Genomic DNA, 57,671 nt, shown 5'->3' on the forward strand with positions numbered 1-57,671 from the left:
AGTAATTCATTTCCACGACCAAGCGAATGGCCTCGGCTTTTTCTTCGGCAGTTACGACCCGAAATCCCATGATGAATCCTTAAGTTGATACTCCTACATGATGGTCCATAAATATTGAGCCACAACAACACCGCACCGCTGCCATCGCGAGCAAGCTCGCTCCTACAGGTCCACCTGCCCACCCGCCCGGCCAGTGCACCATCATTTCTGTGGGAGCTGGCTTGCCAGCGATGCATACACCGGGATTTTCCTGATACACCCCACCGCTGCCATCGCGAGCAAGCTCGCTCCTACAGGTGCACCTGCCCACCTGCCCACCCGCCCGGCCAGCGAACCATCACTATTGTGGGCTCAGGGTTGCCAGCCTACTTTGGCCAGGGCGCTAAGCAGGCGCTCTGGCTTGAGGGAAAACACCTGGCTGGCGCAACCCTTGAGGTCACTGGCAGCCAGCATGGCATTGAGAATGGCCTCTTCTACCGCGTCTGCGGCAGCCACGAACAACGGTGAGATGTAATCGTTATTGACCATCTGCAACTCGGTGGTCGGCGCCCCCGGATGACCAAAATCAGCCGCCGGCAAACTGCTGTTGCCCACCGAAAAGGCAATGAAGATATCGCCACTGGAATCCTCAGTGCCCCCTCCAACACGTGCAAGACCAACACTCGCCCGCTGCGCAAGCCGGGTGCATTGATGCGGCAACAAAGGTGCATCGGTAGCAATGGTAATCACGATGGAACCCATGCCCGGCTCGCCGACATTGATCTCGCTCCTGAACGGCGACGGCACATCATTCAGTACCTTGCCGACCGGATACCCCGCCACCCGCAGCGCTTCTCGTACGCCGTAGTTGGCCTGCACCAGAGCGCCAACGGTCCAGCCGCCCTGCTCAGTGCTCAGCACCCGCGAAGCGGTGCCGATGCCACCCTTGAATTCATGGCAAATCATGCCCGTGCCACCACCCACATTGCCCTCCTGGACAGGGCCGGACCTTGCATCCTGCAGCGCCAGTTGCACATGCTCGGGGCGCACGTGCTGGCCCCAGATGTCATTCAAGGTGCCATCGTAGGTTTCCAGTACCACAGGCATGCACCAATAGGTGTGCTTCTTGCCCATTTCACGTTCTGCGGCCACCAGCGCATCGCGCACTACACCGACGCTGTGGGTGTTGGTATAGGCGATGGGCGTGGTCAGTAAACCAGCTTCGCGAATCCACTCCAGACCGGTTGCGTCACCGTTGCCGTTCAACACATGGACCCCGGCAAAACACGGCTGCAAATGCGCCGCACCGGCCCGCGGCTCAATGACCGTGACACCGGTATGGATGGAAGCTTCGGCGGTTTCTACATTCAGCGTGTGATGCCCGACCCGCACACCCGCAACATCGGTGATTGCGTTATAGAGGCCCGGGGTGCCCGAACCAATGGTTATGCCAAGCTCACGGATACGCATCGTTCTGCTCTCGTTGTGGTCAGTAAAGTGCGCCCAGTGTAGAAATCCGGGCAACACTTGACGATACCCCCCATTCACTACCCCAAAGAGGGTATGGATCAATCCTTTACTTGTCCGACTTGATGCTGGTCCAGGCCCGGGTGCGTACACGCTCGAGCTTCTGTGGCAGCGGCTGCACCACATACAGGTTGTTCAGGGCTTCGCTGGTCGGGGTCAGGTTGGGGTTGCCGGTAATGTCCTTGCTGATCAAGGGCAGCGAGTCTTTGTTGGCATTGGGATAACCGAGAAAATCGCTGATCGGGGCAATGACCTTGGGCTCCAGCAAGTTGTTGAGGAATTCATGGGCCTCGGCGACATTTTTCGCGCTTTTCGGAATGGCAAAGGTATCGAACCAGATGGGCGCGCCTTCCTTGGGCAGACGCCAGTCAACCACCACACCGTTGCCCGACTCTTTGGCCCGGTTGCCGAACTGGTAGAAGCTGCCGGAATAACCGATGGCCACGCAGATGTCACCGTTGGCAATGTCGGTCATGTATTTGGCCGAGTTGAAATAGGTGATGTAAGGACGAACCTTCAACATCAGTTCCTTGGCTTTTTCATAGTCGGCCGGGTTCTGGCTGTTCGGGTCCAGACCCAGATAGTGCAGGGCCAGCGGCAGGATCTCGGAAGGCGAGTCGAGCATGGCCACGCCGCAGGATTTCAGTTTTTCCATGTTCTCGGGTTTGAACACCAGGTCCCAGCTGTCCACCGGTGCATTGTCGCCCAGCGCGGCCTTGACCTTGGCCGGGTTGAAACCGATCAGCACCGTGCCGTACATGTAGGGCACCGCGTACTGGTTGCCGGGGTCGTTGGTCTGCAACAGCTTGAGCAAGGCCGGATCTTGATGCTGCCAGTTGGGCAGTTTGGATTTGTCCAGTTTCTGGAATACCCCGGCCTTGATCTGGGTATCAAGAAACTGGTTCGACGGCACCACCAGGTCATACCCGGAGTTGCCGGTCAGCAGCTTGGCCTCCAGGGATTCGTTGGTATCAAAGGTGTCCCAGATCACCTTGATCCCGGTTTGTTTGGCGAAGTCCTTGGGCACCGAAGGCAGGATGTAGTCTGCCCAGTTGTACACCCGCAATTCGCGCTGTTCGGCCTGTACGGCACTGGCCAGCAGGGTCAGTCCGCAGACGGTAAGGCCCAGTAAGCGTTTGATTGTGTGCATGCGTGTGTTCCCCGAAGTCGGCGTGAGATCGATATTTTTTATGTTCTGTACACGGCAGCGGCCTGCAAATGGCCAAGGGCAAGCTCGGCAAACTTTCTTGTTAGAGGGCGGGTGCTTTTGATTCTTGCCGACAACCCTGGCGCATCACAGTGGGAGGCAGGCCAAAAGGGGATAGTTATGGCCAATGTTTATGTCCGGATCCAGCCGTCGAGCCTGTAGAAACTGTTGCCCAGCCAACAGTGGATCAGCAAACACCTGCCCCAAAAACAGCAGCCGATGCGCCAACCCCCGCATTCAGGGGCTTTGTCTGTTGGTACGGAGTTTGCTCAAGGGTATTACCTGTCCACAGTCCGCTGCCCAACAGCCAAGGATCAACCATGTCTCAAGCGCTGCAAGTCGTCGTCGTTTCCGGGGGAGCATTCAGCCCTTCACGCACCCTGGTGCTGGCCGAGGCGATTCTCGACGAACTGAAAACCCGGCTTACTCTCGAAAGTCACTTGATTGAGCTGGGCGATATAGCCCGGCAATTGGGCGGCGCCCTGTCACGCCAGGAGCTTGGCCCCGAGGTCGAAGCACAGATCCGGGCCATCGAGAACGCCGACCTGCTGATTGTTGCGACACCGGTCTATCGCGGCTCCTACCCGGGGCTGCTCAAGCACCTGTTCGATCTGGTGGATATCAACGGCCTGATCGATACCCCGGTGTTGCTGGCCGCCACCGGCGGCAGTGAGCGCCATGCCCTGGTGCTCGAACACCAGTTGCGGCCGCTGTTCGGTTTCTTTCAGGCACTGACCCTGCCGATCGGGGTGTATGCCGTCGAATCCGATTTTGCCAATTACCAGATAACCAGTGAGCCCTTGAAGACTCGCATCCGCCTTGCTGCAGAACGTGCCGCGCCGTTGTTCGGCGTGTCTGCCAGGAACCTGCTGAAAATCGCTTAAGGACTCTGTCATGGATGTGTTCTGGTTTCTTCCCACCCACGGCGACGGCCATTACCTGGGTACCACCCAGGGCGCCCGCCCGGTCACCCTCAACTACCTGAAACAGGTGGCCCAGGCGGCCGACGATCTGGGCTACCACGGGGTGCTGATCCCCACCGGCCGCTCGTGCGAAGACTCGTGGGTGATCGCCTCGGCACTGGTGCCGCTGACCGAGCGTTTACGTTATCTGGTGGCCATCCGCCCGGGGATCATTTCGCCGACGGTCTCGGCACGCATGGCCGCAACCCTGGACCGACTGTCCGGCGGGCGTCTGCTGATCAATGTGGTGACTGGCGGCGACCCGGATGAAAACCGTGGCGACGGCAGCTTCCTCGATCACAGCGAGCGCTATGAAGTCACCGACGAATTCCTGAAAATCTGGCGCCGGGTCCTGCAAGGCGAAGCTGTGGATTTCGAAGGCAAGCACCTGCGCGTACAGAACGCCAAGGCGCTCTACCCGCCCGTGCAGAAACCCTATCCGCCGCTGTATTTCGGCGGCTCTTCCGAAGCCGCCCACGAACTGGCTGCCGAACAGGTCGACGTGTACCTGACCTGGGGCGAACCACCGGCGGCCGTGGCCGAAAAACTGGCCGATGTACGCCAGCGTGCTGCCCGCCAGGGCCGTACCCTGCGCTTCGGTATCCGCCTGCATGTCATCGTGCGCGAGACCGAACAGCAAGCCTGGGCAGCGGCTGACAAACTGATCGAACACATCAGCGACGAGACCATTGCCGCCGCCCAGAAGTCCTTCTCGCGCTTTGATTCTGAAGGCCAGCGGCGTATGGCCGCGCTGCATGACGGCCGTCGCGACAACCTGCAAATCGCCCCCAACCTGTGGGCCGGTGTCGGCCTGGTGCGCGGTGGCGCCGGTACTGCACTGGTGGGCAACCCGCAACAGGTGGCAGCGCGGATCAAGGAGTACGCCGACCTGGGGATCGAGAGCTTCATCTTCTCCGGCTATCCGCATCTGGAAGAGGCCTACCGCTTTGCCGAGCTGGTATTCCCCTTGTTGCCCGAGCCGTATGCCAGCCTGGCTGGACGCGGCATCACCAACCTGACCGGCCCCTTTGGCGAAATGATCGCCAACGACGTTCTGCCGGCCAAAGCCTGAGGCCTGCCCTGTCCCCTGTGTAGGAGCGAGCTTGCCTCGCGAGCTCTTCACAACAGCGCCGCAGATATCAAACCGCCCCAAACAGCTCGCGAGCAAGCTCGCTCCTACAGAAACACAGGGGCACAGCGGCACAGCGGCAGGATTTTTTGAATGGAGGCCATAACCCGTGACAGCCCATCTACAAGACGCAGCACTTACCCCGCTGCACACCGCCCGGGCGCTGGCCAGCGAGTTCGCCCACAGCGCGGTCGAACGCGACGAGCGTGGCGGTACGCCCATTGCGCAACGGGATGCCCTGCGCGCCAGCGGCCTGCTGGCCATGAGTATTCCCCGCCAGTTCGGCGGCCTCGGCGCCAGCTGGAGCGATACCTTTGAGGTGGTGCGCGAGTTCGCCCGGGTCGACAGTTCCATTGCCCACGTATTGGGCTTTCATCACTTGATGCTCGCCACTGTCCGGCTGTTCGCACGCCCCGAGCAATGGCAGCCCTGGTTCGAACTGACCGCCCGCCAGAACTGGTTTTGGGGCAACGCCCTCAACCCGCTGGACACCCGCACCACCGTGCGCAATTTCGGCAGCTGGCGCGAATTCTCCGGTAAAAAAAGTTTCTGCTCCGGCGCCAGCGACTCGCAGATGCTGATTGCCTCGGCGGTGGATGAGGCCGCCGGTGGCAAGCTGTTGATCGCCGCCATTCCCAGCGCACGTACCGGCATTACCTTGCATGGCGACTGGGACAACATGGGCCAGCGCCAGACCGACAGTGGCAGTGCCACCTTCGAGCGGGTACGGGTCGAAGAGTCGGACTTGCTGCTCGATCCGGGGCCTTTGAGCACCCCGTTCGCCTGCCTGCGGCCTCTGATTGCACAGTTGCATTTCGCCAACATTTTTCTCGGCATCGCTCAGGGCGCGTTCGAAGAGGCACGCCAGTACACCCTCGGTGAAACCCGCCCCTGGTTTAAATCCGGCGCCACGCAAAACCATCAGGACCCCTATGTACTGGGGCACTACGGCGATTTCTGGGTGGGCCTGGAAAGTGCCCGGCTGCTGGTCGAGCACGCCGCCGCGCAACTGGACAAGGCCTGGGCCAAGGGTCCCAGGCTCAGCGAACAGGAGCGCGGACAGGTGGCCGTCGCCATCGCCACCGCCAAAGTCGCCGCCCACCGCCACGGGCTGGAGCTGTGCAGCAAGGTTTTTGAAGTCACCGGCGCCCGCGCCACCCACGCCGCTGTAGGTCTGGACCGGCACTGGCGCAACCTGCGTACCCAAAGCCTGCACGATCCGCTGGATTACAAGCTTCAAGAATTGGGCGACTGGGCACTGAACCAGAACCTGCCTACTCCCACTTTCTATTCCTAGAGAAGCCTATGCAGCTTTTGACGCTACCGCCCTCACCCGCCCTGGCAACGTCGATCCGCGCCACCGCGCAAGTATTCGAAGACCCGAAATCCAGAGCGTTGCTGGCCCATTTGCAGCAGGTCGCCCCCAGCGAAGCCAGCGTACTGATCATTGGTGAAACCGGAACCGGCAAAGAACTGGTCGCCCGCCATCTTCACAACCTGAGCGCTCGCCGTAACCGGCCGTTCATTGCGGTCAACTGCGGCGCGTTTTCGGAGTCACTGGTGGAAGCGGAGCTGTTTGGGCACGAGAAAGGCGCCTTCACCGGCGCGCTCAGTGCCAAGGCCGGCTGGTTCGAAGAAGCTGACGGCGGCACCCTGTTCCTCGATGAAATCGGTGATTTGCCGATGGCCATCCAGGTCAAGCTGCTGCGGGTGCTGCAGGAGCGCGAGGTGGTGCGCCTGGGGTCGCGTAAAAGCATACCCATCGACGTGCGGGTGCTGGCGGCCACCAACGTGCAGCTGGAAAAGGCGATTAATGCCGGGCATTTTCGTGAGGACCTGTTTTATCGCCTGGACGTGGTAAGCCTTGAGCTGAGCCCGTTGCGCGAGCGGCCCGGCGACATCCTGCCGTTGATCCGGCACTTTATCGAGGCCTACAGCAAACGCCTGGGCTACGGCGAGGTACGGCTAAGTCCTGCAGCGCAAAGCAAGCTGCAGGGCTATGGCTGGCCGGGCAACATTCGCGAGCTGGAAAACGTGATCCATCACACGCTGTTGATCTGCCGCGACGGCCTGATCCAGAGCGGCGATTTGCGCCTGTCCAATATGCGCATCGAACGCCAGGAGGAGCCCGCCGGCACCGACAAATCTGCCGAAGCCCTGCTGGAGCGGGCCTTCCAGCAACTCTTTGAAGAACACCCCGCAGCCCTGCACGAGAAAGTCGAGGAGGTTCTGTTCCGCACCGCCTACCGCTTCTGTCACTACAATCAGGTCCACACCGCCAACCTGCTGGGCCTGAGCCGCAACATCACCCGCTCCCGACTGATCAACATCGGCGAACTGGCGGTCAACAAACGCCGGCCCAATGACACACCGCAAAGCGAAAGAATGCTAAACCTGTGCATCTGAACTGTCCAAATACCTGCCCCATGAGGATTCGATGACTTATATCGCTGCCGAAAACCGCTATCAATCCATCCCTTATCGCCGTACCGGTCGCAGCGGGCTGCTGCTGCCAGCACTGTCTTTGGGCCTGTGGCACAACTTTGGCGACAGCACGCCGATCGACACCCAGCGCGCGCTGTTGCGTACTGCCTTCGACCTGGGCATCAACCACTTTGACCTGGCCAACAACTACGGCCCGCCCTACGGCAGTGCCGAGATCAACTTTGGCCGTTTGCTGCGCGAAGACTTCAAGCACTACCGTGACGAGCTGATTATCTCCAGTAAAGCCGGCTGGGACATGTGGCCCGGCCCGTACGGCCAGGGCGGCGGTTCGCGCAAGTACGTACTGGCCAGCCTGGATCAGAGCCTGCAGCGCCTGGGGCTGGACTATGTCGACATCTTCTACTCGCACCGCTTCGATCCCGACACGCCACTGGAAGAAACCGCCAGCGCCCTGGCCACCGCAGTGCAACAGGGCAAGGCGCTGTACATCGGGATCTCCTCGTATTCCGGGGTAAAAACCCGCGAAATGGCGGCCTTGCTCAAAGAGTGGAAAGTGCCGTTGCTGATCCACCAGCCGGCGTACAACCTGCTTAATCGCTGGGTTGAAAAGGACCTGCTGGACACCACCGAGGAGCTGGGCACCGGCGTGATTGCCTTTACTCCGCTGGCTCAGGGGCTGCTGACCGACAAGTACCTCAACGGGGTTCCGGCCGATGCACGGGTCAATCGTCCGGGGGGTGGCTCGCTGCAAGCCTCGCATCTGTCCGACGCCAATATCGCCCATGTGCGTGCACTGAACGAGATCGCCAAACGCCGCGGCCAAAGCCTGGCCCAGATGGCGCTGGCCTGGACATTGCGCGATCCGCGGGTGACCTCGGCGCTGATAGGTGCCAGCCGGCCGGAGCAAATCATCGAGAACGTCGCGGCGTTGCAGAACCTGAGCTTCAGCGAGCTGGAACTGGCCGAGATCGACCGCTTCGCCCAGGAAGGCGGGATCAACCTCTGGCAGAAGCCCTCGCTGGCCGAATAACCAGGCGCCCACAGGTTCTGTAACCTTCAACATAAAACCCTGTAGGCGCTTGCTCGCGAGCTTTCTATCGAGCCTATATTGATGACCGCATGAACGCGGCCTTCTTGAGAAGCTCGCGAGCAAGCTCGCTCCTACAGGCGAGCTTGCCTGGCCAACCGCTCTGCCAGAGCCTTGGCCTGCAAGGCAACGTCGGTCACCGCAGTGCTTTCCCACCACATTCCGCGCAATGGAGGGCCCATGGCAAACAGCCGTGGCGCAGGCTGTGATGCCGCATCCAGCACGGCACCTGAAGCATCGGCAGCAATCCCCAACCCCAGATTTCCGGGCTGCACCAGCCCACGTCGCAACAGCTGTACCGGCAGCGGTTTATCCACCCGGCGCCAGTCGTACTCGATGCCGGTGGAGTTGATCAGCCCGTCACCTTCGACCCATACCGATTCAGCCTGCCCCCGGTAGCGCAGACGAATCCGTGGCCGACCGCCCACCGCGTCCACCCCTTGCAGGGAGGCTGCGGTAATCGTCAGGCGGCCTTCACTGAGCAGGCGTTGCAGTAACGCATTGCCCTGGGGTGGCGAACGGTGGTGATGACTTTCCCACCAGGGCCGCACATGGCGTACAAACTGACGCCGTTGCGCATCGCTGGCCTGGTTCCAGAGCCTGCCTATATGCACCCGTACCGTATCCAGCGGTGCTTGCCAGTCGATACCCCGGGCCTGTGCCAAACGACATTGGCGGCGCAGTTCACGGAACAATTGCAGGGGGCTGCGCAGCTGTGGTGCCAGGGTCAGAAAGTCTTCCCAAACCGGCGGCTGGCGTCGAACCTGGGGCAATAGCCCGTGGCGCGAGTAGACCTGGATCGGACCGCGATGCCCGGCCTGATGCAAGGTCTCCAGGGCATCGACCATGGTCAGCCCGGAGCCGATGATCAGTACCCGCGCATCCACCGGCAAACCACGCAAGGCTGCAACATCCCAGGGGTCCAGGGCAGCGGCATTGAGCCCGCTGGACTGGCGCTGGGCGGTACGCGCGGCCGGGAACATGCCGGTGGCCAGCACAGCTGCAGCGGCTTGCCATTGGCCACCGTCGCCAAGGGTCACTGTGACCCCCTGTTCATGGGTTTGCAGGTCCACCACGGCATCACGGACGTGGGTCAGGGTTGAACCTGCCGCGGCTCCGATTTGCTGTGCCTGCGCCAGTTTCTGCTGGGCATACAGCCCGAACAGCCCCCGTGGCGGGAACAGCTCGGCCACCGCTACATGCTGTTGATCGGACTCCGGCCAGCCACCAGCGGCGATGTGCGCTTCAAGCCAGCGGGTCAGGTCATCGGGATCGTCCGGCTCGACGCTCATGCGCGCCGCATTGCCGTTCAGGGTGTGCCCCGGTTGCGTCGCACTGTAGGCTTCGCCACGTCCCAGCTCGGGCCGGGGCTCCACCAGCACGATGCGCCGGGCACCTGGCAAGCGCAGCAGTTGCATGGCCAACAGGGTGCCGCTCAGGCCACCGCCAACAATCAAGACATCGGCCTCACGGATGGCAGGGGTTGCCTGTCCGGCTTGTGGCTCGCTCATGGTATTCACTCGCTTTGGGGTTTTTACAGTTCGACCGGCAGGATCTTCTGCAGATCCTGCGGTGTCCAGCGTTGCGACTCAGGCGCGCTCTTTTGGTCGGCCGCGGTTCAATTCACCGAGGTTGCGCCAGGCCGCCCCCGGATGCCCGTCCGCCAGGCGCGGGCCTTCGCCGAACAGCTTCTCGCGCAAAGTGCCCTTGGTGTATTCCTTTTTGTAGACGCCACGTTTTTGCAACTCCGGAACCAGCAACTCCACGGCGTCAATAAAGGTCTCGTGGGTCACCGCATAGGCCAGATTGAAGCCGTCGACCCCGGTCTCTTCGACCCATTCTTCAAGCAGGTCGGCTACGGTTTCAGGGCCGCCGACGAACAGCGGGCCAAAGCCGCCGATACCCACCCAGTCGGCCAGTGCATTGGGGGTCCAGAGGGTATCTGGATCAGCGCTGGAGAAGGTTTCCACCGCCGATTTGATCGCATTGGTGGGCACGTTTTCAAGCGCCTGATCGGGCTTGAACTGGCTGAAGTCGATACCGGTCCAGCCCGAGATCAAGGCCATCGCGCCTTCGTAGCTGACATAGCTTTTGTATTCTTCAAACTTGGCTTTGGCCAGGGCATCGGTTTCGCCGAGGATCACCGTTTGCAAGTTGAAGATCAGGATTTTTGCCGGATCGCGGCCCGCCTCGGCAGCACGCCGACGGATATCGCTGACAGTTTTTTTCAGCAAGACCTTGGACGGCGCGGCGACAAACACGCATTCGGCCTGCTCGGCAGCAAACTGGCGGCCACGACTGGAAGCTCCGGCCTGATACAGCAGAGGCGTGCGCTGGGGCGAGGGTTCGCACAGGTGAATACCCGGCACCTGGAAGTGTTTGCCGACATGGCGGATCTCATGAATCTTGCTCGGGTCGCTGAATACCCGCCGCTCGCGATCGCGCAAGATTGCCCCCTCCTCCCAGCTGCCTTCCCACAGCTTGTAGCAAACCTGCAGGTACTCCTCGGCATAGTCGTAGCGCGCATCGTGCTCGGTCAGTGCTTGCTGGCCGATGTTCCTGGCGCCGCTTTCCAGATAGGAGGTGACTATGTTCCAGCCGGCACGGCCCTTGGTCAGGTGGTCGAGGGTCGACAGGCGGCGGGCGAAGGGATACGGGTGCTCGAATGAGAGCGAAGCGGTAAGGCCGAACCCCAGGTGCTCGGTCACCAGCGCCATCGGTGGAATCAGCTGCAACGGATCATTGACCGGCACCTGGGCGCCCTGGCGGATGGCAGCATCACCGTTACCGCGGTAGACGTCATAGATACCCAGCACATCGGCGATAAACAGCCCGTCGAACTTGCCTCGCTCGAGGATTTTCGCCAGATCGGTCCAGTATTCGAGGTCCTTGTACTGCCATGAACGGTCACGGGGATGCGCCCACAGGCCGGGCGACTGGTGGCCGACACAGTTCATGTCAAAAGCGTTGAGACGGATTTCGCGGGACATCGAATTACTCCTGAAACTGCGGCGCTGCAACGCCGTTGCGACAATGGAAATCATTGCAGTCGCTATTGCACAGGGCGTGCCGTCAACACCTGTCTTGCAGTCGCTGATGAGGCACATGGCGGCGCAGCAGTCGCAAAACCTGGGCACTCAATAGAACTGATAAACCTGGGGCCAGGATCAACGACAGCTTCGCTGCCGATCGCAGCCTCGTGACTCGTCAGCAACTACGGGTTGCGGCTGTGCGATTTGGGTACAGGTTGTGGCAGCGATGTTGGCTGGCAGGCAGTTCGCTGTGCACATGGGACGTTTTTAAAGGCCCGGGCAAACGGCACAGACTATGCAATCCCCCAGGCAGGAATCTTTTTCTTCAGGAGTACTGCCATGACCGTCTCACCTCTGTCCCAGGGCACCGACTACGAAACCCTGGCCAATCGCTTCCGCCCGCTGTTTCGGCAAATCGCCACCGGCAACGTCGTGCGTGAACAGGGCCGTGACCTGCCCCGTGAATCCATCCTGTTACTCAAGCAGGCCGGTTTTGGCGCGGTGCGGGTGCCGGTCGAACACGGCGGGGCCGGTGCTTCGGTGCCCCAGCTGTTTGAGCTGCTGATCGAGCTGGCCGAAGCTGACTCCAATATCCCTCAAGCACTGCGTGCCCACTTTGCATTTGTCGAAGATCGCCTCAATGCACCGCCAGGTCCGGCCCGGGATGCCTGGTTCGCACGTTTCGTGGCAGGCGAGCTGGTGGGTAATGGCTGGACCGAAGTGGGCTCGGTCAAGCTAGGCGAAGTCATCACCAAAGTCAGCCCGCAGGCAGCCGGCTTTGTGCTTAACGGCGCCAAGTACTACAGCACCGGCAGTATCTTCGCCGACTGGATTGATGTGTATGCCCGGCGCTCGGACAACGGCGCTGATGTCATCGCGGTGGTAGATGCCCGCCACCCCGGCGTCACCCACAGCGACGACTGGGACGGTTTCGGCCAGCGCACCACCGGCAGCGGCACCTCGGTGTATGTGGACGTGCCGCTGCCTGCCGAGCACCTGATCCCCTTCGAAACCCGCTTCAAATACCAGACCGCCTTTTACCAGCTGGTACTCCTGGCCGTGCTCGCCGGCATCGGCCGTGCGATAGAACGCGATGTAACGCAAGAAATACGCGAGCGCAAACGGGTGTTCAGCCATGGCACTGCCGACACCACCCGCGGCGATGCGCAAATCCAGCAGGTTGTGGGACAGATATCCGCCCAGGTATACGCAGCCGAAGCCGCGACCCTGCGCTGCGCCGGGCCGCTGCAGCGGGCTTATGTCGCGCGGTTTGGCCACGATCAGGCACTCGAGCGCCAGGCCAATATCGACGCCGAGATTGAAACTGCAAAAGCCCAAGTGGTGGTCTCGGAGCTGATTCTGCGAGCGGCCACTGACCTGTTCAACGCCCTGGGCGCTTCGGGTGTCAGCGTCAGCAAGTCACTGGACCGTCACTGGCGCAACGCCCGCACCGCGGCCTCGCACAACCCCTGGATTTACAAGGCGCGGATTGTCGGCGACTGGACAATCAACGGTACCGAGCCGCTGTATGTGTGGCAGATCGGTAATAGCCTGAAGGCAGGATAAGCCCCCTCCTCCGACTGCAGGAGCCAGCTCGCTCCTGCAGGGCTGTTCCTCAGTCTGCGCCAGGTTTCATCTCGTACCTTGTGTCCGATGCCAACCAAGGCGCCATACCCCACAGGCGATCACGATCCTGTCCACTACCGCGCAGGGAAGCCTCTCGGCTGGCCGCGGCAAACATGTCAGCCGCTGCCCGTGAACCTCTGCTGGCGTTGTCCCGGGGCACTGAAAGCTGGCGTATGCTCACCCCACCTCAATTCATCACACAGGCTGACCCTATGGGCTCGTCTTTCTTTTCATCCTGGACCTTCTGGGCATTGCTCTCGGCGGTGTTCGCCGCCATGACCGCCATTTTTGGAAAAATCGGCATCACCGGGATCAATTCCGACTTCGCCACGTTTATCCGCACCATCGTGGTCCTGGTGAGCCTGGGCTTGATCGTCTATGCCACCGGCCAGTATCAGTCACTGGGCTCAATCTCGACCCGCAGCTATGTGTTTTTGGTGTTGTCCGGCCTGGCCACAGGCGCCTCCTGGCTTTGCTATTACCGCGCCCTGCAACTGGGCCAGGCGTCCCTGGTCGCGCCCGTGGACAAACTCAGTGTGGTGATTGTGGCGGTACTGGGCGTGACCCTGCTGGGCGAAAAGCTCGACCTGCGGCAATGGGCGGGTATCAGCCTGATCACCACCGGCGTGGTATTGCTGGCGTGGCGCCGGTAGCACCCCGAACCGGGCTTGACGGTCTAAACTGATACAAATTATGTAAGAGGCATCTGCGGAACTTGTAGTCCCTGGCCCAGACTGCGATAAGGTTCCGCGCAAATCAGGGCTTGCCCGGCATTCCTGCAGGATCGATCACTGCCTTTGGCGGCATCAGCAAGGTTTATGGCGCTCTACGGTCAATCAACAGCAATCAGGAATCAACACTATGTACAGGGTTATCGCATGAAGTGGCTCAAGAGCATCATTCTGGGCCTGGCCCTGCTCGCCGTGGGCGCAGTGGGCGCAGTGGCGCTGGGACTGTTCTACTTTCTACCGCAACACGACGTGGTGATGGTCACCGGGGTTGAAGTCAAGCGGGTCGATCACAATGGCGTCATCAACGCTGAGAACCCGGCTGACGGTCCGACCCGGGATGTGTATTTCATCAATACCGAAAACCCTGATACCAAGAATGTCATGGTCTATCGCAACGAGGACACCGGCTGGTCGTTCCCCTGGTATTTCAAGTTCGACTCTGCGGACATCCAGGCCAAGGCCCAGGGTTACTCCCGTGATGCCGAGCAGCTGGCGCTTATTCGCTATTACGGATGGAGGATCAAGATCCTCTCGGTGTTCCCGAATATCACGGCCATTGAGTCCACCACCAGCCGCACTGAACCCTTCCCCTGGTTCAATACGATATTTCTGGGCGGTTTGACCCTGGTGGTGATTTTTATCGCGGTCTCGCTACGACGTCGCTTCAAGCGCCGCAATCAGGTGCCGGCGCACTGATCCTGCCCGTTCGCCCGCTGCAACTGACAAGTTTCAGGCCTCCTGTGGCGGGGGGCCTGAAAACAGCCAACGGGCCAGCTGATAACAGGCCGTAAACCAACGCCATAGTTAGTTCGGTAACAGCCGCAGGATTATTGATCCGGCATAGCGATCCGCGACTCGCAACATAGAAACATTTTGTTTGACTTAAGTTGCCTCAGAACTACGCTGACTCCTCTACTATCCCGCGCTTCAATTTAACTGGCAGGCCAGTGACGGCTGCCGGTACTTCGAATCAATCAGGGCTGAGGCCACTCAGTCCGCTCTGCAAGCTGGCAAGGGACAGTCTGCTTCTGAACTAATAATAGGAATGCCTCGATGTTTCAGCTTGATTTTTATGGAACGCTGGTGGCTGCCTCTTTGGTGCTGTTGCTGGGACGCGGGCTTGTTTCCCGCGTCGGATTTTTGCGTACCTACAATATTCCTGAACCCGTTGCCGGGGGCCTGGTCGTTGCCTTGCTGCTCCTGACTTTGCGCCTGTTCGACGTTGAAGTGCGGTTTGATACTTCACTGCAGATGCCTTTGATGTTGGCGTTCTTCGCCACGATCGGCCTGAATGCGGACTTCGCCAGTCTTAAAAAAGGCGGACGCGTGGTAAGCGTGTTCCTGCTGGTGGTGACCGGACTTTTAGTGGTCCAGAACGCCATGGGCATCGGTCTGGCCACGGCTTTGGGGCTCGACCCCCTGATGGGCCTGCTGACCGGCTCCGTAACCTTGTCCGGCGGCCACGGTACAGGGGCGGCATGGGGCGCGACATTCACCGAGCAATACGGCCTGGCCTCCGCTTCGGAACTGGCAATGGCCTCTGCAACCTTTGGCCTGGTGCTGGGTGGCCTGATCGGCGGACCCGTCGCCCGTCTGCTGATCAAACGGGTCAAGACCCCCGGCCTTACCCACGAAGAAGTGCAACTGCCAAAAGGCTTCGAGCAACCCAACGAAGAGCGTTCGATCACGCCGTTTTCCTTTATCGAAACCCTGGCGCTGATCTCCGTCAGCCTGCTGGGCGGCAACCTCCTCAACGGCCTGCTGCAGGGCACGGCTTTCGAGCTGCCGACCTTCGTCTGCGTCCTGTTTGTGGGCGTGATCTTGCGCAACGGCCTTTCTGCACTGGGCCTGTATCAAGTGTTCGAGCGTGAAGTCTCGGTCCTGGGCAACGTCAGCCTGTCGCTGTTCCTGGCCATCGCCTTGATGTCGCTCAAACTTTGGGATCTGGCAGCCCTGGCATTGCCTATTTTCATCCTGCTGGTGGCACAGACCCTGGTCATGGCCCTGTACGCTATTTTCGTGACCTTCAGGGTCATGGGCAGCAACTACGATGCTGCAGTTCTGGCGGCAGGCCACTGTGGCTTCGGCCTGGGTGCCACACCGACGGCCATCGCCAACATGCAGGCGGTGACACAGCGCTACGGTCCTTCGCAGATAGCCTTTCTGGTGGTGCCAATGGTGGGGGCGTTCTTCATCGACATCATTAACGTCATCGTGATCAAGCTGTACCTGTTGCTGCCGTTCCTCGGCGCCGGCTCCTGATCCACCGCTGCCGGGCCTGCTCTGTCAGTGCCCGGACTGCCCGGCCATAAAGGCACCAGGGGCAGCGCAACAACAAATAAACCTTTTTGCGATCGACAGTTGTTGCGGTCGATCGCAACTTTCAGTCTTCAATACCCTGCCCTTTACATCAACTTGTCGCCCTCACTGAAAGTTGCGCGGGTGTTTTATTAAATACAATAATCCTTCGACAAAACCATCCCCATAAACAGGTGAAACTCTCAACTTCGAGAGATTGCACCGCCCTTTATAATTAATATCCCGCCGCCTTATATAAGCATCACACTTTAGATTGTTCCCGTCTCATCCCCTGCTACAGGGCAATCCTGTAACGCGGGTGTTTTCTTGCAGGTCATACCCTGACATCAGCCCATTCGAAACCGAGCGCGGACTGAGTGCCTGTAACAGTGCAGCGATCATTGGCGGGCGTCGCGTGACCGGCAGGACCTCGCGGTCATGGCGGCGAGCCCGTCCGGATCCGCCACCGCCCCCTTGCTGAGCGCGCTCCTTGAGACCTGCGGGCGACATCAGCAACCGACTGAATAATATGAGTATTAAATTGGAATTTTAAAAAAACGCTGCATCCGACGCGCAACACATGGACAGCAGGCCACCTGGAGCCAATGATGCAGGCAACTGTTCCCGTGAACAGGCCTCCAATAAAAACAACCAGGGGACCTTGATCGCCGATGAATATTCTCTACGACGAACGCGTTGACGGTTATCTGCCCGCCGTCGATAAAGATTCGCTGCTACAGGCTCTGCAGCAACGCTTGCCCGATCTGGATCTCCTGCACCAGGAAGAAGATCTCAAGCCCTACGAGTGCGACGGTCTGTCGGCCTACCGCACCACGCCGATGCTGGTGGCACTGCCGCGTACCGTCGAGCAGGTACAGGGCCTGCTCGAACTCTGCCATCAGCGCCGGGTGCCGGTGGTCGCACGGGGCGCCGGCACCGGGCTTTCCGGTGGTGCATTACCGCTGGAAATAGGCGTGTTGCTGGTGATGGCGCGCTTCAACCGCATTCTGCACATTGATCCCGCCGCCCGCAGTGCCCGGGTTCAGCCCGGGGTGCGCAACCTGGCAATCTCCCAGGCGGCCGCCGCTACAGGTTTGTATTACGCGCCGGACCCGTCTTCCCAGATCGCCTGCTCCATCGGCGGCAACGTCGCCGAAAACGCCGGTGGCGTGCATTGCCTGAAGTACGGACTGACCGTACACAACCTGCTCAGGGTCGAGATTCTCACCGTCGAAGGGGAACACCTGAGTCTGGGTTCTGACGCCCTCGACGCCCCCGGTTTCGACTTGCTGGCGCTATTCACCGGCTCCGAAGGCATGCTCGGGATCATCACTGAGGTCACGGTCAAACTGCTGCCCAGGCCGCAAGTTGCCAAGGTACTGCTGGCAGCTTTCGACTGCGTGGAAAAAGCCGGGCTTGCAGTGGCCCGGATCATTGCCGAGGGCATCATTCCCGCGGGCCTGGAGATGATGGACAACCTGGCGATCCGGGCCGCTGAAGATTTCATTCATGCCGGGTATCCGGTAGACGCCCAGGCCATTCTGCTGTGCGAGCTGGACGGCGTCGAAGCCGATGTACATGACGATTGCGAGCGGGTGCGCAGGGTTCTGCTACTGGCCGGTGCCACCGAGGTGCGTCTGGCCCGCGACGAAGCCGAGCGGGTGCGTTTCTGGGCCGGACGCAAAAATGCGTTTCCGGCAGTGGGCCGGTTATCCCCGGACTACTACTGCATGGACGGCACCATTCCCCGCCGCGCACTGCCCGCCGTGCTCAAGGAGATCGCCACCCTGGCCGGGGAGTACGGGCTGCGGGTCGCCAACGTGTTTCACGCCGGCGACGGCAATATGCACCCGCTGATCCTGTTCGATGCCAATCAGCCCGGCGAGCTGGACCGGGCCGAGGCCCTGGGGGGCAAAATCCTTGAACTGTGCGTCAAGGTCGGCGGCAGCATCACCGGCGAGCACGGGGTTGGCCGTGAAAAAATCAATCAGATGTGTGCCCAGTTCAACAGCGATGAGCTAACCCTGTTCCACGGGGTCAAGGCCGCATTCGACCCGCAGGGCCTGCTCAATCCCGGAAAAAATATCCCGACCCTGCAGCGCTGCGCCGAGTTCGGGGCCATGCATGTGCACATGGGCCAGTTGCCCTTCCCTGAACTGGAGCGTTTTTGATGGATGCCGAACACAGTGTCGATGACAGCCAGGCGTTGCTGGAGCAGGTCAACCGGGCGCTGGCCAATGCCACGCCATTGCTGATCCAGGGCTCCAACAGCAAGGCGTTTCTCGGGCGTGCGGTGGCCGGTGAAGTCCTCGATACCCGCAGCCATCGCGGCATTGTCAGTTACGACCCCACCGAGCTGGTGATCACCGTCCGCGCCGGCACCCCTCTGGCTGAGTTGTCCGCAACCCTGGCCGCAGCCGGGCAGATGCTGCCCTGTGAACCGCCGTCCTTCGGTCCGGGAGCCACAGTCGGCGGCATGGTCGCTACCGGCCTGTCGGGCCCGCGCCGTCCCTGGTCCGGCTCGGTGCGCGACTTCGTCCTCGGCACCCGGGTGATCACCGGTCTGGGCAAACACCTGCGCTTCGGCGGCGAGGTGATGAAGAACGTTGCCGGTTACGATCTGTCGCGCTTGCTGACGGGCAGTTACGGCTGCCTTGGGCTGATCACCGAAGTGTCGTTGAAAGTGCTGCCAAAACCCCGACGCTGCTTCAGTGTTTCGCTGGAGATGGATCGCGCCCGGGCACTGGAAAATCTTGCCCGATGGGGCCAGCAGCCCCTGCCTGTCAGCGCCGCCTGCCATGACGGGCAGCGCCTGCACCTGCGTCTGGAAGGTGGCGAAGGATCGGTGGCGGCTGCCCATGAACGCCTCGGCGGCGAAGCGCTGGACCCCGGTTTCTGGAACGACCTGAATGAACAGCAGTTGGCCTTTTTCGACGTTGGCCCGCCGCTGTGGCGCTTGTCAGTGCCCAATAACAGCGGCGCCCTTGATTTGCCCGGCGCACAACTGGTCGATTGGGCCGGCGCCCAGCTGTGGCTGAAGTCCGACGCCGATGCCGGGGTCATTCGCGCTATTGCCCAAAAGGCCGGCGGCCATGCCACCTGTTACAGCCACGGTCTGATCGACAGCCCCTTTCAACCATTGCCCGCCGCGTTGCTGCGCTATCACCGCCAGCTCAAGGCGCAACTGGACCCGCAAGGGATCTTCAACCCGGGCCGAATGTACGCGGAGTTTTGAACCATGCAGACCCTCCTCAGCGAGCAGGCCGCACTGCTGCCACGGGCAGCAGAGGCCGAAAGCATTCTGCGCAGCTGCGTGCATTGCGGCTTCTGCAACGCCACCTGCCCCACCTATCAATTGCTCGGTGATGAGCTGGATGGCCCGCGCGGGCGCATCTACCTGATCAAACAAGTGCTGGAAGGCCATGCGCCCACGGCCAGGACCCAGCTGCACCTGGATCGCTGTCTGTCGTGCCGCAACTGCGAAACCACCTGCCCGTCCGGAGTGGATTACCACAACCTGCTGGATATCGGCCGCGCGGTGGTCGACGCGGCCGTACCGCGCCCCCTGGGCCAGCGTCTGCTGCGTAAAAGTCTGCTGGGAATGGTGCCAAACCCCGGGCTGTTCAAAGCGGTGATCAATACCGGCGAAGTCTTTCGGGCCCTGTTACCCGAGGTGCTCCAGGCCAAGCTGCCGCGCAGCGTGCGCCCGGCCGGGTTGCGCCCCGCGACCCGGCACCGGCGTCAGGTGCTGATGCTCGAAGGCTGCGTGCAGCCGAGCCTGGCCCCCAATACCAACGCCGCTGCGGCCCGGGTACTGGACCGCCTGCACATCAGCGTTACGCCGATCAGCCAGGCCGGATGCTGCGGTGCCGTGGACTATCACTTGAATGCTCAAGAGGCGGGACTCAATCGTGCCCGACGCAATATCGACGCCTGGTGGCCGGGTATCGAAAACGGTGCCGAAGCCATTGTCCAAACGGCCAGCGGCTGTGGCGCCTTCATCAAGGATTACGGGCATTTGCTACGCCACGATCCGGCCTATGCCGCCAGGGCCGCACAGGTCAGCGCCCTGGCCAGGGATCTGGTGGAGGTGCTGCGTGACGAGCCCCTGGAGCAACTCGGGGTCAAGGCTACAACCTCCATCGCCGTCCATTGCCCCTGCACCTTGCAGCACGGACAAAAACTCGGCGGCGCGGTCGAACAGCTACTGACCGGCCTGGGTTTCAACCTTACGCCGGTCCCGGACAGCCATATGTGTTGCGGCTCGGCGGGTACCTATTCGCTGACTCAGCCCGAACTGTCGCGCCAGCTGCGTGACAGCCGGCTCAACGCCCTGGAGAGCGGCCAGCCGCAGCTCATCGTCAGCGCCAACATCGGCTGCCAGAGCCACCTCGACGGCGCCGGCCGTACCCCTGTCCGGCACTGGATCGAACTGCTGGATGACGCCCCGGGTTGAGCCGCTCGGGCCCGCCATCAAGCCAGGGCCATTGCCTGCATCCGGCGCTTCAAGGTGTCGGAGGGCAACTCGGCGAACTGCCGGCGATACTGTTCGGCAAATCGCCCCAGGTGGACAAAACCATAATCCAGGGCCAGCTCGGTGACGCTGCGCACGTTGCAGCTGGGATCGGCCAGGCACGCCTGGATCCGTAGCAGTTTCTGCTCACGGATAAAACGTTGCGGCGTGGTGCACATGTGCTTCTCGAACAGGGCGTACAACGAGCGCACGCTCAGTTGCGCCTGATCGGCCAGGCTCTGGACACTGATGTCTTGCTGCAGGTTGCAAGTGATGTAATTCACCAGTCGCTCGAAGGTGCTGCTGGAACAGGCCAGGTGTTCGCGCCGCACGTTATTGCGCATCAGGGTCAACATCTTGCTGGCAACTATATGGGCGTAATGCTCCTGAACCCGGGCCAGCGCAGCACCGTCCTCGGCTTCAGTGCAGATGGTGGCCAGCAAAGGGACAAAGGCTTGCAGTTGATCCAGTGCATAGCGCTGTTGCAGAAAACGGATGCCTTCGCCCGGGTAAAGCCAGCGCTGCTCCTGGCAGATCTGCTCCAGCAGCCTGCTCGGCACTTTCAGGATGAATTTTTCGCAGTCATGGGAATACGTCAGGTCTACCGGATCATCGGGGTTGATCAGCAACAGCTCCCCCGGCACCAGATGGTGTACCCCGTTAGGGCCACGCCACAGGCAGTCACCGCGCAGCAGAACCTGCAGATGGAAGATGTCCTCCAGCGCATCGGATACCACACGCACGCTGGAGCCATAGCTGATCCGGCACAGGTCCAGGCTGGCAAACTTGCGGTGATTCAAGTGCGCCTGGGCAGTGGCTTTGCGCGGCAGGTGAATACAATGGCTGCCGACATGCTGATTCACATAGCCGGATACCGCATGGGGGTCGGCGTTCTTGAACACCTCACTGCGTTCGCTTAGCAGGGGCATATTCATGGCGGTCACTCTTATATTATTTTTATCAATCAGGCGCAGTACAAATGTGACAGTTACAAGCAGGCCTCGGGATTCTCGACCAGGATCCGCCTTAATACCAATACAAATAAGGTTCGGCACGATACCTCAAAGGTATTCGAACAGCCTGCAGGGCTGTACAAGCACCCAGGCTAACCCTCGGTGGATGTTGCGCACACACTGACCGGCCGCCGTTTGAGCATCACCACATGCACCGTCAACCCCAGCAGCAAGCCCCAGAAAGGGGCTGACAAACCCAGAAAAGAAACCCCCGATGCGGTCACCAGAAAGGTGAACAGGCCGGCATCACGGTCCTTGGCATCTGACACGCTGCGTACCAGAGCATCATTGATCGCGCCATACAACGCCAGGCCGGCCAGGCCCGCGATCAACGCCTGGGGAAAGGCTGCAAATACCGACACCACTGTTGCCCCTGCCATGCCCAGTAACAGGTACAACAAACTGCCCGACAGCGCTGCGACGTAGCGCTTGCGGGGATTCTCATGGGCTTCGCGTCCGGTGCACAGGCTGGCCGTCACTGCGGCAAGGTTGAGCCCGTGACAGCCGAAAGGGGCCAGTAATGCACCGACCAGGGCACTGGCAGTGATCAACGGGCTTGCCGGCGTGGTATAGCCGGCGCCGCGCAGGACGGCTATACCGGGCATGAACTGCCCGGTCAGGGCCACCAGCAGCATGGGTAACGCCAGACTCAAAGTGGCAGACAGGCTGAACTCGGGCACTATCCATTGCGGCGTCGCCCACGCGAACACCAGGGCCTCGCCCCGAAACTCGCCACTGATCAGGGCAATGCCCGCCCCCACCACCAGCACAGCCGCCACTGCATAGCGGGGCCACAGCTTGCGAAAACCGATATAGGTCAGAAACATCGCGCCGATCAACAGCGGCGCCTCAGGTGCCGAGCGAAAGGTTTGAATACCGAAGCTGAACAGAATGCCGGCCTGCATCCCGGCAGCAATCGACCCCGGCAGATGGGCCAGCAATTTATCGAACACAGCGCTGTAACCTATTACCCACAGCAACAGGTTCGCCACCAGGTAGGCACCCACGGCCTGATTCAGGCCGATCTGGGGCAACGCCGTCACCAGCAGCGCCGAGCCTGGAATCGACCAGGCCACCACCACCGGAACTTTGTACTTGAGGGACAGGAAAGCGCCGAGCACTGCCGAGCCGATGGAAATCGCCCAGACCCACGACGACAACTCAACGGCTGACAGATGCGCCTGCTCAGCAGCATGGAAAATGATAACCAGCGGGCCCGCGTAGGAAATCAATGTTGCGATAAACCCGGCAATCACTGCCGACAATGACAGGTCGCGAAACAGAGTTGGCATAGCTACCTCATGGTCGCCGGGATTTGAGTGCCGGCGCACCCTCACCCGGCCCGGGATAAGCATTCGGCGTGGTCTCAGCTGTCCTGCAACACCCGTGGACGCTGGCTGCGCTGCTCGCCGGACGGACTGGCGGCCGGCTGCAACTGGAAGTCGAACTCAAGCTCTGCATGACGGCCATCCACTCCCCGGTTGCGGGCAGCTGCCTGGTCGTCGACAAACACCACCTGGCCGACCAGGCCGTCGCGGGTGGCGAAAGCAAAGTCATCCCACAGGTACTTGTCCCCTGACAGATTGATCTGGGTGGTCAGGTGCCGGTAGCCCGCAGCCGAGATGAAGTAGTGGATATGCGCCGGGCGCTGGCCGTGGCGTCCGAGCAAGTCCAGACACTCCTGGGTCGGGCCGGCCGGGTTGCAGCCGTAGCCGGACGGCACAATGGAGCGCGCGCGATAGCGGCCCTGGGCATCGGTGACGATGCGTCGGCGCAGGTTGTACTCCGACTGGCTGGAGTCGAAGTACGAATAGGTACCCCGGGTGTTGGCATGCCAGAGATCGACAATCGCCCCCGGGAGCGGATTACCGTCGGTATCGCGAACCACACCCTCGAGAAACAGTACCGTCGCCACCCCATCTTCGCTGCCATCGTCGAGCCTCGCCTCGCCCTGACTGATCGGCGCCCCGGCAACGTACAGCGGTCCTTCGATGGTGCGCGGGGTTCCGCCGACGTATCCGGCACTGGCGTCTTTGGCGTCTTGCAATAGATCGAGAAAATGCTCGACACCAAGACCGGCGACCAGCAGCCCGGCCTCGCTACGGGCACCCAGGCGATTGAGATAATCCACCGCCGCCCAGAACTCGTCATCCGTCACTTCCAGGTCTTCGACGATCCGCGCCACCTCGTTCACCAGGCGCAGCAGCAACTGTTTGGCCCGCGGGCTGCCCTGGTCGTTGCCCCCACCGCTGACCTCCTTGAAAAAGGCCTGGAGCTCGGGGGTCTGGGAAATTTTCACGGTCATTCTGACTACCTCTTTTATTGATTTATATTGCCCGGGCCGGCAACGCAGGGGCACACGTGCGCCGTCTGGCGCTGACAGCAAAGACCGCCATGGCCAGCGCAGCCACCACGCCGGGGATGGCAAAGGCGACAAAGTTCAGGTGCAGCGGCAGGCCCAGGCCCATTAACAGCCCGCCCAGCACCGGCCCGACAATCGCACCGTTACGGCCGATGCCCGAGGCCCAGCCCAGGCCAGTGGAGCGGATGGACAGGCCATAGAGCTGGGCGGCACCGGCGTACAACAGGATTTGCGTGCCGATGGTGGTAGCGCCCGCCACACCTATCAGCAGGTACAGCAGCGGCGTCGGGCTGTTGAAGCCCAGCAGACTGATGGCCGCAGCGGCGATCAGGAAGTAGACGACCATGACTTTCGTCAGGTTCAGCCGATCACCAAGCCAGCCGCCACTGATGGCACCCAGCATGCCCCCCAGGTTCAGTGCCACCAGAAACGACAGGCTCGAGCCCAGGCTGTAACCGGCGCTGGCCATCAACTTCGGTAGCCAGGAACTGAGCGCATAGACCATCAGCAGACAACAGAAAAATGCCACCCAGATCGCCACTGTCCGCACCGCCCGGCCTTCGCGAAAAAGCTCCAGCACCGACGCCGCTGCCTGCTTGCGGTCATCAACCAGCAGCCGGTCACCCGCTGCAATCACAAGGCCTGGCTGCAGGCGCTGCAACAGTGCCCGGGCTTGTTCATCACGCCCTTGGCGCACCAGAAAACCAATGGATTCGGGCATGTAATAAAGAATCAGCGGCAGCAACAGCAACGGTAACGTCGCCAGCAAAAACATCGACTGCCAGCCGAAGGCGGGCAACATATAAATTCCGGCGCCGGCACAAATCAGGCCGCCCAGGGAGTAGCCGCTGAACATCACGGCCACCAGGGTGCTGCGCATGCGTTTGGGTGCATATTCATTCATCAGCGCAACCACATTCGGCATCAAGCCACCGCAGCCAAGGCCGGCTATAAAGCGCCAGACTGCAAACTCGGTGGGCGTACTGGCAAAGCCATTGATGATGGTCGCGACACTGAACAGGACAAAGCAGATCGCGATGCCTTTCTTGCGCCCGATGCGATCCGCCAGACTGCCGAACACCAGTGCGCCGAACATCATGCCGAACAAGGCATAACTGCCCAGCGCCCCGGCCTGCAGTGGCGTCAGCCCCCACTCCTGCATGATCACCGGCAGTACCACGCCGTAGATGAACAGGTCATAACCATCAAAAATCAGCAGCAGAGCGCACCACAACATGACCATCCAGTGGAATCGGCCAAACCGGGCATTGTCGACAATTGCATGAACATCCAGAGTTCCCATGGCTTTTATTCTCTTGTTGTTATTGGGCGCCTGTGTTTCGGGTACCGCTGTGTATCGGGCTCAGCCCAGGTCGCCACCGCCTACGGGCAAGGTAACGCCGGTGATATAGGACGCGTCATCGGACGCCAGGAACAGGATGGCCCCCACCTGTTCGTCGATCGAACCGTAGCGTTTCATCAAGCTACTGTCCTTGGTCTGCTCGACGATCTGCGAGTACCACTGTTGCTCTTGCTCGGTGGCGGCAGCACTGTTGCGCGGAATCCGGCGCGGCGGTGCATCTGTGCCACCGGGGGCGGTGGCATTGACCCGCACACCGCGCCCGGCGGTTTCAAAGGCCAGGCAGGCGGTCAGTGCATTCACCCCGCCCTTGGCTGCGCCATAGGGCACACGGTTGACCCCGCGGGTGGCGATCGAGGACACATTGACGATCACACCGCTGCCTTGTTCCAGCATATGCGGCAGCGCGCTGTGACAGCACCAAAGGGTCGGAAACAGCGAGCGCCGCACCTCCGCCTCGATCTCCGCGTGCAGATAATATTCGAAGGGTTTGGCCCAGATAGTGCCGCCTACGTTATTGACCAGAATATCCAGCCTGCCGAAGTGCTCGACGGCCCGGGCCATCACCTGCTGGCAATCTTCATAGCGCTCCAGGTCTGCGGTCAGCGTCAGGGCTTGGGGTGCCAGTTCATGCACCAGCTCGCTGCGGTCAACCGCAACGACCCTGGCCCCTTCCAGCAGCAAGCGTTCCACCACCGCGCGGCCTATGCCTTGCGCCGCGCCGGTGACCAGCGCGACCTTATCCTTGAATCTCATGCTCATGATGATCTCCAGACCCGTTGTCGTAGCCGCGTGTTCAAGCAGCGCTGGCGGCGAATTTTTCGTAGTAGAAGTTGGCGGGGGAAATGCCCTGCTCGCGGATGTACTGGCTCACGGCTTCAACCATCGGCGGCGGTCCGCACAGATAAATATCCACATCACCGCCATTCAGATGCTCCGGGGCAATGTGCTGGGTGACATAGCCCTTTTGCGGCCATGCGCTCTGCGGGTTGGCCACGCAGGCACTGAAGGTGAAGTTGGGAATGCTCGCTGCCAGGGCTTGCAAGCGGTCGATTTCCACCAGATCGAAATCGTTGGTCACGCCATAGATCAGGTGCAGTGGATGCTCACTGCCCTTTTGCGCGATGGTCTCGAGCATGGCGGTAAACGGCGCCAGACCGGTACCGCCGGCCAGCAACAGCAAGGGTCGCTTGATCGGGCGCAGGTAAAAGCTGCCCAGGGGGCCGGCCAGGCTCATGTGGTCGCCGACCCTGGCCAGCTCGGTGAGAAAATGGCTCATCAGGCCGCCGGGGACATTGCGAATCAGGAAGCTGACACGCCCGTCTTTCTGCACCGAGCTGAAAGAGTAGGCACGGGTCTGATCACTGCCCGGCACCTGCAGGTTTACGTACTGCCCCGGCAAGAATGTCAGGTCAGCCAGCCCGGCCCCCTGAATCGACAACGACAGGGTGCTGTCTGACAGGCGCCGCACTTCCTCGATGGCGCCTTCATAGGAGGACTGGCGGGTTTTGCATACATCCGATGACGTCGGGATGTGCACCACGCAGTCACCCCTGGCGCGCATCTGGCAGGTCAGGACAAAACCTTCAGCGGCCTCGGCGGCGGTCAGGGCATCGTCGATGTATTCCTCACCCAGGTCATATTCACCGGATTCGGCGAAGCATTTGCAGGTACCGCAGGCACCGTCACGGCAGTCCAGGGGAATGTTTATCCCCTGGCGGTACGCTGCGTCAGCCACGGTTTCGCTGGCGCTCGCGTCGATAAAACGGGTCACGCCGTCTTCGAAATTCAGGGCAATCTTGTGGCTCATGGCATACCTCGCATGACTGCACTCCCCCCGCACGCTTGGCGGGCGCTGGAATGCAGCCCGGTTTACAGGTGGTAGATATCGATGACCTGGCGCACATAGTCGTTTTTCAGCACCACTTTCTTGGCCTTGATCAGCGGCTGTTCACCGCGGGTGTCGAGGGTGTAGAAGCTGGTGCCGAAATAACTGTCGACGGTCTTGTAGCGAAAGCTCAGGGTGTGCCAGTTGAAACGCACCACGCACTGGTCCGCGCTGCGCTCGACAATCTCGATATTGCTCAAGTTATGGGAGGTGCGGGTGTCCGGGATGCTGGCACTGGAACGCTCGGTCTTGATCCGGAAAATGCGGTCCTCCAGACCTTCCCTGCTGCCGTACCAGATCAGCGATATTTCGCTTTGCGGGTCCTCGGTCAGCGCGTCATCGTCATCCCAGGACGGCATCCAGAACGTCGCATCGGCGGCGTAGAGTTCCAGCCACTGGTCCCACTGTTTATCGTCCAGATGCCGGGCTTCGCGATACAGGAAATCGCGCACGGTGTCGTATGACAGGCTCATTGGACCTCCCGCGCAGGGATCTTGCCTGCCTGTTCAGCGGCCACGGCCTGCAACATGGTGTCTTGCCAGTACTTGTGCTGTTCCACAAACAACCCTTCGTCTTCGGTGCGCACGCCGCTGAGCAACGGCTGCAAATCAATTTCCAGCGCCGCCTCGTCCGGCCCTTCGACCCAGTGTTCGGCGCCACGGGACATATCGTTCCAGGCGGTGGCACTGCCTTGGTAACCGATCTGGCAGGAACGGAATTCCTCCAGATCATCGGGGGTGGCCATACCGCTGACGTTGAAGAAGTCTTCGTACTGACGAATGCGCAGGGCCCGGGCTTCTGCACTCTCGCCCACCGGGGCAATGCAGTAGATGGTGATCTCGGTCTGGTTGACCGAAATCGGCCGGGCAATGCGGATCTGCGAGCTGAACTGGTCCATCAGATAGACATTGGGGTACAGGCACAGATTGCGCGAGTTGCCGATCATCCAGTCGGCGCGGGCCTGTCCGAAATCACTGACCAACTGATCACGGCGCTCATACAACGGCCGGTCCTCGGGGTTCGCCCAGCGCGTCCAGAGCAGCATGTGGCCCTTGTCGAACGAGTAGAAGCCGCCACCACTTTTGGCCCAGCCACCGGCACTCATGGTGGGGTTGGCATCACCGCTCTGGCGTTCTTTGCGCTGGTTCTGGGTGGCGGCATAGTTCCAGTGCACCGAACTGACGTGGTAACCGTCGGCACCGTTTTCGGCGGTCAGTTTCCAGTTGCCTTCGTAGATGTAGCTGGAGGAGCCGCGCAGGACTTCCAGGCCATCGGGGGACTGATCGACGATCATGTCGATGATCTTTGCCGACTCCCCCAGGTGTTCGGCCAGGGGCACCACATCGGCATTCAGGCTGCCGAACAGAAAACCCCGGTATGACTCAAAGCGGGCGACTTTGGTCAGGTCGTGGGAGCCCTCGCAGTTGAAGCTGGCGGGATAGCCTGCGTTGCCCGGGTCCTTGACCTTGAGCAGCTTGCCGGAGTTGTTGAACGTCCAGCCGTGGAACGGGCAGGTATAGGACGACTTGTTGCCGCGCTTGTGCCGGCACAGCATCGCCCCGCGGTGGCTGCAGGCATTGAGGAAGGCATTGAGCACCCCGTCTTTGTTGCGCGCGATAAAGACCGGCTGACGACCCATCTGCAGGGTGATGTAGTCGTTGTTCTGCGGGATCTGGCTTTCATGGGCCAGGTACAGCCAGTTGCCTTCAAAAATGTGCTTCATTTCAAGGTCGAACAAGCGAGGGTCGGTGAACATCTCACGCTTGCAGCGGAAGCGGCCTTCATCACGGTTTTCTTCAAGCAAGGAATTGAGATACTCGACGCCTATGGACATGGCCTGAGCCTCCGTTGTTGTTATGGGGTATTGGCAGTGTCCACGACCTGCGCGCCGGGCAATATCCGTTACCTGCAGACCGCTATCCGCTTTGTGCAAAGTGGCACGCCGGCCATCGGCGTCTTGTCTCGCAGGGCCCGGCGCAGCGTTGCCAGGATGTTCCAAGACCTTGATTTATAAGGACTTAACACCAGAGCCCGCGCTTCGGAATGGCGCTGCGGGGCGGGCAAAATGTCACCTAGCGTTCGTTAATCGCACGACATCGCATGCAGCACCGCCCTCTCGGGCTGAATGTTTGGCACCCTAGGCACATGCTCTGTCGGACCGTGCCCCAGTGGTCGGCCATGCAGATTGATCTGTTCACTCAAACTAAAAACAGGAGCACGCCTTGATCAACAAAACCTTCGAATCCATCGCTGCCGCACTGGATGGAATTGCCGATGGCTCGATCATCATGGTGGGTGGCTTCGGCACTGCCGGCATGCCGTCGGAACTGGTGGACGGGGTCATTGCCTCGGGCGCTCGCGATCTGACCATCATCAGTAACAACGCCGGCAACGGTGAAATCGGCCTGGCCGCACTGCTCAAGGCCGGACGGGTCGCCAAGGTGATTTGCTCGTTCCCGCGCCAGTCCGACTCCTATGTGTTTGACGAGCTGTACCGGGCCGGGAAAGTGCAGCTGGAGGTGGTACCCCAGGGCAACCTGGCCGAACGCATCCGTGCGGCGGGCTCAGGAATCGGTGCGTTCTATTCCCCGACCGGGTACGGCACGTTGTTGGCCGAAGGCAAGGAAACCCGGGTCATCGAGGGCCGCAACTATGTGCTGGAAATGCCACTGCACGCCGATGTCGCGCTGATCAAGGCCGAACAGGGCGACCGCTGGGGCAACCTGACCTACCGCAAAGCCGCGCGTAACTTCGGACCGATCATGGCCATGGCGGCGACCACGGCCATCGCCCAGGTCAACCGGATCGTCGAGCTGGGTGAACTGGACCCCGAGCACATCATCACCCCGGGGATCTTTGTCCAGCGTGTGGTCCAGGTGCCATCCGCCCGCTCCCCGATCGCCAACGTCAACTGAGGCCCACCATGACCGTCATGAAAAAACTTTCGCGCAATGAAATGGCCCAGCGCGTGGCCGAGGATATTCTCGAGGGTGCTTATGTAAACCTGGGCATCGGCGTACCGACCCTGGTGGCGAACTACCTGGGTGACAAGGAAGTGTTCCTGCACAGCGAGAACGGCGTGCTGGGCATGGGCCCGAGCCCGGCCCCGGGGGAAGAAGATGATGACCTGATCAACGCCGGCAAGCAGCATGTGACATTGCTCGCCGGTGGCGCCTATTTCCATCACGCCGATTCGTTTTCGATGATGCGCGGCGGCCACATCGACATTGCCGTACTGGGTGCTTTTCAGGTCTCGGTCAAAGGCGATCTGGCCAACTGGCACACGGGCGCCGAGGGTTCGATCCCTGCGGTGGGCGGCGCGATGGACCTGGCCACCGGCGCGCGCCAGGTATTCGTAATGATGGATCACCTGACCAAGACCGGCGAAAGCAAACTGGTGCCGCAGTGTACCTATCCGCTGACGGGCATCGGCTGCGTCAGCCGGATCTATACCGATCTGGCGATTCTGGACGTCACCGCCCAAGGCCTGCTGGTACGTGAAATTCTGGCGGATATCAGCTTCGAAGCCTTGCAGGAACTCAGCGGCGTGCCGTTGCTTCAATAACACCCCAGTCCAGCTGCATGGGGTCGCCTGCGGCCTCACTGCCCCTCACCGCCAGCGGATCAGAGCACCGGTCTGCATGGCCGGTCTTTACCGCCCCTGCGCCAGCCATACCTTTGAGGTATTGCACGCCACCCAAATGATATTAGACGCCCACGGCAGCGGCATTTAGCCTCTGCCCCGGCAGGCTGTGCCTGCCCATAACTATAAAAATCCTGGAACTGCCGGAGCCGCCATGAGCACGCACTATTCCATTCCCGAATTGATCGACAGCAGACCCATCAGCGCCTTTCAATGGCGGGTTTTTGCCCTGTGTTTTTTCGTGGCGATTCTCGACGGTTTCGATACCCAGGCGATTGCCTTCACCGGCCCTTCAATCATTCAGGCGTTCGGGCTGGGGGCTGGTGCGCTGGCACCGATCCTGACCGCCGGGATTGTCGGCATGGTGCTCGGGGCAATGGCTCTGGGGTTAATGGCCGACAAGCTCGGGCGCCGGCCGATCATCATCACTGCAGTCGCACTGTTTGCCATTGCATCCCTGGCGACCGCCTTTGCCCGAACGACGGAACAGATCCTGGTCTTGCGCTTTATTGCAGGCATCGGCATGGGCGGCGCGACCCCCGTGGTGCTATCGCTGGCAGCCGAGTACGGCAGCGCCAGACAGCGTGGCACGATCATGACTACGGTATTGCTGGGTTTGCCTGCCGGGGCCATTCTGGGCGGTTTGCTGGCCGCCTGGATGCTGCCGTCCATTGGCTGGCAAGGCATCTTTGCAGTGGGTGGCATCGTGCCGCTGTTACTGCTGGCGGTATTGATCTTCGCCCTCCCCGAATCCTTGTATTTTTTAACCAGGCGCCAAAGCGTTGTCAGCCGCAACCAGATCGGAAAAATCCTCGCAGGCATCACAAAAACCCGGATTGACCCGGACAGTACCTACAGTGTTCCGGAACTGGAGGTTAAAACCGGGGTGAGCTCTTTGTTCCGCACAGGGCTGGCCCGCAACACTCTCGGGATATGGACGGTGTACCTGTTCAACTGGATTGCATGGTTCATGCTTCTGTCCTGGCTGCCTACCGTGCTCAAAGCCACCGGCCTGCCGGCAGAGCAGGCGCCCATGGGCACGGTGGCGGTCAATACGGTGTTTGTGGTTTGCGCGATCCCGCTCTCGATCATCCTGCCGAAAATCAATACCCGACTGTTGCTGCTGATCCTGTTCGGATTTGGCATTGCCCTGTGCCTGGGCCTGGCTAACAGTGGCAACCACTGGGCACTGGTATTCACCCTCGCCGGTTGCGCAGGCCTGGGTATTGGCGGTCAGCAAATCGTGTTGAACTACATGGTTGCCCAGGCGTATCCCACCGCATTGCGCGCAACTGCCACCGGCTGGGCCATTGCGCTGGGGCGTGTGGGAGCCATCATCGGCTCTGCGAGCGGCGGCTGGTTTCTCGAACACGGCGGCCCCGCAGGCTATTACAGCGCGCTGGTGGTACCGTTGGTGATTGCCACGGCCGCCCTGCTGATCATTCGCCCCCGGCCCGAAGCCGCCGGCTGCCAGCCGCTGGCGGCCCATTGAGACTTGCATCTGCCTGGACCTCATGACCGGTTTCGGCGGCCTGATGCGGTTCAGCGCCCACCGCGCAACCATTGCAGCAAGGAGCCAGCACTGGCGTACTGCCGAAAAATGGCCTGATAGCCGTCGAAACGACTGCTGATCTCGCTGACCTGATTACTGAAGTGATCGCTCTCGGCACTCAGTACATCCAGAAGCGTACGTTTACCCAAGTGGTACCACTGTTGGTAAAACGCCTGGCGTATCTGGTCGGTTTCAGCCGTCAAGTCCCGGTACAGCTCGGCGCGTTCGAACAGGGTTCGGGCATCGTGACTGGCGTTGCGGATGTAGTACTCAAGATCCAGGCGCTGCTGCTCGGCTTCCTGGCGACCGGCCTCGGCACGCTGCAATGCTGCGCGCTCGGCGGCCCGTGTCGAGCCGCCCCGGAACGCCGCCCAACTTACCGCCAGCGACGTTTGCAGTGGCTGGCTGCGGCCAATGCCATCTTCGGCAGTGGTCTTGCTGATCACCCAGTTCAGTTGTGGCAACGAGGATGAACGTACGACTTGCGCCTGCAATTGAGCCGCCCGGGCGCTGGATTGAGCCCGCTGGATATCGGGATGATCATCCAGGTGCTGCAACAACCCGTCCAGGCTGGCCAGGCGGATGTTCCATTGGCGGGTGCGAGGGATCATGATCGGTCGTTCACCGATCAGTTTGCGCAACTGTATCTCGGCGCCCGAGGCCTGGGTTTGCGCATTATCGCGTGCCGACTGCGCCTGGAGCAGACGCGCCCTGGCCTGAGTCAGTTCGCTGGAGCGACCTTTGTCGACCGCAACGATCCCGGCGAGCATCTGTACCAGATCACTCATGCGATTTTCGTACTGCTGGCCAAGATCGATGATGATGCGCTGTTTACCCAATTCAACCATCGTAGCCAGCACTTCGAATGCCGTGTTTTCCAGCTGCGCCTCAATGCTCGCATTAGCGGCCTGCGCCAGATGCTGGCGGCTGGCGATGGTCTTGCCGATACGGCCCCAGTCATACACTGGCGTGCTGAGATTGAAATTGATCCCCGCCGAGCCGGTGCTGATATTGTCTTTCCCCGGGCCGAGCCCGGCGGTTTTTGACTGCATGGCAATACCCAGCTGCGGCCAGCGCTGGCCTTTGGCTTCATCGATATCGTCCACTGCGGCCTGGTGTTCGGCTTGGGCACGACGGACCAGCGGGCTGAGCTCGACCGCCGACTGTACGGCGCGCCAGAACATATCCCGCAATTCATGTTCTGACGGCCCCGGCACTGCACCGGGCGTACGCACAGCAACACGTTCCGGCAACCCTGCCAGCGCAACGGCGGACACGCCTGCAAGCGTTTGGACCCTGACGGGCTGGCTGGCTACCGCTTGAGATATTGGCGGTTGCTCTTCGGCTTGCAGGGGCGCCGAATTCAAACAGGCCGCCAGGCAGAGGGTGAATAACCAGCTCACGCAAATGGGCCACTTACTCTCCAGGTGGCCCGGCGCAACATGCCCCGAACGGGCAAGATTTAACATCATGATTAGCGCTCCCGGAACGCTTCGCGAGCCTTCAAGACGGGCTTGAGCAAATAGTCGAGGATGGTTTTTTCACCCGTACGGATTTCCACCGACGCCAGCATCCCTGGAATGATCGGCAGGCTCCTGCCACCGGCTTCAAGTGTGCTGCTGTCGGTCAGTACCAGCACCCGGTAATAGGTGTCGTCGGCGCGTCCCGCAGCGACTTTTTGATCGTCCTTGAGTGTGTCCGGGCTGATGTACTGGACAACGCCCTTCAGGCCGCCATAAATGGCGTAATCGTAAGCCGTGACTTTTACCGTGGCCGGCAAACCTGGATGCAGGAACGCCACGTCGCCGGGACGAATCTTGCCCTCGACCAGCAACTGCTCCTCCAGCGGAACGATCTCGAGGATATTTTCGCCTGGCTGGATAACCCCGCCGATGGTATTGACCCGCACGTTTTTCACCGTGCCGCGTACCGGCGCAATCACAGTGGTGCGATCAACGATGTCCGCTCTGCCGATGAGGTTTTCATGGGTCTGGCCCAGTTCCATCTCCATTCTGCTGAGCTCCGAATTGGCATCGGCACGGAACTTGTTGGTGCGCTCGACGATTTGCGATTTGATGTCATTGGCCTGACGCTGCATGCGCAATAATTCAACCTCCGACATCAAGCCTTTGGCCGCCAGCGGTTCTGCCATGCGGATCTCACGCATAGTCAAGGTATGGCTGCGCTCCAGCGCTGACACGCTTTCATTCAGCGCTCGCTGGCGCGCATTGAACGCCTGGGTTTCCTGGGCCACGACGCTTGGGTCCTGCTTGACCGTGTCATCGAAATCCAAAGGTGTCTGATACGCTTCAGCGCGCAAACGGGTGATGCTGGCCCGCAAGCCGATGACTTTGGACAAGGCTTCGCGATAACTCGACCGGGCACGGGTCGGGTCAATTTTGAGCAGCACTTCACCCTTCTCGACCACCGCGCCTTCGCGAACATACATGTGTGCCAGGATCCCGCCTTCCAGGCTCTGGATCACCTGTTCACGACTCATGGAAATAACTCTCGCCTCTGTCTGGGTGATTTCTTCAACCCGCGCATAACTGGCCCAGACAAGCCCGCTGACCAGTACACCCAGGATCAGGTACAGCACCAGTTTGGAACCAGGCGTGGTCTGGGCCAGTAACGATTCCTGGACGTCATTCATGAACGCCGCATCGCCGGGCGCGAGCGCGGCCTCACCCTTGTTGCGGCGGAAAATTTTGCTGATCATTGCGACGTGTCCTTGCGAGCGGGCTCGCCAACCGCTGATACCTGCCCTGGATTACCGGCCGCTTCAGGGCCTGGCGCGGTGAATGGCCGTGGCGGGCCGACCTTGACTCTGGCGGCGCTGCCCGGGGCCTCGCCGCCGACTGCGGACAGTCCTTGGGCGTTGCCCGACAAGGTCGCGAGGACTTTGTCTTTGGGACCGTCGGCGACAATCTTGCAGTCGTCGACCACGATGATGCGTGTGACCAGGGCCAACAGTGATGGCCGGTGAGTAACGACCACCATGGACTGACCTTCGGTGGCCCGCTTGAGGTGCTCGAGGAACAGCACTTCAGTCTGGGAATCCATCGCGCTGGTGGGCTCATCCAGCAACAGCAATTGCGGACGGGAAATCAGGCTGCGTGCCAGCGAAACCAGCTGGCGCTGCCCGCCGGAAAGGCCTTCGCCCATCTCGCCGATCGGCAGGTTGATATCGCTGGGATGCCTGGATGCAACATGGTCCAGGCCGGTCAGGCGCAACACTCGAAGAAACTCTTCAGCGCTGGCCTGGGGACGGCCGATCATCACGTTGTCACGCAAGGTGCCATAGAACAATCGGGCGTCTTGCCCCACGTAGCCTACCGCTTGGCGCCAGTCGGCCGGGTCGATCTGGCTGACGTCCAGACCATCACTGAACATTTGCCCGCTGACCGGTTGATAAAGGCGCGCCATGATCCGCAACAGCGTCGATTTACCGCTGCCGATGCGGCCCAGAATTGCCACACGCTCACCGGCCCGGATCTTCAGGTTGATGCCTTGGAGTATCGGCGGGTTAGGTTGCATCGGCGGCGCCGGATAAGAGAAACCGACACCTTTGAGAGTCAACTGGCCAGTCAGGTGCGGCTTAGCCAGGTACTCGGTCCCGGGCGCGCGATCCACGGGCATGTCCATCAATCGATTAAGCGACTGCATGGCTGCCTTGGCCTGCTGAAAACGTATGGCCAGCCCTACTACCTGACCCAGCGGTGCAGTCGCGCGACCAGCCAGCATCACGGTAGCAATCAACGCCCCCATACTCAGGTCACCGGCATCAATCAGGTAAACCCCGGTGATGATCAGCACCACGGTTTGAAACTGCTGGAAAAACGCGACCATGCCAGTGGCCGAGTTGTTCATCTGGCGCGATTTAAGCGAGGTATTGGCCGCCAGTGCACTGAAGTGCTCCCAGCGCCGCTGCATGTAGGCTTCACCGCCCACGGCTTTCAGGGTTTCCAGACCTTCTACCGACTCGATCAGCACGCCTTGCTTGAGCGACGACTCCCGAAGGTTTTCTTTCATGGTGCGTGCGAGCGGCCATTGAATGGCAATGCTGATGATCAGAATCAATGGAATCAGCATCACCGGAATCCAGCCCAATGGGCCGCCGATGGCGAAAATCACCGCTACGAACAGCAACACGAATGGCAAATCAGAAATAGTTGCCAGGGTTGCCGAGGTTGCAAAATCACGCACCGACTCAAATTCACGCAACTGGTTGGCAAACGAGCCGGATGACGCCGGTTTATGCTCCATCTGCACCGACAACGCTTGGCGAAACAACATGCTGCCCAGCACCAGATCCGCCTTTTTACCGGCGACATCCAGCAGGTAGGCCCGCACATAGCGTGCAATGGCCTCAAAGATCATCGCGATCGCCACACCGATGCCCAGCGACCACAAGGTGATAAAAGCCTGGTTGGGCACCACCCGGTCATAGACGTTCATGGTGAAAAAGATGCTGGCCAGCGCCAGCACGTTCACCAGTACCGCGCCGATGGCCGCACTGCGGTAGTAGCGGCGATAGCGCCACAGGGTGTTGAACAGCCAGTGGCCGGCAGGCCGAAGCGTTTGATCACCGGCGCGGGTATCGATCCTGGCGGTTGGCTTGACCAGAACGGCATGACCGGCATACATCGCGTCCATATCTGCCTGGCCGAGTTCGACAGGCTCATTGCCCAGCTCCGGCAAGACCAGATGGTAGCGGTAACGGGATTTTTTTTCGCTATCGGTATCAATCCGTCGATCCAGCAAAATGCAGGCACCCTGCTCCTTGCGCAGCAGGATCATTGGCATCAACTGCTTTGGCAGGGCATACAGGCGCCGGTCCACCAGACCAGCCGTGAAACCGGCATTGGCCAGCGCTGCCAAGGCCAGCGAGGGCGAGAGCAAGCTGCCCTTGGGCAAGCCGGCGGTGAGAGCCTGGGGCGACTTGCCCAAACCATAGTGGTCACAAATCCATGACACGCTCTGCAAGAGCGAATCCTCGATAGTGGTCGAAGGCTCAGGCACCGCCCGAGCCTCCATGCTTGAATTGACAGGCATGTCTGTGGCCATCACATGCTTCCTGAAGAGGGTTCGCCATACGGCGAAATTGGTATTGGACGATCACCCGCAGCGGTAGGGCGATCGCATGCGGGGACCTTGGGTCCATTGGGAATAGAGTTCGATATGCTTTGAAGACATGCTGACTGCGGTTAAACAAGCGCTGAACCCTGCCGCTGAACAGCCTGGACGGTTGGCAGTCGAGCCTGGAGAAACGCAAGGCAAAAAAACCGCGATACCGGCAACCGGCATCGCGGAATTCCCGCTTATACAACTGAGTCGGTGTTCAAAGACCGGCCGACCTGCAGCATGTTTTCAGGCGAGAACCATCACAGCGGCGGTTGCAGCAACTCCTCAACAGGTAGTAACAGCTCCGGTGTAAAAGCCATGCAAGTGAAGCCCGCGACGCTGCCAGACGGCGCATGCCCGGCTTCGGACAGAAACGCGTCCATCAGCCTCAGGGTCTGCACGGGATCCAGCTCAGCCACAGGCGCAACGGTTTCGCCAAACACATCGAGGTGGCTATCGGCCAATACATTGTCGAGTGACAGCGCGTGGCTGTATTCGTCCGCTACGGGCTCTTGCAACGGGTCAACGATAGTGAGGTCGAACGGCTCACTGCTGACACCGCCGACCACCGCCGTGAGCGTATGCTCCCCATATGGCAGCCAGGCTGTGAAACCCCAGTACCCTGTATCGTTGGCCTGCAGGGTATGGATCAGTTGGCCATTGGAGTAGATCTGAACGATTGCGTGCGGGCCTGCTGTACCGGCCAGCACGGGCGATCGATCGTCAATCGTATCGCCACTGTAGCGTTGCCCGACATCACTGCCGAAATCGTCATATACATATTCGATGGCAGGCCGGATCGGCTCACCCACTTCGGCCGGCACCTGAACATCAATTGTGTAGCTGTCGCTGAACTGGCCCTCGGAGGCTACTTTCAGCACCTGCTGGCCGTTTTCCAGAGCGGAAGTGGTGATGCTCCAGTTGCCGTTGCTGTCGGCCTGGGTGCGACCCACTTCACGACCGTTGGCATACAGCTGAACAATTGCACCCGGCCGCGCATTGCCCGAGACCGTGGGGGTGTTGTCGTCGGTGATGGCACCTTCGCCCACCAGGCCTGACGTACCCTGATTGTCGTAGACGCTCTGAATGCTCAGTGGAGGGGTTGTGAAAGCCTCGACATTGATGGTGAAACCGTCGCTGAACTGGCCTTCGGAAGCTACTTTCAGCACCTGCTGGCCGTTTTCCAGAGCGGAAGTGGTGATGCTCCAGTTGCCGTTGCTGTCGGCCTGGGTGCGACCGACTTCGCGACCGTTGGCATACAGCTGAACAATTGCACCCGGCCGCGCATTACCCGAGACCGTGGGGGTGTTGTCGTCGGTGATGGCACCTTCGCCCACCAGGCCTGACGTACCCTGATTGTCGTAGACGCTCTGAATGCTCAGTGGAGGGGTTGTGATAGCCTCGACATTGATGGTGAAACCGTCGCTGAACTGGCCTTCGGAGGCTACTTTCAGCACTTGCTGGCCGTTTTCCAGAGCGGAAGTGGTGATGCTCCAGTTACCGTTGCTGTCGGCCTGGGTGCGACCGACTTCGCGACCGTTGGCATACAGCTGAACAATTGCACCCGGCCGCGCATTACCCGAGACCGTCGGAGTGTTGTCATCGGTGATGGCGCCCTCGCCCACCAAGCCTGACGAACCCTGATTGTCGTAGACGCTCTGGATGCTCAGTGGAGGGGTTGTGAAAGCCTCGACATTGATGGTGAAACCGTCGCTGAACTGGCCTTCGGAAGCTACTTTCAGCACCTGCTGGCCGTTTTCCAGAGCGGAAGTGGTGATGCTCCAGTTGCCGTTGCTGTCGGCCTGGGTGCGACCGACTTCGCGACCGTTGGCATACAGCTGAACAATTGCACCCGGCCGCGCATTACCCGAGACCGTGGGCGTGTTGTCGTCGGTGATGGCGCCCTCGCCCACCAGGCCTGACGTACCCTGATTGTCGTAGACGTTCTCGATGGTCGGTTTGACCGTGGTCGCTGTCTCAATATTAAGTGTGAAAATTTCGCTGTATTGCCCCTGCGACTTGACGCTAAGGATATTCAGCCCTTCTGGCAACGTCGGGGTGATGCTCCAGTGGCCTTCGGCATTGGCCTGGACAACGCCAACGGACCGACCGCTGGAAAAAATCTCGACATAGGCGTTAGGGGCTGCAGTGCCGGACAGGGTGGGCGATTTGTCGCTGATGGTCGCGCCATGCTCCACCTGACCCGACTCACCTTGATTGTCGACAACACTGGTAATGACTGGACGACCAGTGGAGGCACCGCTTGCCTCAACAGTGATAATTAGCGGCTCGCTCATTTTGCCGTGAGCCATAACGGTGAGAGCATGTAAGCCGGTGCCAAGTTCGCGATCAGGGGTGAAACTCCAGTTCCCACTCCCGTCCGCCTTTGCACTACCGATCAGTTTCCCACCGTCATATATATATACAGGGCTGTTGGCAGGCGCCCTGCCGCTCAACTGGGGAGTTGGGTCGACTGTGATTCCACGATCAAAAATATCGCCAGTGTAGTCAATGCACTGATCAACTATTTGCGTAATAAAAGCAGGCGTATTCGGAGTTGCCATCTATCTAGACCCTTATCATCTTAAAAAACATTGCGTATTAATTATTACGGCCAATATTAGTTAATAAGGCAGCGTTAAAATTAACGCCGAAAAGTCTAAAGCACTGCCCAACATTAAAAACACTCAAGCAGGGTTGATTTATGTAACCTCAAGTTGCTAGCGGGTCGAAAACCACAGACATCAACTTATAACAATCAGAGCACTCTTAAAAACTCGTCAATCACCCACAGCTCTACTATAGTGCCTGCATACAGTACCAAACCTCTCAAAACCCCCTGTATTATCAATACGATCCGTGGACGACTAATTAGACATACAACAGATAATCAATGCAGGCAGTAAACCCTGCCGAATTTGGCACCCATATTTTAAACGCAATAACCAACAGACTGTTCGAAGGCACAAATACAGATTTAACAAACCATAAAGTTCATTACAGAGAAAAGCAGAATACTGTCATGCGCATAATAAAGCCGGACACCTGCCGAACAACTGTTAGGGCCCTGTCAACGTATTAAAGCCCGGACATATAACGAACGATACAACCCTGATGCCTAGAGAGTTTACAAAGATTAATACTTTGGACCATCAAGGCGCGCTTGTATGAGGCTAGTTTGCCGGCATGGGTTCAATACCCGCGATACGGACACACTCAATAAAGATTTCTGATAATGCCCGCGCGAAGGCTTGATCAGAGTCAGGGCCAACGGCTTTTTTTGCTGGCTGAATTGCTCCGCAACAATCTGCCTTTCCCTGTGCGCCATCCTCCCGGACCAAATACAGGACACACCGGACAGTGCTGGATTTCAGTGGTTTTCGCCGCAACGAAAAAAGGACCCGAAGGTCCTTGTTTCAATCACTTGCAGATCGGTAAAAATCTGCAGTGCAATGTTTGGAGCGGGAAACGAGACTCGAACTCGCGACCCCGACCTTGGCAAGGTCGTGCTCTACCAACTGAGCTATTCCCGCGTCTTGGTGCCGGCATTCTATATGAATCAAAAAATGCGTCAAGCCCTTGATTCAAAAAGTTTTATTTATTTGGTCGAGGTGGTCTTCAAATGCGGCCAGGCAGCCCGCAAATACTGCACCATCGACCACAGGGTAAGCCCCGCAGCGACCAGCAGCAGTGCATAACCCACCACTACCCAGAAGCTGAAATCGGACGGATTGGCCAGCAGGATGATCAACGCCAGCATTTGTGCCGCGGTCTTCCACTTGCCCATGTTGGACACGGCAACTTGTGCCCGCGCGCCCAGCTCTGCCATCCATTCACGGAGCGCAGAGATTACGATTTCACGGCCAATGATCACTGCCGCAGGCAGGGTCAGCCACACGTTGTGATGTTCCTGCACCAGCAAAACCAGGGCTACAGCGACCATCAGCTTGTCGGCAACCGGGTCCAGGAAAGCGCCAAACGGGGTGCTTTGCTCCAGCCGCCGGGCCAGGTATCCGTCGAGCCAGTCCGTCGCCGCCGCAAATGCGAAGACTGAACTGGAGGCCACATAGCTCCAGCTATAGGGGAGATAGAACAACAGAATAAAGAAAGGAATCAGCAGAACGCGTAGTACGGTGATCAAATTAGGGATATTCATCGGCACAACTGGCTACGAGGTGAGGGGGGCAGTCTACTCGGTGTTGCGGTCTGAGAGACAAATTCTAGGAGCATTCCCGGTGCATGTCTAACAGAGTTCCCACACAAGTCGGATAATGTGACAGACCCCAACCATACCAGAATCGGCTGCCCTGCTGAGCAGCCAGTTTAAGCGACAAGGGCAGGTTTGAGGTCTTGTGAAGAGAACCCGGGGGCCAAGGGGTTATTTATTCGCTGTGCAGATTCGCATAAATCAGCTCTGCGAGTTTTTTGCTGATCCCCGGCGCCTTGGCGATTTCTTCGATGCTGGCACGGGTCAGCTCCTGCAGCCCGCCAAAATGCTTCAGCAAGTCGCGACGGCGGGTCGGCCCTACCCCGGCGATGCCTTCCAGGGTTGAGGTGCGCCGGGTTTTGCCACGCCGGGCACGATGCCCGGTAATGGCAAAGCGGTGAGCTTCGTCGCGGATCTGCTGGATCAGATGCAAGGCCGGCGAATCACCTTTGAGCGTGAACTCATGGGCCGCGTCGTTCAGGTAGAGGGTTTCGAAGCCTGCCTTGCGGGTGGTGCCCTTGGCCACACCGAGCAACACCAGGTCCGGGATTGCCAGTTCATTGAGCACATCGCGGGCCATCGACAACTGCCCCTTGCCGCCATCCACCAGCAGAATGTCCGGCAGCTTGCCCTCGCCCTCTTTTAGCCGGCTAAAACGGCGCATCAGTGCCTGATGCATGGCGCCATAGTCATCGCCAGGGGTGACGCCCTCGATGTTGAAACGCCGGTAGTCGGACTTGATCGGACCTTCAGGGCCAAATACCACGCAGGACGCAACCGTTGCTTCGCCACTGGAGTGACTGATGTCATAACACTCCAGCCGTTGCGGGATCTCATCGAGTTTGAGCACTTGAGCCAGGGCTTCAAAGCGCGCCGCCACATGCAGACGGTTGGCCAGGCGGGCGCCCAGAGCCTGCTCGGCATTGGTCACCGCCAATTGCTGCCAGCGGGCACGGGTGCCGCGCACACGGTAACTGATGGCCAGTTCCCGTCCACGCAGGGCCTCGATGGCATCGATGATTGCGTCGAAACTTTCATGCTCGACGTTAACGATCAATTCGCTCGGCAGATCGCGCTCAGGGCTGCTGATGTAGTACTGCCCGAGGAAGGCGGCCATGACTTCGGCAACGTCCTCCTCGATCCCGACCTGGGGGAAGAAGTTCTTGCTGCCCAGCACTCGCCCGCCGCGCACATTGATTAAATGCACACAGGCACCGCCCGGGTTGACGAACGCGGCGATGACATCCACATCGCCGGTGCCGCCCTCCATGCTTTGCTGATCCTGAACCCGGCGCAGCAACGATATCTGGTCACGCACTTCGGCAGCGCGTTCAAAGTCCAGGGTGCTGGCGGCCTGCTCCATCTCGCTGTTCAACTCGTCGGTCAGCGCACTGCTGCGGCCTTCAAGGAACATCACTGAGTGGCGCACATCTTCGGCATACACCTGGGGGTCAACCAGCCCGACGCAAGGCCCCTTGCAGCGCTTGATCTGATACTGCAAGCAAGGACGGGTGCGGTTTTTGAAGTAGCTGTCTTCGCACTGGCGCACCATAAAGGTTTTTTGCAGGATGCTCAGGCTTTCACGAATGGCCCCGGCGCTGGGGTAAGGTCCGAAATACTTGCCCTTCAGTTTTTTGGCGCCGCGATGAATGCTCAGGCGCGGGTACTGGCCGTCCGACAGAAACACGTAAGGATAGGACTTGTCGTCGCGCAACAGGATGTTATACGGCGGCCGCCACTCTTTGATCAGGGTCTGCTCAAGTAGCAGCGCCTCGGTTTCGTTAGCCGTAATGGTGGTTTCAATTTGCGCGATACGCCCCACCAGCGCCGCTGTTTTGGGCGCCAGGCCGGTTTTGCGGAAATAGCTGGCCAAGCGCTTTTTGAGGTTCTTGGCTTTGCCCACGTAAAGCAGTCGCGCATCGCCATCGAACATGCGATACACGCCGGGCCGACCGCTGCAGGTCGAAAGAAACGCACTGGCATCGAACTTGTCAGTCATCGTCAACCAGCGTCTACCATGCCGTGCCGGACAGCCAGCAAGGCCAGTTCCACATCACTTTTGACTGACAGCTTCTCGAATATCCGATAGCGATAGGTGTTGACCGTTTTCGGGGACAGGCAAAGTTTGTCGGAAATCACCTGGACCTTCTGGCAGCCGACAATCATCAGGGCAATCTGGATTTCTCGCTCGGACAAGGCATCGAACGGCGAGTCGCTGGCAGGCTGGAACGACTTGAGCGCCAGCTGCTGAGCCACTTGCGGACTGATATAGCGCTGGCCGGCGAACACCAGGCGAATGGCCTGGACCATTTCTGCGAGACCGGCACCCTTGGTCATGTACCCGGCAGCCCCAGCCTGTAAGAGCCGCGTCGGGAACGGATCCTCTTCGCACACAGTCACTGCAACCACTTTGATGTCAGGGTGGCTGCGCATCATTTTGCGGGTAGCTTCGAGGCCGCCAATACCGGGCATTTTGACATCCATCAAGACCACATCCGGTTTTAGCTCACGCGCCTTGATCAGCGACTCCTCACCGGACTCGGCTTGACCGACCACTTGCAGGCCCTCGATATCGGCCAGCATTCTGGTGATGCCTGTACGCACAAGATCATGGTCATCGACCACTAGAACCCGAATCAAGTCGACACCTCGCAAATTGGTCTTGGTTGATTGCCGACACCTTAGCAAAAAACTCTTAACCCAACCTACCTATCATGAGCCAATGATCCATGGCAAAACTGCAAAGCAAGCGCAAAGCCGTGACCTTGCAGGACACAAACGTGACCGGTTGTGGTTGCCACCCCTTCCCTGCCCCCTGCGCGCGCCCATAGTTTTGCCAGCTCGGGCCCATAGTATTTTTTGATTGAACAGGTCCGGGGGAGTCGAGTAAGCTCCCAGCACTTATCGGAGACAGCACATGTTGCATCACGCCCCCACAGACATTTGTAAGACCACAGGCGAATCTCGCGTGGCCGAATCTGTGTGCGCGAACGCTGCACGATTTTATTTTGGGTATTGGTTTAGCCACTGGCGCGCCTGATACCCACACGGCGCCCACTACTTAGGGGTCGCCTACCAGAGAATTCTCACCCCCGGTCGGCTTCCCGACCGGGGGTTTTGTTTTTTCAGGCCCCGAAAATCATTAATTAAAGGAATCTTCCCCATGAACTACGCCACTTATTACCGCTTCGACCTTTGCACTGCATGGCGATTTATCAGCCGCCGCTCGGGACAGTCAGCCGCCTCCGAACGGACCCACATTGGTGGCACGCATGCACTCACAGCCAGTCTGGCCAATTGTCGAACACCCCAGTAGGGCCGAGCGCGCGGAACAATCCGCCGCCTGCCCAGGACGTACACCATGAACGCATCCATTTCTGCTCTGCCGGTACACCAGTCTCCTGCATCCGTATTGACCCGACGCCTGCCCGGCGCGGCGCAGCTCAAACAGCAGCTGCCCCTAAGCGACACCCTTGGCCGTCAGGTCAGCCAGCAACGCCAGGCCATTCGCGCCATCTTGAACGGTGAAGACTCCCGCTTACTGATAGTGGTCGGCCCCTGCTCCATCCATGACCCGGTCTCTGCTCTGGAATACGCCAGCAACCTTGCCGCTCTGGCCCACGATCTGCGCGACGACATGTTGCTGGTGATGCGTGCCTACATCGAAAAACCTCGCACCACTGTGGGCTGGAAAGGCCTGGCCTACGACCCGCACCTGGATGGCAGTGATGACATGGCCCACGGCCTTACCCTGTCCCGCGAACTGATGCTCGAGATGCTGGGCATGGGCCTGCCAATTGCTACGGAACTACTGCAACCCATGGCTGCCGGTTACTTCGACGACCTGCTGGGCTGGGTGGCCATTGGCGCACGCACCACCGAGTCGCAAATTCACCGCGAAATGGCCAGCGGCCTCGCGATGCCCGTAGGATTCAAAAACGGCACCGACGGCGGCGTGGCGATTGCCAGCGATGCCATGCGCTCTGCCGCCCATGGCCATCGTCACTTCGGGGTCGACAGCCAGGGCCATCCGGCAATCGTCCAGACCCCGGGCAACCCCGACACCCATCTGGTGCTGCGCGGCGGCCATAGCGGCCCGAACTACGACCGCACCAGCGTGGCCCGCGCCCGGGCCGGGCTTGAGAAAAATGCCATACCCGCCCGATTGATGGTGGACTGCAGCCACGCCAACAGCAGCAAAAATCCACTGCGCCAGCCCGAGGTGTTCAATGACGTACTTGCCCAGCGCCTGGAAGGCGACCGCTCGCTGATCGGCATGATGCTCGAAAGCCATCTGTTCGAAGGCTGCCAGCCGTTGAGCGCAACCCTGCGTTACGGCGTGTCCGTGACCGACGGTTGCCTGGGCTGGGATGCGACCGAACAACTGCTGCGCCATGCAGCCGGACAACTGCAGGCGCAGCGCCTCTGCGCCAAGGCTAGCGCCTGAGAGAGCCGGGGCGGCAGCAAAAATGCCGCCCCGGGAACTTTTGCCAGGAAAAACCCCACTGAATCCGGTAGGCTCAGCACTTTCTTGAAAGGAGTACTCTCTCATGGCTAAAGCCACTGCCCGTCACATCCTCGTTGCCAGCGAAGACAAGTGCAACGAACTGAAAGCACAAATCGAAGGCGGCGCTGATTTCGCCGAAGTCGCAAAAGCTAACTCCACTTGCCCGTCCAGCCGTCAAGGCGGCGATCTGGGCTCGTTCGGCCCGGGCCAGATGGTCAAGGAATTCGACACTGTCGTATTCAGCGCGCCAATCAACGTGGTGCAAGGCCCGGTTAAAACCCAGTTCGGCTACCACCTGCTGGAAGTCACCAGCCGCCAGGACTGATCCCGGCCCTGCGTGAAAACGGCCCGCCTTTTGGGGCAATGCAGTTCACATAAGTAAACCCTGCGGTTGTAATCGCAGTGGTTTGAATGAACAGCATTGCCGCCTTTGGCGGGCCGTTTCGTATCCGCGATTGCAAGCCTCGTGCTACGTTTCCTCATTCACGAACCCGTCGTGTCTCACCTGAGGAATTGATCATGAGCCTTAAGGGTAAAACTGCCTTGGTTACCGGCTCCACCAGCGGCATCGGCCTGGGCATCGCACAGAGTCTGGCCAGAGCTGGAGCCGACCTGATACTCAACGGTTTTGGCGACGCCAGCAAAGTCGTTGCCGAGATGGAACAGTTCGGCGGCAAGGTTGGCCATCATCCGGCAGATGTCAGTGATCCCGCACAAATCGCCGACATGCTCAGCTACGCCGAACGTGAATTCGGCGGCATCGACATCCTGGTCAATAACGCCGGCATTCAGCATGTCTGCAGCGTTGAAGAATTCCCGGTGGAGCGCTGGGACTCGATCATCGCCATCAACCTGTCTGCGGTCTTCCACAGCACCCGCCTTGCCTTGCCGGGCATGCGCAAACGTGGCTGGGGTCGCATCGTCAATATTGCCTCGGTGCATGGGCTGGTGGGCTCGGTCGGCAAAGCTGCTTATGTGGCCGCCAAACATGGGGTCATCGGCCTGACCAAAGTCGTGGGCCTTGAAACTGCCACCAGCAACATCACCTGCAACGCAATTTGCCCTGGCTGGGTATTGACCCCGCTGGTCCAGAAGCAGATTGACCAGCGTATCAGCCAGGGTATCGACCCCTACCAGGCGCAGCACGATCTGCTGGCCGAGAAACAACCCTCACTGGAGTTCGTCACCCCGCCGCAACTGGGTGAACTGGTGCTGTTCCTGTGCAGCGAAGCCGGCAGTCAGGTGCGCGGTGCGGCATGGAATGTCGACGGTGGCTGGCTGGCGCAGTAAGCCTGCGTATTGCTGCACACCCGACATGCAAAAATGCACACCAACCCTGCACTTATCAGGGTTGTACAGTGCAAATTTGCACTGTTAGCATCGACTATCGTTCGCCCGCGAACACACCTAATAACAAGACAAAGCAGGGAGTTAGTGATGACTGCTCAGGTTTCATCCTCACCGACACAGGATGTCGAGCCGACTCAAAGCACGGTCCTGGCCCAGGTGCGCAACCAGATTGGCCACCTGACCCTGAACCGCCCCGCCGGCCTCAACGCAATCGACCTGGAAATGGTGCGCAGCCTGCAACATCAGCTCGATGCCTGGGCCCAGGACTCAAGGATCAAGGCAGTCGTGCTGCGCGGAGCAGGCGAAAAAGCCTTCTGTGCCGGCGGCGACATTCGCTCGCTGTATGACAGTTACAAGAGCGGTGGCACCCTGCACAAAACCTTTTTCGAAGAAGAGTACGCCCTCGACCTGACCCTGCATCACTACCCCAAACCGGTGCTCGCGCTGATGGACGGCTACGTTCTGGGTGGCGGCATGGGACTGGCCCAGGGCGCCGACCTGCGGCTGGTGACAGAGCGCAGTCGACTGGCAATGCCCGAAGTTTCGATCGGTTATTTTCCGGACGTGGGCGGCAGTTATTTCCTGACCCGAACCCCGGGCCAGCTGGGCACCTACCTGGGGGTCAGCGGCGTGCACATCCGCGCCGCTGACGCGCTGTATTGCGGCCTTGCCGACTGCTACACCGAAAGTGCCCGACTGCCTGAACTGGATCAAAGCCTCGACACCCTGCAATGGCAGCAAAACCCCCTTGAAGACCTTAAGGCGCTACTGGCCACTTTCGCCGTGCCCAACTTGCCTGATGCTCCGCTGGCCAAATTCCGCCCCTTGATTGATCAGGTTTTCGCCCTCGACAGCGTGCCCGCCATCGTCGCCGCACTGCGCGCGACAACAGCTGCCGAAAGCCGCGAGTGGGCGCTTGAAACCGCCGACCTGCTGCAGACACGCTCGCCTTTAGGCATGGCTGTGACCCTGCAAATGCTGCGCCACGGCCGCGAACTCAAGCTGGAACAATGCTTCGCCCTTGAACTGCATCTTGACCGTCAGTGGTTTGATCGCGGCGACCTGATCGAAGGCGTGCGAGCGCTGATTATCGACAAAGACAAAACCCCGCACTGGAACCCGGCCACCCTCGACGAGCTCGATCCGGCCCATGTCGCCAGCTTCTTCACCCACTTCAAACAGCACGGAGTCTGAGCCATGCAAGACCTCGAACTGACTGAAGAGCAGGTCATGATCCGCGACATGGCTCGCGACTTTGCCCGCCGCGAAATCGCCCCCCATGCCCAGGCCTGGGAAAAGGCCGGCTGGATCGACGACGCACTGGTGTCGAAAATGGGCGAGTTGGGCCTGCTGGGCATGGTGGTACCCGAAGAATGGGGCGGTACCTATGTCGATTACGTGGCCTACGCCCTGGCCGTGGAAGAGATTTCCGCCGGCGATGGCGCCACCGGCGCACTGATGAGTATCCATAACTCGGTCGGCTGCGGCCCCATCCTCAAATATGGCAGCCAGGCACAGAAAGAAACCTGGCTGGCGGACCTGGCAAGCGGCCAGGCCATTGGCTGTTTTTGCCTGACCGAACCCCAGGCCGGATCGGAAGCGCACAACCTGCGCACCCGCGCCGAGTTGCGTGACGGTCAGTGGGTGATCAACGGCGCCAAGCAGTTCGTCAGCAATGGCAAGCGCGCCAAGCTGGCGATTGTGTTTGCTGTGACTGATCCGCAGTTGGGCAAAAAAGGCCTTTCGGCATTTCTGGTGCCCACCGACACCCCGGGTTTTATCGTTGACCGCACCGAACACAAAATGGGCATTCGCGCCTCGGACACCTGCGCTGTCACCCTGAGCAACTGTACGGTCCCTGAAGCCAGCTTGCTGGGTGAGCGCGGCAAAGGCCTGGCGATTGCCCTGTCCAACCTTGAAGGCGGCCGCATAGGGATTGCCGCTCAAGCCCTGGGGATCGCCCGTGCCGCTTTTGAAGCGGCGCTGGGGTATGCCCGTGACCGGGTGCAGTTCGACAAAGCGATCATCGAGCACCAGAGTGTGGCCAACATGCTGGCGGACATGCAAACCCGGCTCAATGCAGCACGGTTGCTGATCCTGCATGCAGCCCGACTGCGCAGCGCGGGCAAACCGTGCTTGTCGGAAGCCTCGCAAGCCAAGTTGTTTGCCTCGGAAATAGCTGAGTTTGTGTGTTCCAAAGCCATACAGATCCATGGCGGCTATGGCTACCTTGAAGATTATCCGGTGGAGCGTTACTACCGCGACGCGCGAATCACCCAGATCTATGAAGGATCGAGTGAAATCCAACGCATGGTGATTGCCCGGGAGCTGAAGAACTATCTGATCTGACAACAAACCTGTAGGAGCGAGCTTGCCTCGCGAGCCTCTAACGCTCGCGAGGCAAGCTCGCTCCTACAGAGGATTGGTGCTTGCCACGGCGTGCCAGTTAGCCGGACTCACTCCGCGCATGGTGATTACCCGGGAGCTGAAGAACTATCTGATCTGACAACAAACCTGCAGGAGCGAGCTTGCTCGCGAGCCTCTAAAGCTCGCGAGGCAAGCTCGCTCCTACAGAGGTTTGGTGCTTGCCGCGGCGTGCCAGTTAGCCGGACTCACTCCGCGCATGGTGATTGCCCGGGGGCTGAAGAAACGTCTGATTTGACAACAAACCTGTAGGAGCGAGCTTGCCTCGCGAGCCTCTAAAGCTCGCGAGCAAGCTCGCTCCTACAGAGGATTGGTGCTTACCGCGGCGTGCCAATCAGCCGGATTCACTCAGCGCATGGTGATTGCCCGGGGGCTGAAGAAACGTCTGATTTGACTACAAATCTGTAGGAGCGAGCTTGCCTCGCGAGCCTCTAAAGCTCGCGAGCAAGCTCGCTCCTACAGAGGTTTGGTGCTTACCGCGGCGTGCCAGTCAGCCGGATTCACTCAGCGCATGGTGATTGCCCGGGACCTGAAGAAATGTCTGATCTGGCAACAAACCTGTAGGAGCGAGCTTGCTCGCTCTTACAGGGGGGGTTACTGATTTTTGAACTGTGCTGCGCGCTTGCCTACGAATGCGGCCATGCCTTCTTTCTGGTCTTGGGTCGCGAACAGGGAGTGGAATACCCGGCGCTCAAAGCGCACGCCTTCCGTCAAGCTGACTTCAAACGCGCGATTGACGCTTTCCTTGGTCAGCATCAGCACCGGCAACGATTTGCTGGCAATGGTCGCGGCGACTTTCAAGGCTTCTTCCAGCAACTCATCAACCGGTACCACACGGGAGACCAACCCTGAACGCTCGGCTTCTTCAGCGCCCATGAAGCGACCGCTGAGGCACATGTCCATCGCCTTGGCCTTACCCACTGCGCGGGTCAGGCGCTGGGTTCCACCCATACCCGGCAGCACCCCGAGATTGATTTCCGGCTGGCCGAATTTGGCGTTATCGCCAGCCAGGATAAAGTCGCACATCATCGCCAGTTCGCAGCCGCCGCCCAAGGCAAAACCAGCCACCGCGGCAATGATCGGCTTGCGCCGGGTAGCCACTCGGTCACTGTCGCAAAACAGGTCTTCCAGATAGATTTGCGGGTAAGTCAGGTCGGCCATTTCCTTGATATCTGCGCCCGCAGCAAAGGATTTTTTCGAACCGGTGATAACGATGCAGCCAATGCTGTTGTCGGCTTCCAGCTGGTCCAGCGCATGGTTCACTTCACTGATCAGTTGCGCATTCAGGGCGTTCAGCGCCTGCGGCCGGTTCAGGGTGATCAGGCCAACATGGTCGTGGATGTCCAGCAGAATGGTTTCGTAGCTCATCGATCAAGTCCTCAATTCAAAGATTGCGCGCAATAACCATGCGCTGGATATCGCTGGTGCCTTCGTAGATCTGGCATACCCGCACATCGCGATAGATCCGCTCCAGCGGGAAGTCGTTCAGGTAGCCATAACCGCCCAGGGTTTGCAACGCCCGGGAACAGACGCGCTCGGCCATTTCCGAGGCGAACAGCTTGGCCTGGGAGGCCTCGACCAGCGCCGATTGCCCGCTGTCCCGCAGGGCAGCGGCGTAGCGCACCATTTGCCGGGCGACGGCGATTTCGGTGGACATGTCGGCCAGGCGAAACGCTACCGCCTGATGCTCAATCAGCGGCTGACCGAACGTCACGCGCTCGCGGGCATAATCACGGGCGGCCTCAAAGGCTGCGCGAGCCATGCCCACCGCCTGTGAGGCAATGCCGATGCGACCGCCTTCCAGGTTGCCCAGGGCAATCTTGTAGCCCTGCCCTTCTTCGCCCAAGCGGTTGGCGAGCGGAATTTTCAGGTCAGTAAACAGGATCTGGCAGGTGTCCGAGGCATGCTGCCCCAGCTTGTCTTCAACCCGCGCCACGCTGTAGCCCGGCGCATCTGTGGGCACGATAAAGGCCGTAATCCCGCGCTTGCCCGCCGCAGGATCGGTGACGGCAAACACTATCACCACGCCGGCATTTTGCCCCGAGGTGATGAACTGCTTGCAGCCATTGAGCACGTAGTAGTCGCCTTCGCGGCGAGCCCGGGTTTTCAGGTCGCTGGCATCTGAGCCGGCTTGTGGCTCGGTCAGGGCAAAGGCGCCCAGCATTGCACCACTGGCCAGCGGGATGAGGAACTCGCGTTTCTGCTGCTCGGTGCCGTACTTGAGGATAGGCACACACCCCACCGAGTTGTGCACGCTCATGATGGTCGAACAGGAACCATCGCCAGCGGCAATTTCTTCAAGGGCCATGGCGTAAGCCTGGTAGCCGGTGTCACAGCCGCCCCACTCTTCGGGCACCAGCATGCCGAAAAAACCCAGCCCGGCCATCTCGTTGATGGCTTCGCGCGGGAAGCGATGCTGCTTGTCCCACTCGGCTGCAAAGGGCTTCAAACGCTCCTGGGCAAACTGCTGCGCCGCGTCGCGAATCTGTAATTGTTCTGATGTGGCAAGCATACGAGTTCCTTAATCCAGACATTCCACGGCAATTGCCGTGGCTTCACCGCCGCCGATGCAGATCGCTGCTACGCCGCGCTTGAGCTTGTGCTGGCGCAAGGCCGAAATCAGAGTCACCAGAATCCGCGCGCCCGAGGCGCCAATCGGATGGCCCAGGGCACAGGCGCCACCGTAGACATTGACCTTGCTGTGGGGGATAGCCAGCTCGTCCATGGTGACCAGACTGACCACTGCAAAGGCTTCGTTGATTTCGAACAGGTCGACTGTATCCAGGGTCCAGCCGGTCTTGCTCATCAGCCGCTTGATCGCCCCCACGGGCGCCGTCGGAAATAGCCCGGGCTCATCGGCAAAGGCCGCATGGCCGTGGATGACCGCCAATGGTTTGAGGCCGCGTTTTTGCGCTTGCGAGCTGCGCATCAACACCAGGGCCGCCGCGCCGTCGGAAATCGAACTGGAGTTGGCTGCCGTCACCGTTCCGCCTTCGCGAAAAGCCGGTTTGAGGCTCGGGATTTTTGCCAGATTGGCTTTGGGCGGCTGCTCGTCATCACTGATCAGGTGCTGCGCTTTGCCGACAGTCACCTGCACCGGCACGATCTCGGCGCTGAAGCTGCCGTCCTTGATCGCTTGCTGGGCACGGGTCAGCGAAGCCACGGCAAAGGCGTCCTGGGCTTCACGGGTGAAGCCGTGGGCCTGGGCACAATCTTCGGCAAAAGTGCCCATCAGACGTCCTCGCTCGTAAGCGTCTTCCAGGCCGTCGAGGAACATGTGGTCCAGTACCCGGCCATGCCCCATGCGGTAACCGCTGCGGGCACGGTCGAGCAAATAGGGGGCGTTGGACATGCTTTCCATGCCCCCGGCCACCACCACATCGACACTGCCGGCCAGCAGCCGGTCGTGGGCCAAAATGGCGGCCTCCATACCCGAGCCGCACATCTTGTTGAGGGTGGTGCAGCGCGTCCCCTTGTCCAGCCCTGCCCCCAGGGCGGCTTGTCGGGCAGGGGCCTGACCGAGACCGGCCGACAGTACGCAACCGAACAGCACTTCTTCCACGCCATCGGGTGCTACGCCGGCGCGCTCGACCGCGGCACGTATGGCAGCAGCGCCCAGTTGCGGTGCAGTCAGGCCTTTGAAGTCGCCCTGAAAACCACCCATGGGCGTACGCGCCACACTCACAATCACTACCGGATCATTGGCAATTGTCATTTCATACCTCTTATTTGGCGGCCATGCGCAAGGCACCGTCGAGACGGATCACCTCGCCATTGAGCATGCTGTTTTCAATGATGTGCCGCACCAGCGCAGCGTACTCGGCAGGTTTGCCCAGGCGCGCAGGGAACGGCACGCCGGCGGCCAGCGATTCACGCACCTGCGGGGTCATGCCGGCCATCATCGGCGTTTCAAAAATGCCCGGGGCGATGGTCATCACCCGAATCCCGAAACGCGCCAATTCACGCGCCGCAGGCAGGGTCAGACTGGCGATTGCACCTTTGGAAGCGGCATAGGCCGCCTGGCCGATCTGACCGTCAAAGGCGGCAGCCGAGGCAGTATTGATGATCACCCCGCGCTCACCCTCTGCATCGGCAGTGGCTTGCGCAATCGCCTCGGCGGCCAGGCGCAGCATGTTGAAGCTGCCGATCAAGTTGACGTTGATCACCTGGCTGAAGCTTTCAAGGGCATGGGGACCATTTTTGCCGAGGATTTTTTCGCCGCGCACGATCCCCGCGCAATTGACCAGCCCGTTGACGGCGCCGAAGGCCGCTAGCGTGGCCTCAACGGCCGCCTGCGCCGCGCCTTCCTGGCTGATATCCGCTACCGCGCTGCGGGCCTGGCTGCCAAGCCTGGTGGCTTGTGCGGCCACGGCGTCGGCGTTCATGTCCACCAGCATGACCCTGGCGCCGGCCTGGACCAGCATCTCGGCCGTTGCAGCCCCCAGTCCCGAGGCACCGCCGGTGACGATAAAAACCTTGTTCTCGATTTGCATGATATGTCCTGAAATTTTGCCTGACGGTCAAGCCGTGACTTTGGCGCTTGCGGCCAGTTCGGCCTTGGCGATTTCCTGATTGCGCAAAATAAAACGCTGCAATTTGCCGCTCGGGGTTTTGGGTAATTCGCTGACGAACTCGATTTCGCGGGGATAGGCATGGGCCGACAGACGCTGACGCACATGCAAACGCAGGGCTTCAGCCAGTTGCGCATCGCCCAGGTACTGCGGGCCGAGTACGACAAAGGCTTTGACCAGCTCGGTACGCTCGGGGTCCGGCTTGCCCACCACGGCGGCTTCGATCACTGCGGGATGCTCGATCAGGGCACTTTCAACATCGAAAGGTCCGACCCGATAACCGGAAGTGGTGATCACATCATCGCTGCGTCCGACAAAGCTGATGCTGCCGTCCGGGTTCAACTCCACGGTGTCGCCGCTCAAGTAGTAATTGCCGACAAAAGCCTTGGTGTTGAAGCCCTGATAGCCGGCGAACCAGCACATCGGCGACTGGCTGCGGTCCACGGCCAAAATCCCCGGCTGGCCCACCGGCAGCTCCTGATGATTGTCATCGAGCACCACAATCCGGTGGCCCGGCGAGGCGAAGCCGGCAGCACCCAGATGCACGGGATGATCCAGGCCGTGGTGATTACACAGCACCATGCCGAGTTCGGTCTGGCCGTAGTGATCGTGGATGGTGACGTTGAGCTCATCGGCGAACCAGCGAATGACTTCCGGGTTCAGCGGTTCACCGGCGCTGCTCACGGCACGCAACTGGCCTTTGACCTTGCTTGAGAACGCACTCCCGGCGGCAATCAGCATGCGGTAAGCCGTAGGCGAACCGGTGAGGTTGGTGATGCCGTACTTGGTGATCACCCGACAGGTGCTTTCAACCGTGAACGGACCATCGTAGAAGGTGATGGGATGGCCCATCGACAGCGGCCCGGCAATTCCGAAATAAATGCCGTAGGCCCAGCCCGGATCGGCCAGGTTCCAGAATGAATCCTCGGGGCGTAAATCCACCGCATCGCGGGTATAGCTCTGGAACGCGACAATTGCCTTGAGCGGAACCAGAAGCGGCTTGGCCGGCCCGGTAGTGCCCGAGGTGAACATCAGCAAAAACGGATCTTCGCCGGTCAGCATCACCGGTTCACAGACCGGCGGGTAGTTGTCCAGCTCGGCCCAGAAACTGAAATCACCGCGAACCAGGCCCTGCCCCTTGGCACCGGCCACCGTGACAATCGGCGGGCAAGCATTGACCTCATCGAGTTTGTAACGGTTAGCCGCATCGGTGACCACCAGCGCCGCCCCCGAACTGTTGATACGGTGCTCGATGGCCTTGGGACCGAACGCGGTAAACAGGGGCTGGTAGATGGCGCCGATACGCCAGGCGGCGAAGGCCACCACCAGCAGCTCGACATTGCGTGGCAGCAAGCCTGCCACTTTGTCGCCGCGCCGGACCCCTTGAGCCAGCAGGAAATTGGCAAAGCGTGCTGCCTGTTCCTGTAACCGGCTGAAGGTGTAGGTCGCGCTGGTGGCATCGCGCCCTTCCCAGAACAACGCAATACGGCCCGGCAGGGCATGGCGGTCGCAGCATTCGACGCAGGCATTGAGTGCTGCCAGATGACCGTCCAGTGCTCCAGTCACCGTTCGCTGGTAATCAAAGTCAGCCATCGTGGTCAGATAGTCGCGCATCAGCAGAATCCCTCGGTCTTTATTTTTAGGATGGGAACCGTGAAAAATCCTGCTGATGATCGCCTCGGGAGGGCTCTGCAACAATAGTCAAACCGCTCAAGCTGAGTGACTGGTTTGGCCAATGCGCAACTAGCTTCGCAGGTACTCCAGCACGGCCGCCTGATCGCCGGCAAAGACAATGCGCGAACCTTTTTTCTCCCGCTGAAAGCTATACATCGGGTCGTAATATTCGCGCAGCAAAGCCTCGATCCAGACCCGGTGCAGATCAACCGCCCCGCAACTCGCCTGTTCTTTGAGCGCCGCTTGCATCACCGCCTGCAAACGCTGATGACGTTCGCCGCCCAGACGTCGCTGAATATTGGACAGGCTTTCCAGCAAGCGTTGTGAAAACAGGGTGAAGCCGTGCTCACCGTTTTTGGCGGTGAATTCGGCACACAGCTGCACCACGTAGTCACGCAAAATGCGCTCGACGCGGCTGTCCAGACTGTCTTCGAGCCAGACCATCGGCGCGTCTTGCATGCGCTGATAGAGGGCTAACGGCAAGGCACAGCTACCGACCGTGCGGCTTTCATCTTCCAGCACCAAACGTTCGTGGCCCCGGGCGCGCTTTTTCAGCACATCAATGGCCAGACGGTTTTCAAAGTCGATGTTCGAAGGCTGTCCGGTAGCGCGTTTGCCGAAGCTTGAACCCCGGTGATTGGCGTGCCCTTCGAGGTCCAGCGCATTGTCGAGCTGCACCAGCACGTCGGTTTTACCGGTGCCGGTCATGCCGCCAAGTACGGTGAGGTCACACTGTTGCACAGCGTCGTCGACGGTCTGGATCAAGAAGGTACGCAATGCCTTATAGCCGCCGGTAACCCGCGGGTAGTCGATCCCGGCGTCCTGCTTGAGCCATTGCAGGACGATTTGCGAACGCATGCCGCCCCGAAAGCAATACAGGCAGCCATCCGGGTTGGCGCGGGCAAACTCGGCCCAGGCCTCAAGACGCTCGGCCCTGGTCTGGCCCGACACCAACTGGTGCCCGAGCACCACGGCGGCCTGCTGGCCCTGTTGCTTGTAGCAGGTGCCAACACGCTCCCGCTCGTGGTCGGTCATCAGCGGCAGGTTGACCACGCCGGGGAAGGCGCCCTTGTTGAATTCGATCGGCGCCCGGGTGTCCATCATCGGCCGGTCATTAAGGAACAGCTCGCGGAAGTCGGTTACGTCATGAGCCATCATGACACCTCAACCGCGTACGTCTGTCGCTCTACCAGCTGGCCGATCGATTCCAGTTCCAGCCCGTGCTCGCGAGCCATCTCAATGAACGCCTGATTACCCTGCGCAGTGACGGCCACCAACAGTCCGCCACTGGTTTGCGGATCACAGAGCACCAGCTTGTGCAGCTCTTGCAACGGCGCAAGCTTGCTCGCGTAACTGTCAAAATTGCGCAAGGTGCCGCCGGGCACGCAACCCTGTTCAAGGTAGTACTCGACCGAGGCCAGTTTCGGCACTTTGGCGTACTTGATCTGTGCAGTCAGATG

46 protein-coding genes, 1 tRNA gene and 1 pseudogene (1 of these 48 running past the window's edge) are annotated in these 57,671 nt (G+C 60.2%); 20 read left to right on the forward strand and 28 right to left on the reverse strand.

Annotation, left to right across the window (positions count from 1 at the left end; genetic code table 11):
- Positions 1–351: 351 nt before the first annotated feature.
- Entirely contained in the window at positions 352–1,449 is a 1,098-nt protein-coding gene (locus tag WG29040_RS23610) for a P1 family peptidase (RefSeq protein ID WP_003446379.1), read from the reverse strand.
- 106 nt (positions 1,450–1,555) lie between these two features.
- Positions 1,556–2,656, reverse strand: coding sequence for a polyamine ABC transporter substrate-binding protein (locus WG29040_RS23615; protein WP_003446378.1), 1,101 nt, complete (start codon positions 2,654–2,656; stop codon positions 1,556–1,558).
- A gap of 377 nt (positions 2,657–3,033) precedes the next feature.
- On the opposite strand from WG29040_RS23615, the gene msuE reads away from it, so the two are divergent.
- From msuE to mgrA, 5 genes are all read left to right on the forward strand, one after another.
- The gene (gene msuE / locus WG29040_RS23620; protein WP_003446376.1) at positions 3,034–3,597 is read left to right on the forward strand and encodes an FMN reductase; all 564 of its coding nucleotides are present in this window, start codon (positions 3,034–3,036) and stop codon (positions 3,595–3,597) included.
- A gap of 10 nt (positions 3,598–3,607) precedes the next feature.
- The gene (gene ssuD / locus WG29040_RS23625; RefSeq protein ID WP_003446374.1) at positions 3,608–4,747 is read left to right on the forward strand and encodes an FMNH2-dependent alkanesulfonate monooxygenase; all 1,140 of its coding nucleotides are present in this window, start codon (positions 3,608–3,610) and stop codon (positions 4,745–4,747) included.
- Positions 4,748–4,913: 166 nt separating this feature from the next.
- The gene (locus WG29040_RS23630; RefSeq protein WP_127197048.1) at positions 4,914–6,101 is read left to right on the forward strand and encodes an acyl-CoA dehydrogenase family protein; all 1,188 of its coding nucleotides are present in this window, start codon (positions 4,914–4,916) and stop codon (positions 6,099–6,101) included.
- 8 nt (positions 6,102–6,109) lie between these two features.
- On the forward strand, positions 6,110–7,210 hold the full coding sequence (locus tag WG29040_RS23635; RefSeq protein WP_127197049.1) for a sigma-54-dependent Fis family transcriptional regulator: 1,101 nt from the start codon (positions 6,110–6,112) through the stop codon (positions 7,208–7,210).
- Positions 7,211–7,241: 31 nt separating this feature from the next.
- Positions 7,242–8,279 (forward strand): L-glyceraldehyde 3-phosphate reductase, encoded by a 1,038-nt coding sequence (gene mgrA / locus WG29040_RS23640; protein WP_003446361.1) that lies wholly within the window; start codon positions 7,242–7,244, stop codon positions 8,277–8,279.
- Between the two features lie 131 nt (positions 8,280–8,410).
- Here mgrA and WG29040_RS23645 read toward each other — a convergent pair whose 3' ends face one another.
- Both WG29040_RS23645 and WG29040_RS23650 read right to left on the reverse strand, forming a co-directional pair.
- Positions 8,411–9,847 carry an FAD/NAD(P)-binding protein gene (locus WG29040_RS23645; RefSeq protein ID WP_010657226.1) on the reverse strand — a complete coding sequence of 479 codons (1,437 nt, stop codon included), beginning with the start codon at positions 9,845–9,847 and terminating at the stop codon, positions 8,411–8,413.
- A 78-nt stretch (positions 9,848–9,925) separates the two neighbouring features.
- A complete protein-coding gene (locus WG29040_RS23650) occupies positions 9,926–11,326 on the reverse strand; it encodes an LLM class flavin-dependent oxidoreductase (RefSeq protein WP_010657225.1) in 1,401 nt (466 codons plus the stop codon).
- A gap of 381 nt (positions 11,327–11,707) precedes the next feature.
- Between WG29040_RS23650 and WG29040_RS23655 the strand changes: the two genes are divergently transcribed.
- The 7 genes from WG29040_RS23655 (at position 11,708) to glcF (ending at position 20,479) form a co-directional block, all read left to right on the forward strand.
- Positions 11,708–12,934: an acyl-CoA dehydrogenase family protein gene (locus tag WG29040_RS23655; RefSeq protein ID WP_003446339.1), complete on the forward strand. Its 1,227-nt coding sequence runs from the start codon at positions 11,708–11,710 to the stop codon at positions 12,932–12,934.
- Between the two features lie 272 nt (positions 12,935–13,206).
- The gene (locus WG29040_RS23660; protein WP_003446337.1) at positions 13,207–13,647 is read left to right on the forward strand and encodes an EamA family transporter; all 441 of its coding nucleotides are present in this window, start codon (positions 13,207–13,209) and stop codon (positions 13,645–13,647) included.
- A gap of 225 nt (positions 13,648–13,872) precedes the next feature.
- Entirely contained in the window at positions 13,873–14,421 is a 549-nt protein-coding gene (locus tag WG29040_RS23665) for a DUF1523 family protein (protein WP_127197050.1), read from the forward strand.
- A 357-nt stretch (positions 14,422–14,778) separates the two neighbouring features.
- Positions 14,779–15,987 carry a sodium/glutamate symporter gene (gene gltS, locus WG29040_RS23670; RefSeq protein WP_010657222.1) on the forward strand — a complete coding sequence of 403 codons (1,209 nt, stop codon included), beginning with the start codon at positions 14,779–14,781 and terminating at the stop codon, positions 15,985–15,987.
- 707 nt (positions 15,988–16,694) lie between these two features.
- A complete protein-coding gene (glcD, locus tag WG29040_RS23675; protein WP_127197051.1) occupies positions 16,695–18,194 on the forward strand; it encodes a glycolate oxidase subunit GlcD in 1,500 nt (499 codons plus the stop codon).
- Entirely contained in the window at positions 18,194–19,258 is a 1,065-nt protein-coding gene (gene glcE / locus WG29040_RS23680; protein ID WP_003446331.1) for a glycolate oxidase subunit GlcE, read from the forward strand. Before glcD ends, glcE begins: the two co-directional genes overlap by 1 nt.
- Positions 19,259–19,261: 3 nt before the next feature.
- Positions 19,262–20,479: a glycolate oxidase subunit GlcF gene (gene glcF, locus WG29040_RS23685; protein ID WP_127197052.1), complete on the forward strand. Its 1,218-nt coding sequence runs from the start codon at positions 19,262–19,264 to the stop codon at positions 20,477–20,479.
- A 17-nt stretch (positions 20,480–20,496) separates the two neighbouring features.
- On the opposite strand, the gene WG29040_RS23690 is transcribed toward glcF, so the two are convergent.
- The 8 genes from WG29040_RS23690 to benA all read right to left on the reverse strand — a co-directional run bounded on the left by WG29040_RS23690 (position 20,497) and on the right by benA (position 28,993).
- Positions 20,497–21,471: an AraC family transcriptional regulator gene (locus tag WG29040_RS23690; protein ID WP_003446329.1), complete on the reverse strand. Its 975-nt coding sequence runs from the start codon at positions 21,469–21,471 to the stop codon at positions 20,497–20,499.
- 170 nt (positions 21,472–21,641) lie between these two features.
- A complete protein-coding gene (locus tag WG29040_RS23695; protein WP_010657219.1) occupies positions 21,642–22,841 on the reverse strand; it encodes a benzoate/H(+) symporter BenE family transporter in 1,200 nt (399 codons plus the stop codon).
- 74 nt (positions 22,842–22,915) lie between these two features.
- On the reverse strand, positions 22,916–23,854 hold the full coding sequence (gene catA, locus WG29040_RS23700) for a catechol 1,2-dioxygenase (protein WP_127197053.1): 939 nt from the start codon (positions 23,852–23,854) through the stop codon (positions 22,916–22,918).
- A gap of 22 nt (positions 23,855–23,876) precedes the next feature.
- Positions 23,877–25,214 (reverse strand): MFS transporter, encoded by a 1,338-nt coding sequence (locus WG29040_RS23705; protein ID WP_010657217.1) that lies wholly within the window; start codon positions 25,212–25,214, stop codon positions 23,877–23,879.
- 60 nt (positions 25,215–25,274) lie between these two features.
- A complete protein-coding gene (locus WG29040_RS23710) occupies positions 25,275–26,033 on the reverse strand; it encodes a 1,6-dihydroxycyclohexa-2,4-diene-1-carboxylate dehydrogenase (protein ID WP_127197054.1) in 759 nt (252 codons plus the stop codon).
- 34 nt (positions 26,034–26,067) lie between these two features.
- Positions 26,068–27,081, reverse strand: a complete 1,014-nt coding sequence (benC, locus tag WG29040_RS23715) for a benzoate 1,2-dioxygenase electron transfer component BenC (protein ID WP_003446309.1) — start codon at positions 27,079–27,081, stop codon at positions 26,068–26,070.
- Between the two features lie 62 nt (positions 27,082–27,143).
- The gene (gene benB / locus WG29040_RS23720; protein ID WP_127197055.1) at positions 27,144–27,632 is read right to left on the reverse strand and encodes a benzoate 1,2-dioxygenase small subunit; all 489 of its coding nucleotides are present in this window, start codon (positions 27,630–27,632) and stop codon (positions 27,144–27,146) included.
- Positions 27,629–28,993 carry a benzoate 1,2-dioxygenase large subunit gene (gene benA, locus WG29040_RS23725; RefSeq protein ID WP_003446307.1) on the reverse strand — a complete coding sequence of 455 codons (1,365 nt, stop codon included), beginning with the start codon at positions 28,991–28,993 and terminating at the stop codon, positions 27,629–27,631. Before benA ends, benB begins: the two co-directional genes overlap by 4 nt.
- A gap of 388 nt (positions 28,994–29,381) precedes the next feature.
- Here benA and WG29040_RS23730 point away from each other — a divergent pair, with 388 nt between their 5' ends.
- From WG29040_RS23730 to WG29040_RS23740, 3 genes are all read left to right on the forward strand, one after another.
- Entirely contained in the window at positions 29,382–30,074 is a 693-nt protein-coding gene (locus WG29040_RS23730) for a 3-oxoacid CoA-transferase subunit A (protein ID WP_003446305.1), read from the forward strand.
- An 8-nt stretch (positions 30,075–30,082) separates the two neighbouring features.
- Positions 30,083–30,724, forward strand: a complete 642-nt coding sequence (locus tag WG29040_RS23735) for a 3-oxoacid CoA-transferase subunit B (protein WP_003446304.1) — start codon at positions 30,083–30,085, stop codon at positions 30,722–30,724.
- A gap of 232 nt (positions 30,725–30,956) precedes the next feature.
- On the forward strand, positions 30,957–32,294 hold the full coding sequence (locus WG29040_RS23740; protein WP_127197056.1) for an MFS transporter: 1,338 nt from the start codon (positions 30,957–30,959) through the stop codon (positions 32,292–32,294).
- A 50-nt stretch (positions 32,295–32,344) separates the two neighbouring features.
- Here the strand turns inward: WG29040_RS23740 and WG29040_RS23745 are convergent, their stop codons facing one another.
- From WG29040_RS23745 to uvrY, 9 genes and pseudogenes are all read right to left on the reverse strand, one after another.
- Positions 32,345–33,826: a TolC family protein gene (locus WG29040_RS23745; RefSeq protein WP_127197057.1), complete on the reverse strand. Its 1,482-nt coding sequence runs from the start codon at positions 33,824–33,826 to the stop codon at positions 32,345–32,347.
- 2 nt (positions 33,827–33,828) lie between these two features.
- A complete protein-coding gene (locus WG29040_RS23750) occupies positions 33,829–35,073 on the reverse strand; it encodes an HlyD family type I secretion periplasmic adaptor subunit (RefSeq protein ID WP_127197058.1) in 1,245 nt (414 codons plus the stop codon).
- Entirely contained in the window at positions 35,070–37,421 is a 2,352-nt protein-coding gene (locus tag WG29040_RS23755; RefSeq protein ID WP_127197059.1) for a type I secretion system permease/ATPase, read from the reverse strand. The genes WG29040_RS23750 and WG29040_RS23755 overlap by 4 nt, the downstream gene beginning before the upstream one ends.
- Positions 37,422–37,738: 317 nt before the next feature.
- The gene (locus WG29040_RS23760; RefSeq protein WP_165878387.1) at positions 37,739–39,775 is read right to left on the reverse strand and encodes an Ig-like domain-containing protein; all 2,037 of its coding nucleotides are present in this window, start codon (positions 39,773–39,775) and stop codon (positions 37,739–37,741) included.
- Between the two features lie 21 nt (positions 39,776–39,796).
- Positions 39,797–40,042 (reverse strand): annotated as a pseudogene (locus WG29040_RS24755) (Ig-like domain-containing protein); the annotation flags it as partial.
- A gap of 893 nt (positions 40,043–40,935) precedes the next feature.
- Positions 40,936–41,011, reverse strand: a tRNA-Gly gene (locus tag WG29040_RS23765).
- 65 nt (positions 41,012–41,076) lie between these two features.
- Positions 41,077–41,634: a CDP-diacylglycerol--glycerol-3-phosphate 3-phosphatidyltransferase gene (pgsA, locus tag WG29040_RS23770; RefSeq protein WP_003445025.1), complete on the reverse strand. Its 558-nt coding sequence runs from the start codon at positions 41,632–41,634 to the stop codon at positions 41,077–41,079.
- 226 nt (positions 41,635–41,860) lie between these two features.
- Entirely contained in the window at positions 41,861–43,684 is a 1,824-nt protein-coding gene (gene uvrC, locus WG29040_RS23775; protein ID WP_010657433.1) for an excinuclease ABC subunit UvrC, read from the reverse strand.
- 2 nt (positions 43,685–43,686) lie between these two features.
- Entirely contained in the window at positions 43,687–44,325 is a 639-nt protein-coding gene (gene uvrY, locus WG29040_RS23780) for a UvrY/SirA/GacA family response regulator transcription factor (protein WP_003445030.1), read from the reverse strand.
- Positions 44,326–45,046: 721 nt separating this feature from the next.
- On the opposite strand from uvrY, the gene WG29040_RS23785 reads away from it, so the two are divergent.
- From WG29040_RS23785 to WG29040_RS23805, 5 genes are all read left to right on the forward strand, one after another.
- Positions 45,047–46,132 (forward strand): 3-deoxy-7-phosphoheptulonate synthase, encoded by a 1,086-nt coding sequence (locus WG29040_RS23785; protein WP_127197061.1) that lies wholly within the window; start codon positions 45,047–45,049, stop codon positions 46,130–46,132.
- A gap of 103 nt (positions 46,133–46,235) precedes the next feature.
- Positions 46,236–46,517 (forward strand): peptidylprolyl isomerase, encoded by a 282-nt coding sequence (locus tag WG29040_RS23790; protein WP_003445034.1) that lies wholly within the window; start codon positions 46,236–46,238, stop codon positions 46,515–46,517.
- 194 nt (positions 46,518–46,711) lie between these two features.
- On the forward strand, positions 46,712–47,482 hold the full coding sequence (gene hbdH, locus WG29040_RS23795) for a 3-hydroxybutyrate dehydrogenase (RefSeq protein WP_003445036.1): 771 nt from the start codon (positions 46,712–46,714) through the stop codon (positions 47,480–47,482).
- 147 nt (positions 47,483–47,629) lie between these two features.
- Positions 47,630–48,736, forward strand: a complete 1,107-nt coding sequence (locus WG29040_RS23800) for an enoyl-CoA hydratase/isomerase family protein (protein ID WP_127197062.1) — start codon at positions 47,630–47,632, stop codon at positions 48,734–48,736.
- A gap of 3 nt (positions 48,737–48,739) precedes the next feature.
- Positions 48,740–49,891: an acyl-CoA dehydrogenase family protein gene (locus tag WG29040_RS23805; RefSeq protein WP_127197063.1), complete on the forward strand. Its 1,152-nt coding sequence runs from the start codon at positions 48,740–48,742 to the stop codon at positions 49,889–49,891.
- 669 nt (positions 49,892–50,560) lie between these two features.
- Here the strand turns inward: WG29040_RS23805 and WG29040_RS23810 are convergent.
- From WG29040_RS23810 to selD, 7 genes are all read right to left on the reverse strand, one after another.
- On the reverse strand, positions 50,561–51,334 hold the full coding sequence (locus WG29040_RS23810) for an enoyl-CoA hydratase (protein WP_003445046.1): 774 nt from the start codon (positions 51,332–51,334) through the stop codon (positions 50,561–50,563).
- A gap of 16 nt (positions 51,335–51,350) precedes the next feature.
- Positions 51,351–52,478, reverse strand: a complete 1,128-nt coding sequence (locus WG29040_RS23815; protein WP_003445047.1) for an acyl-CoA dehydrogenase — start codon at positions 52,476–52,478, stop codon at positions 51,351–51,353.
- Positions 52,479–52,487: 9 nt separating this feature from the next.
- Entirely contained in the window at positions 52,488–53,681 is a 1,194-nt protein-coding gene (locus WG29040_RS23820; RefSeq protein WP_127197064.1) for an acetyl-CoA C-acyltransferase, read from the reverse strand.
- A 10-nt stretch (positions 53,682–53,691) separates the two neighbouring features.
- Positions 53,692–54,459, reverse strand: coding sequence for an SDR family NAD(P)-dependent oxidoreductase (locus WG29040_RS23825; protein WP_003445049.1), 768 nt, complete (start codon positions 54,457–54,459; stop codon positions 53,692–53,694).
- Positions 54,460–54,486: 27 nt separating this feature from the next.
- On the reverse strand, positions 54,487–56,151 hold the full coding sequence (locus tag WG29040_RS23830) for an AMP-binding protein (protein ID WP_003445050.1): 1,665 nt from the start codon (positions 56,149–56,151) through the stop codon (positions 54,487–54,489).
- 129 nt (positions 56,152–56,280) lie between these two features.
- Positions 56,281–57,366 carry a tRNA 2-selenouridine(34) synthase MnmH gene (gene mnmH, locus WG29040_RS23835; RefSeq protein ID WP_127197065.1) on the reverse strand — a complete coding sequence of 362 codons (1,086 nt, stop codon included), beginning with the start codon at positions 57,364–57,366 and terminating at the stop codon, positions 56,281–56,283.
- A protein-coding gene (gene selD / locus WG29040_RS23840; protein ID WP_003445053.1) for a selenide, water dikinase SelD crosses the window boundary here: on the reverse strand, positions 57,366–57,671 show its final stretch. 729 nt of this gene lie beyond the right edge of the window; only the last 306 of its 1,035 coding nucleotides appear in the window; the start codon falls outside the window, past its right edge — the gene reads right to left on this strand; the stop codon is at positions 57,366–57,368. Before selD ends, mnmH begins: the two co-directional genes overlap by 1 nt.

It is taken from the genome of Pseudomonas sp. PAMC 29040 (assembly GCF_003994535.1).
GTDB classification, from domain to species: domain Bacteria; phylum Pseudomonadota; class Gammaproteobacteria; order Pseudomonadales; family Pseudomonadaceae; genus Aquipseudomonas; species Aquipseudomonas paraversuta.

Bases quoted from the DNA above. Each gene is read 5' to 3' on its own strand.
- WG29040_RS23610 (WP_003446379.1), bottom strand. From the start codon at position 1,449: ATGCGTATCCGTGAGCTTGGCATAACCATTGGTTCGGGCACCCCGGGC.
- WG29040_RS23615 (WP_003446378.1), bottom strand. From the start codon at position 2,656: ATGCACACAATCAAACGCTTACTGGGCCTTACCGTCTGCGGACTGACC.
- msuE (WP_003446376.1), top strand. From the start codon at position 3,034: ATGTCTCAAGCGCTGCAAGTCGTCGTCGTTTCCGGGGGAGCATTCAGC.
- ssuD (WP_003446374.1), top strand. From the start codon at position 3,608: ATGGATGTGTTCTGGTTTCTTCCCACCCACGGCGACGGCCATTACCTG.
- WG29040_RS23635 (WP_127197049.1), top strand. From the start codon at position 6,110: ATGCAGCTTTTGACGCTACCGCCCTCACCCGCCCTGGCAACGTCGATC.
- mgrA (WP_003446361.1), top strand. From the start codon at position 7,242: ATGACTTATATCGCTGCCGAAAACCGCTATCAATCCATCCCTTATCGC.
- WG29040_RS23645 (WP_010657226.1), bottom strand. From the start codon at position 9,847: ATGAGCGAGCCACAAGCCGGACAGGCAACCCCTGCCATCCGTGAGGCC.
- WG29040_RS23650 (WP_010657225.1), bottom strand. From the start codon at position 11,326: ATGTCCCGCGAAATCCGTCTCAACGCTTTTGACATGAACTGTGTCGGC.
- WG29040_RS23655 (WP_003446339.1), top strand. From the start codon at position 11,708: ATGACCGTCTCACCTCTGTCCCAGGGCACCGACTACGAAACCCTGGCC.
- WG29040_RS23660 (WP_003446337.1), top strand. From the start codon at position 13,207: ATGGGCTCGTCTTTCTTTTCATCCTGGACCTTCTGGGCATTGCTCTCG.
- WG29040_RS23665 (WP_127197050.1), top strand. From the start codon at position 13,873: ATGAAGTGGCTCAAGAGCATCATTCTGGGCCTGGCCCTGCTCGCCGTG.
- gltS (WP_010657222.1), top strand. From the start codon at position 14,779: ATGTTTCAGCTTGATTTTTATGGAACGCTGGTGGCTGCCTCTTTGGTG.
- glcD (WP_127197051.1), top strand. From the start codon at position 16,695: ATGAATATTCTCTACGACGAACGCGTTGACGGTTATCTGCCCGCCGTC.
- glcE (WP_003446331.1), top strand. From the start codon at position 18,194: ATGGATGCCGAACACAGTGTCGATGACAGCCAGGCGTTGCTGGAGCAG.
- glcF (WP_127197052.1), top strand. From the start codon at position 19,262: ATGCAGACCCTCCTCAGCGAGCAGGCCGCACTGCTGCCACGGGCAGCA.
- WG29040_RS23690 (WP_003446329.1), bottom strand. From the start codon at position 21,471: ATGAATATGCCCCTGCTAAGCGAACGCAGTGAGGTGTTCAAGAACGCC.
- WG29040_RS23695 (WP_010657219.1), bottom strand. From the start codon at position 22,841: ATGCCAACTCTGTTTCGCGACCTGTCATTGTCGGCAGTGATTGCCGGG.
- catA (WP_127197053.1), bottom strand. From the start codon at position 23,854: ATGACCGTGAAAATTTCCCAGACCCCCGAGCTCCAGGCCTTTTTCAAG.
- WG29040_RS23705 (WP_010657217.1), bottom strand. From the start codon at position 25,214: ATGGGAACTCTGGATGTTCATGCAATTGTCGACAATGCCCGGTTTGGC.
- WG29040_RS23710 (WP_127197054.1), bottom strand. From the start codon at position 26,033: ATGAGCATGAGATTCAAGGATAAGGTCGCGCTGGTCACCGGCGCGGCG.
- benC (WP_003446309.1), bottom strand. From the start codon at position 27,081: ATGAGCCACAAGATTGCCCTGAATTTCGAAGACGGCGTGACCCGTTTT.
- benB (WP_127197055.1), bottom strand. From the start codon at position 27,632: ATGAGCCTGTCATACGACACCGTGCGCGATTTCCTGTATCGCGAAGCC.
- benA (WP_003446307.1), bottom strand. From the start codon at position 28,993: ATGTCCATAGGCGTCGAGTATCTCAATTCCTTGCTTGAAGAAAACCGT.
- WG29040_RS23735 (WP_003446304.1), top strand. From the start codon at position 30,083: ATGACCGTCATGAAAAAACTTTCGCGCAATGAAATGGCCCAGCGCGTG.
- WG29040_RS23740 (WP_127197056.1), top strand. From the start codon at position 30,957: ATGAGCACGCACTATTCCATTCCCGAATTGATCGACAGCAGACCCATC.
- WG29040_RS23745 (WP_127197057.1), bottom strand. From the start codon at position 33,826: ATGATGTTAAATCTTGCCCGTTCGGGGCATGTTGCGCCGGGCCACCTG.
- WG29040_RS23750 (WP_127197058.1), bottom strand. From the start codon at position 35,073: ATGATCAGCAAAATTTTCCGCCGCAACAAGGGTGAGGCCGCGCTCGCG.
- WG29040_RS23755 (WP_127197059.1), bottom strand. From the start codon at position 37,421: ATGGCCACAGACATGCCTGTCAATTCAAGCATGGAGGCTCGGGCGGTG.
- WG29040_RS23760 (WP_165878387.1), bottom strand. From the start codon at position 39,775: ATGAGCGAGCCGCTAATTATCACTGTTGAGGCAAGCGGTGCCTCCACT.
- pgsA (WP_003445025.1), bottom strand. From the start codon at position 41,634: ATGAATATCCCTAATTTGATCACCGTACTACGCGTTCTGCTGATTCCT.
- uvrC (WP_010657433.1), bottom strand. From the start codon at position 43,684: ATGACTGACAAGTTCGATGCCAGTGCGTTTCTTTCGACCTGCAGCGGT.
- WG29040_RS23785 (WP_127197061.1), top strand. From the start codon at position 45,047: ATGAACGCATCCATTTCTGCTCTGCCGGTACACCAGTCTCCTGCATCC.
- WG29040_RS23790 (WP_003445034.1), top strand. From the start codon at position 46,236: ATGGCTAAAGCCACTGCCCGTCACATCCTCGTTGCCAGCGAAGACAAG.
- hbdH (WP_003445036.1), top strand. From the start codon at position 46,712: ATGAGCCTTAAGGGTAAAACTGCCTTGGTTACCGGCTCCACCAGCGGC.
- WG29040_RS23800 (WP_127197062.1), top strand. From the start codon at position 47,630: ATGACTGCTCAGGTTTCATCCTCACCGACACAGGATGTCGAGCCGACT.
- WG29040_RS23805 (WP_127197063.1), top strand. From the start codon at position 48,740: ATGCAAGACCTCGAACTGACTGAAGAGCAGGTCATGATCCGCGACATG.
- WG29040_RS23810 (WP_003445046.1), bottom strand. From the start codon at position 51,334: ATGAGCTACGAAACCATTCTGCTGGACATCCACGACCATGTTGGCCTG.
- WG29040_RS23815 (WP_003445047.1), bottom strand. From the start codon at position 52,478: ATGCTTGCCACATCAGAACAATTACAGATTCGCGACGCGGCGCAGCAG.
- WG29040_RS23820 (WP_127197064.1), bottom strand. From the start codon at position 53,681: ATGACAATTGCCAATGATCCGGTAGTGATTGTGAGTGTGGCGCGTACG.
- WG29040_RS23825 (WP_003445049.1), bottom strand. From the start codon at position 54,459: ATGCAAATCGAGAACAAGGTTTTTATCGTCACCGGCGGTGCCTCGGGA.
- WG29040_RS23830 (WP_003445050.1), bottom strand. From the start codon at position 56,151: ATGCGCGACTATCTGACCACGATGGCTGACTTTGATTACCAGCGAACG.
- mnmH (WP_127197065.1), bottom strand. From the start codon at position 57,366: ATGGCTCATGACGTAACCGACTTCCGCGAGCTGTTCCTTAATGACCGG.